Genomic DNA, 57,493 nt, shown 5'->3' with positions numbered 1-57,493 from the left:
AGCCGATGACGAGCACGTTCTTGTCGGCGAGCGCGGGATGGAAGTCGCCCTGCCAGTGCTCCTGTTGCTGCGCCCGGACGAAGCCGGGGACGCCGCGCAGGGAGGCGAGGGTCAGGGTGAGGGCCAGCTCGGCGGTGCTGGCCTCGTGCACACCGCGTGCGTTGCAGAGCCGGACGCCGGGCGGCAGGTCCGACAGCCGTGGCATGACGTCGTCGACACCGGCCGTGAGCGTCTGGACGACCTGGAGGTTCGGCATCTGCGCCAGCGGCCGCACCTTGACCGGCTGCCGCTTCATGTACGGCACGACGTACAGGACGCAGTCCGCCGGGTCGCCGGGGAACTCCTGGGCGCCGTCCTCACCCCCGTCCCAGAACCGGTAGACGGGCCCTTCGGGGAGCCCGGCGATCTCGTCCGGCGGGATGGGGAGCCACACGTCAGCAGTCATGCCTGGAGGCTATGTCAGGCGGCCGGTGACCCAGAGGTTAGGTTGGGGGCTCGGGGAAAGAGAGGGTCACGGGCAGGTGGAGCGCAGGACGATCGGCGCGGCGGCGCTCGCGGTGGGAGCCGTCGGACTCGGGTGCATGCCGATGAGCTGGGCCTACAGCGGCTCGCGGCAGCGGGGCGACGAGTCGGTCAGGGCCGTGCACCGGGCGCTCGATCTGGGCTCGACCCTCCTGGACACGGCGGACATGTACGGCCCCTTCACCAACGAGCTGCTGCTCGGGCGGGTGTTGAAGGAGCGGCGCGAGGACGCGTTCGTGTCGACCAAGGTCGGGTTGCTGGTGGGCGAGCAGCACATCGTGGCCAACGGCCGCCCCGGCTATGTGAGACGGGCCTGCGACGCGTCCCTGCGGCGGCTCCAGACCGATGTGATCGACCTGTACCAGCTGCACCGCGAGGACCCCGAGGTGCCGGTCGAGGAGACCTGGGGCGCGATGGCGGACCTCGTACGGGCGGGAAAGGTACGGGCGTTGGGGCTGTGCGCGATGGGGGCGCGGGGCGGCCGCCGGTCCGGGACCCGGCTGCACGACGCGACGATCCGGCAGTTGCGGCGGGTCCAGCAGGTCTTCCCGGTGAGCGCGGTGGAGGCCGAGCTGTCGGTGTGGTCGCGGGAGGCGATGGAGACGCTGCTGCCGTGGTGCGCGGAGCGCGGCATCGGGTTCCTGGCGGCGATGCCGCTGGGCAACGGCTTCCTGACCGGCACCCTCACCCCGGGGCAGGGCTTCGAACCGGACGACGTCCGCGCCCGTCACCCCCGCTTCACCGCCGAGATGATGGCCGCGAACCAGCCGGTCGTCTCCGGCCTGCGCCGCGTCGCGGCCCGCCACGGGGAGTCGGTCACCCCGGCCCAGGTGGCGCTGGCGTGGGTCCTGGCCCAGGGCTCCCACGTGATTCCGGTCCCGGGCGCCAAGCGGGAGCGGTGGGTGACGGAGAACGCGGCGGCAACGCATCTGCGACTGACCGCCCGGGACCTGACGGAGCTGGCGGAACTGCCGCCCGCGCTGGGGTCGTGGGACTGAGCGCGGCGGGCAGCGGAGAGTGGCACGCGGCTGCACGCGGCAAGCAGCAGACGGCTGCGGGCAGCGGGCGTGGCCGGCGGTTGCACACGGCGGGCCGAGGGGCTCCGGCTCCCCGCGGGCGTCGTTCGGGCACCGGGTCGGGCATCAGGTCGTGGAGATCGGGAACCTGTGAGGCGCGAGCGGTGTATGACAGGGAGAACCGCCGCTTCGAAGGGACCATGATCGTGCATCGTCGAGCTGTGACGGCCGTGCTGGCCGCGACCACGCTCCTGCTGACGGCCGGCTGCTCCTCCGACGGCTCGGGAGACGACTCCCCGGGCGGCGGCACCGCCCCCGCGTCCAGCGGTACGGCCCCGGGCTCCTCCCCCACCCGGCAGGCCGCCGAGGCGACCCCGCCGGCGAAGGGCTCGGTGAAGGTGCTGCGCACGGTCACCGAGGGGCTCAAGACTCCCTGGGGCCTCGCTCCGCTCCCCGACGGCGACCTGCTCGTCTCCTCCCGCGACGACGGCACGATCACCCGCGTCGACGGCCGATCCGGCAAGAAGACGGAACTGGGGGAGGTGTCCGGGGTCTCCGCGGCCGGCGAGGGCGGCCTCCTCGGCATCGCCCTCTCCCCGGACTACGCCTCCGACCACATGGTGTACGCCTACTTCACCTCCGAGTCGGACAACCGCGTCGTCAGGATGGTCTACGACGAGCGGAAGGCGCCCGGCGAGCAGCTCGGTGCCCCCGACACCGTCTTCAAGGGCATCCCGAAGGGCTTCATCCACAACGGCGGCCGTATTGCCTTCGGCCCGGACAGGATGCTCTACGCGGGCACCGGCGAGAGCGGCGACACCGGCCTGGCCCAGGACCGGAAGTCCCTGGGCGGCAAGATCCTGCGCCTGACCCCGGAGGGCGACCCCGCCCCGGGCAACCCGTTCCCCGGCTCCCCGGTGTACTCCTACGGCCACCGCAATGTGCAGGGCCTCGCCTGGGACTCGAAGCAGCGGCTGTTCGCCTCGGAGTTCGGCCAGGACACCTGGGACGAACTGAACGCGATCAAGCCCGGCGGCAACTACGGCTGGCCGGACGCCGAGGGCCGTTCCGACGACAAGAAGTTCCAGAACCCGGTGGCCCAGTGGCACACCGACGACGCCTCCCCCAGCGGTGTCGCCTACGCCGAGGGGTCCGTCTGGATGGCCGGGCTCAAGGGCCGGCGCCTGTGGCGCATCCCGCTGAACGGCACGGAGGCCTCCGCCGACCCCCAGTCCTTCCTGACGGGCGAGTACGGCCGGCTGCGCACGGTGGTCTCCGCGGGCGGGAACAAGCTGTGGCTCGTCACCAGCAACACCGACGGCCGCGGCAGCCCGAAGGACGGCGACGACCGGATCCTGGAGATCCAGGTCAGCTAGCCGGCCGCTCCTCGTCGTCCTCGACCGGGTCCGGCCTGGGCAGGCGGACGACGACCTTCCCGGAGGTGAGGTCTATCGGTCCGCGCCCGGGGTCGCCGTCACCGACGTCCTCCCGGGTCAGCTCCAGCCGCTTCTGTTCGTCGTGGGTGTGCTTGCGGCCGGGTGCGAACAGTTCCTCGAACATGTTGAACATGCGGCCTCCCTGCCGGTCTCCTCCACCGTACGCCTCACTCTGTGACCGGCGCGTGGAGAGCCCTCTCGGGAAACAGTCCCAGCCGGTGCGCGACCGCCGCGGCCTCGCCCCTGCCGGAGACCGTGAGCTTGGCGAGGATGTTGGAGACATGGACGCTGGCCGTCTTCGGGGAGATGAAGAGTTCCTCGGCGATCTGCCGGTTGGTGCGGCCGAGGGCGACCAGGCGCAGGACGTCGCGTTCCCGGCCGGTGAGGCCGAGGGAGCGGGCCGGGTCTTCGTCCCCCGCAGGTGACTGTGCCGCCCTCAGGGTGAGGCGGGCGCGCTGGGCGAGCAGGGTGACCGCGTCGGCGAGGGGCCGGGCGCCGAGGTGGTCGGCGGCGGCGTGGGCGAGGCGCAGCAGTTCGGTGGCCCGGTCGCGGTCGGGCTGCTCGGCTCCGCCGGGTGCGAACAGCAGGGCCTGGGCGAGCCGGTGGCGGACGCGGGCGAGGTCGTAGGGGCGTTCCAGGGGTTCGAAGGCGGTGACGGCCTCGGACCAGTGGTCGGGGGTGTCGGCGCTCTCGGCGCGCAGGAGTTCGGCCCGCAGCCAGCGTTCGTGGGCCAGCCAGACGGGGGCGTTGGTGGCGAGGGGCCGGGCGGCCTCGCGGATGCGGTCGAGGATCTTCGAGCGGTCCTGTTCGGCGACAGGCAGGCCGAGGGAGTCGGCCTCCGTGGTGGCGGCGGTCAGGAGCAGGGGCCAGGCGTAGCGCTGCGTGCCGGGTGAGAAGCCGGTGTCCAGGACGCGTTCGAGTTCGGCGCGGGCGTCGAGGAGGCGGCCTTCGCCGGCGGCGACCCCGATGGCGAGGGCGGAGAGGGGGAGGTCGTGTTGCGGTGCCCGGTCGTGGGAGCCGAAGTAGCCGCGGGCGGCGGTGAGGTGACGTGCGGCCTCGGAGAGTTCGCCGCGGGCAAGGGCGAGCGTGGCCCGGTTGGCGGCGTGGAAGCCGCGGGGCCGGGCGCTGCGGCCGACGAGTTCAGCCCTGACGGCGGCGTCGGCGGCCTGGTCCCAGCGGCCCAGGGAGTAGAGGGACTCGGCGAGGTTGCCCCAGATCCAGGCCTCCTTGTCGGACAGGCGGAACCTGCGGGCGTAGTCGAGCCCCTCCTCCAGGATCGGGATGGCTTCCCGGGAACGGCCGATGGCTTCGAGGGAGTTGGGCAGGTTGACGTAGACGCGGCTGGCGACGGTGGTGAGCCCGTCGTCCAGGGTCTGGCGCAGGATCTCGAACATCTCGGCGAGGCCGGCCTCGACATCGCCGGACTCGACTGCCAGGCCCGCGTTGGTGAGGCAGGCGTTCATCTCGATCTCGCGGGCTCCGACCATGCGCGCGTACTCCACGGCGCGTTCGGCGGCCGTGACGGCCTCGGGTCCCGGGCAGTGGACCATGGACCAGTTCGCGAAGTTGGACAGCACCTCGGCGTGCACCTCGGACGGCGGCAGCCCGCGGACCAGTTCCTCGGCGGTGGCCAGTTCCGTCCAGCCGTCGCCCCGGGCCAGGCCCTGGACGAGATGCGAGCGCTGGACCCAGAACCAGGCGGCGCGCAGCGGGTCGCCGTCGTCCTCCAGGAGGTGCAGCGCCCGCTTGGTGATCTTCAGGGCGCGTTCCCGCTCGCCGCCCAGGCGTCCGGCGACGGCGGCCTCGGCCATCAGGTCGAGGTAGCGCAGCGGGGTGGTGGCGGGGTCGCAGCCGCAGGGAGGGTAGACCTCGGTGAAGTCGACGGGGCGCAGGGCGGCCCGGATGTCCTCGGGGGCGGTGTCCCAGAGCTCCATCGCGCGTTCCAGGAGCCGCAGTTGTTCGGCGTAGGCGTGCCGGCGGCGGGCGGTGACGGAGGCGTCCAGGACGGCGGGCAGGGCCTTGGCGGGGTCCTGGGCGTGGTACCAGTAGCTGGCCAGGCGCATGACGCGTTCGTCGGCGGGGACCAGCGTGGGGTCGGCGTCCAGGGCCTCGGCGTAGCGCCGGTTGAGGCGGGAGCGTTCGCCGGGCAGCAGGTCGTCGGCTACGGCCTCGCGGACCAGGGAGTGCCGGAAGCGGTAGCCGTCGCCGTCGGGTGCCGGGCTGAGGATGTTCGCGTTCACGGCGGCCCGCAGCGCCTCGATGAGATCGTCCTCGGCGAGCCCGCTGACCGCGGCGAGCAGCCGGTACTCCACGGTGGAGCCGCCCTCGGCGACGACCCGGGCGACCCGCTGGGTGCTCTCGGGCAGGCCCTCCACACGGACCAGGAGCAGGTCGCGCAGCGAGTCGGTGAGGCCGGTGCCGCAGCCCTCGGTGGCGCAGACGGCGAGTTCCTCGACGAAGAAGGCGTTGCCGTCGGAGCGTTCGAAGATGTCGTCGACCTGGCCGGGGTGCGGTTCGGTGGCGAGGATCCCGGCTATCTGGCGGCTCACCTCGTCCCGGGTGAAGCGGCCGAGTTCGATGCGGCGGACGGTGCGCAGCCGGTCGAGTTCGGCGAGCAGGGGGCGCAGCGGATGGCGGCGGTGGATGTCGTCGGCGCGGTAGGTGGCGAGGACGACCAGGCGGCCGGTGCGCAGGGTGCGGAAGAGGTAGGCGAGGAGGTGACGGGTGGAGGCGTCGGCCCAGTGGAGGTCCTCCAGGGCGACGACCACGGTGCGTTCGGCGGCGACGCGCTCCAGGAGGCGGGCCGTGAGCTCGAAGAGGCGGGCCAGGCTCTCCTCGTCGTGCCGGCCGGTGCGCCGGGCGGGGAGTCCCTCGCCCATCTCGGGCAGCAGCCGGGCCAGTTCCTCCTCCTGGCCCGCGGCCGCCTCTGCGAACTCGGCGGGCAGGGCGCGGTGCAGGGCGCGCAGCGCGGTGGAGAAGGGGGCGAAGGGCAGTCCGTCGGCGCCGATCTCGACGCAGCCGCCGAGGGCGACGACCGCGCCCTGCCGGCAGGCGGCGGTGGCGAACTCCTCGACGAGCCGGGTCTTTCCGACACCGGCCTCACCGCCGAGCAGCAACGCCTGCGGCTCTCCCGCGGCGGCGCGGGAGAGCGCTTCGTTCAGGCTGTTCAGTTCTTCGGTGCGGCCGACGAACACGGGACTGACGGACCTGGTCTGCACGGGCCCGAGCATGACACGCGGGTCCGACAGCGGGGCACCGGTTTTCGCCGGGAGGACGGCCGCGGGGGTGACCGCGGGGACGGGCAGAGCCGTACGGCCGTCCTCTCCTCCCCCGGCGCTCACGCCGTGCGGAGGAACCGGTGCCGCCGGGGGCGGCCGGTATGCGCATCGGTCTCCGCGGTGCGCTCGGCGGCTTCGCGGCGGGCGGCACGGCGGCTGCGCAGGGTCTCGCGGACGAGCCGCTCGTGCTCGGCCTGGCGGATCAGTTCGGCGGATCGGTACTGGGAGAGCTGGTACTCGGCATACATGGCGTGGTCCTCGTGGGAGTCGGTTTCCGGCTTCGCTTTCTGCGATGCCTCCACCTTCGTCTCCGAGGGGGGTCCGCCACATCGGGAGAGTTCCGCATCTTCGCCGCCCGTGGGGGCCTTAGACGCGCGCGAGGGGCCTCAGAGGCTCCGTAAGGTACCTACGGGTGTTCTGAGGCCCCTCGTGACCTGCGCTGATTCAGCTCGTGGACGGCAGGCTCAGCAGGACGTCGGTGTACTTGAGGACGGCCAGGAGCAGTCCGACGACGCCGAGCGCGACACCGCCCCAGGCGACGGACTTGATCCAGCCGGCCTGCGGCCTGCCTGGGGCGCCGAAGGCCGGGCGGGCCAGCACCGCGACGCCGACGATCAGCGCGATCAGCGCGAAGACGCCGCCCCACAGCGCGGTGGCCTTCCAGGCGTCGCCGTAGCCCTCGTCGAGGAGCTTCGCCACGTCGGAGGAGGTCGCGGTCTGCGCGTGCAGCTGGCCGACGAGCGACTGCCGGGCGGACGCCACGGTGCCGACCCAGCTACCGGTCAAGGAGACCAGGCCGAGCGCGGCGGAGACGACGGCTCCCGCGCCCTGGCCGACGCCGGTGGGCCCCTCCTGCTGGGCGGCCTCGGGCAGCTCCTCGCCCTCCTCGTCGTCGATCTCGTCGGTGGCGGTGTCCTCGGCCGGGCCGGCCTCGGTCTCCGTCACCTCGTCGGTCTTGGCGACGTTCACCTTCTCCTCGTCGGTAGTGGCCTCGGCGCCCGTCGCGGCGCCGGTCTCGTCAGCTGTCTTCGTTCCCATGTCGGGCACCGTACGGATCCTGTCTGAGAGGTGTCTTAATGATCGCTGTGAGCGGCACGCCCGCGCGCTTCACGCCATTCGGGGGCCAGAATCGACCACACCTCCAGGTCGTGCCGCACGCCACGATAGGGGTAGGCCTCCCGGCGGACGCCATCGCGGGTCATGCCCAGGCGCCGGGCGACGTTCAGGCTGGGGGTGTTGCCGGCGGAGGCGACCCACTCGATCCGGTGGATGCCGCGCTGGTCCACGGCGTGGTCGATCAGCGTCCGCACGGCCCGCGTGACCAGGCCGCGCCCCGTGCCGGCGGGCTCCAGCCAGCAGCCGACCTCGGCGTTGCCGTTCTCGGCGTCGAAGTTGAGGAAGAGCACACCGCCCACGAGCGTGCCCGCGAGCCACAGGCCGTGCAGGGAGCCGGTGTCGGCGGCGCGCATGTCGGCGTAGCGCTGGAGCACCTCGCGCGCCCCCTGTGCGTCCGTGGCCTTGGCTGCGAAGGGGATGTACTGGTTGATGAACTCCCGCCCGCGTTCCAGGTGGGCCAGGAACTCCTCCGCGTGCCAGGGCTCCAGCGGCCGCAGCTCGGCGTCCTCACCCAGGGATATCGCGTACATCCTCGTCCCGCTCCCTCTCCATCTGCTCCACGACGTCCTGCTCGACGACATCGGTGAGCCTCTCATGCGCGGCGCGGCACTCGGGCGGCTCGATGCTGATGCGGGGCATGCGGCGGTCCAGCCAGCCGGGCAGCCACCAGTTGGCGCCGCCGAGCAGGTGCATGAGGGCGGGGACGAGGAGCGTGCGCAGGACGAAGGCGTCGAGGGCGACGGCGGCGGCGAGCGCGATGCCGAACATGGCGATCACCCGGTCCCCGCTGAGCACGAAGGCGAGGAAGACCGAGATCATGATGACCGCGGCGGAGTTGATCACCCGGCTGGTCTCGGCGAGGCCCACGCGCACGGCCCGCCGGTTGTCCCCGGTCTCCAGCCACTCCTCGTACATCCGGCTGACCAGGAAGACCTGGTAGTCCATGGAGAGCCCGAACAGCACCGAGACCATGATCACGGGCAGGAAGGGTTCGATGGGCCCTGCGCGGCCCAGCCCGAGCAGTTCGCTCCCCCAGCCCCACTGGAAGATCGCCACGACCACTCCGAAGGCGGCGGCGACCGCGGCGACGTTCATCGCGGCGGCCTTGAGCGGGATGCCGACGGAGCGGAAGGCGAGCAGGAGCAGCAGACAGCCCAGGCCGATGACGACGCCGACGAAGAGGGGCAGCTTGCCGACGATGACGTCCGCGAAGTCGTCGTAGGACGCCGTCATCCCGCCGACGTGGATGTCGAGCGTGGTGCCGGTCTCGGCGCGGGGCAGCACCTCGGTGCGCAGCCGTTCGACGAGGTCGCTGGTCTGCCGGGACTGCGGGGCGGAGTCGGGGACGATCGTGAAGTAGGCGAGGTCGCCGCCGGTGTCGTAGGTCACCGGGGTGGTGGAGGCGATGCCCTCGGTGGTGCGCAGGGTGGCGTCGAGGTTGTCGAGGAGGAGCTTGTCCTCGGCGCCGTCGACACGAGTCACCAGGGTGAGGGGGCCGTTGACGCCGGGACCGAAGCCGTCGGCCAGGAGGTCGTAGGCCTGCCGGGTGGTCGAGGACGCGGGGTCGTTGCCCTGGTCGGAGGTGCCGAGGCGCAGGCCCAGGGTGGGCAGGGCGAGGACGGTGATGACCAGCAGGGCGATCGCGCCGAGCAGCTTGGGGTGCCGTTCCACGAAGGCGGACCAGCGGTGGGCGAACCCGGTGGGCAGTTCGGGCTCGGGGCCGTGCTCGGCGAGCCGGCGTCGCTCGCGGCGGCTCAGGGCGCGGGTGCCGATGAGGGAGAGCAGGGCGGGCAGCAGGGTGACGGAGGCTGCGACCGTGAGGACGACGGTCAGGGAGGCGGCTATCGCGACGCCGTTGAGGAAGCCGAGCCGCAGGATCAGCATGCCCAGCAGGGCGATGCACACCGTCGCACCCGCGAAGACGACCGCGCGCCCGGTGGTGGTGACGGCGTTCTCGACGGCCTCGGTGACGCTCAGGCCGCGTTTCAGGCCGCGCCGGTGTCTGGTGACGATGAACAGCGCGTAGTCGATGCCGACGCCGAGCCCGATCAGCATGCCGAGCATGGGCGCGAAGTCGGCGACGGTCATGGCGTGCCCGAGGAGCACGATCCCGGCGTAGGCGGTGCCCACGCCGACCAGGGCCGTGGCGATGGGCAGCAGCGAGGCGGCGAGCGAGCCGAAGGCCAGGAACAGCACCAGGGCGGCCACGAGGACGCCTACGACCTCGGCGACGTGCCCGCCCTTGGACTCGGTGAGGGCGACGGCGCTGCCGCCCAGTTCGACCTGGAGCCCGTCGGCCTCGGCGTCCTTGGCGGTGTCCACCACGGCCCGCGCCTGGGACTTGTCGATGTCCTCGGCGGAGTGGGAGAAGGTGACGTCGGCGTAGGCGGTGTGTCCGTCGGCGCTGATCAGACCGCTGCCCGCGGAGTCGTAGGGGCTGACCACGGAGGCCACCCCGGGCAGGTCCGCGATCTTCTCCAGGGTCGTGGTCATGGTCTGCTCGACGTCGGCGTCCCGGACGGAGCCCGAGTCGACGTGCCAGACGACGGTGTCGCTGTCGCCGCCGAGATGCGGGAAGCCTTCCCGGAGCAGCTGGGTGGCGCGGCCCGACTCGGTGCCCGGGACCTCGTAGTCGTTGGAGTACGCGGAGCCGGTGACAGCGGCGGCCGCGCTCACTCCGCCGAGGGCGAGGAGCCACAGGAGGACGACGACCAGACGGCGTCGGACACACCAGCGTGCGAGGGCTGCCACGAACGTGCTCCCAGGGGTGGAGATTTGTGGATCTTTGGCCGGGAACAGTCGTCCATGTGAGGAACGGCCCGCAAAGAACGCATGAGCAATATGTGGACCACTCTTGCAGGCGAAAGTGATCGTTTATCGCGATCGTGCGTTTATTCACAAGAGTGGGAGGCAGATCACAGGACAGTAACGGCCACTCTGTCACGCCTGTCCGACCTCAGTCGAACTGGTCGCCCAGCGCCATCACCATCACACCCGCGATCAGCAGCCACAGCGCTCTGCGGGTGCGCCCGCGGGAGCCCAGGACGGCCGCCAGCGCGCACACCGCGGCGCCGAGGGCGTAGGCGGCCGGGACCAGCGCGGGGGCGGAGCCGCTCAGCCGGAGCGCCGCCGCGGCCAGGCCGGCGAGGGCCAGCAGGGCGCCGGCACCGGAGGCCGACCAGCGGGCCCGCCGGGCGTCCAGCACCTCGTCGTCGTAGTCCTCCTGCATGCCGGACGGTATGCCGGACGGCTCGGAATTCGCAGGACCGTTCATGGCGGGCGAGCGTAGCGTGTCCCTCCGAGAATCCCAGGGCTTGTCCGCCCCCGGCCGAAGCAGGTGCATTGTTTGAGCGTCCGACCGAGCTCCTCCGTATCCCTTTCCGCCTTTCCGGACTCAAGGAGCCCGTTCACCGATGCCAGACGACATCACCCAGAGGACCTCGCAGACCTCGAATGAGGACCTCACCCAGCGGCTGACCCTGGCCCGCTACCCCCGCAGCAACAGCTACGACGCCCGCTGGGTCGTCGAGAACCAGATGGGCCCGAACGCGCTGTGGCTGCTGGAGTGGCTCGCGCCCGCCCTGGGCCTGGACACCCTGCGCCCCGGCGCCCGCGTGCTCGACCTGGGCTGCGGCCGGGCGATGACCTCGGTCTTCCTGGCCAGGGAGTACGACGTCCAGGTCACCGCGGCCGACCTGTGGATCAAGCCCGACGAGAACGCGCGACGCATCGCCGAGGCCGGTTTCGCCGACCGGGTGCTGCCCGTGCACGCCGAGGCGCACGACCTGCCGTTCGCCGAGGCGAGCTTCGACACGATCGTGAGCATCGACGCGTACCAGTACTTCGGCACGAACGACCTCTATCTGCCCACCCTGACCCGGCTGTTGAAGCCGGGCGGGAGGATCGGGGTCGTCGTGCCCGCGCTGCGGGAGGAGCCGGACGGCATCGAGCCGCCCGAGCATCTCAAGCAGTGGTGGGAGCCCGGCTACTGGTGCTTCCACACCGCCGACTGGTGGCGGCGCCACTGGACCCGCAGCGGGGCCGTCGACGTGGAGACGGCCGACTGGCAGCCGGAGGGCTGGCGGGACTGGCTGCTGTGGTGCGATGTGATCGCCGAGGAGAGCCCCGAGGAGTTCCATCGCACGATGGCCCGCGAGGTGGGCGAGATGGTCCGGGCCGACGAGGGCCGGACACTCGGTTTCGTACGGCTCGTAGGACGCCGTAAGTAGCCGTACGGCCCCGGAGGACATGTCCTCCGGGGCCGTACTCGGCGCTTGGGCTCAGCCTTCGCCGACGCCCAGCTTCTCCAGGATCAGTTCCTTGACGCGGGCCGCGTCGGCCTGACCGCGGGTGGCCTTCATGACCGCGCCGACCAGGGCGCCGGCCGCGGCGACCTTCCCGGAGCGGATCTTGTCGGCGATGCCCGGGTTGCCGGCGATGGCCTCGTCGACGGCGGTGCCGAGGGCACCCTCGTCGGAGACGACCTTCAGACCGCGCTTGTCGACGACCTCGTCCGGGGTGCCTTCGCCCGCGAGAACGCCTTCGATGACCTGGCGGGCGAGCTTGTCGTTCAGGTCGCCCTTCGAGACCAGCTCGGTCACCCGGGCGACCTGCGCCGGGGTGATGGCCAGCTCGTCGAGCGCCTTGCCGGACTCGTTGGCGCTGCGGGCGAGTTCGCCCATCCACCACTTGCGGGCGGAGGCCGCGTCGGCACCCGCGTCGATGGTGGCGACGATCAGGTCCAGGGCACCGGCGTTGAGGATCGCCTGCATGTCCAGGGCCGTGATGCCCCACTCGGCGACCAGCCGGTTGCGGCGCACCAGCGGCAGCTCGGGCAGAGCGGCCCGGATTTCCTCGACCCACGCGCGGGAGGGGGCCACCGGCACGAGGTCCGGCTCGGGGAAGTACCGGTAGTCCTCGGCCTCCTCCTTCACGCGGCCCGAGGTCGTGGACCCCGTGTCCTCGTGGAAGTGCCGGGTCTCCTGGATGATCGTCCCGCCCGAGGACAGGACGGCCGCGTGCCGCTGGATCTCGAAGCGGGCCGCGCGCTCGACGGACCGCAGCGAGTTGACGTTCTTGGTCTCGCTTCGGGTGCCGAACTTCTCGGTGCCGTGCGGGCGCAGCGACAGGTTCACGTCGCAGCGCATCTGGCCCATCTCCATGCGGGCCTCGGAGACGCCGAGCGCCCTGATGACCTCGCGCAGCTCACGGACGTAGGCCCGCGCGACCTCGGGAGCACGCTCGCCCGCGCCCTCGATCGGCTTGGTGACGATCTCGATGAGCGGGATGCCGGCGCGGTTGTAGTCGAGGAGCGAGTGCGAGGCGCCGTGGATGCGGCCCGTCGCGCCGCCCACGTGGGTCGACTTGCCGGTGTCCTCCTCCATGTGGGCGCGCTCGATCTCCACACGGAAGGTCTCGCCGTCCTCCAGCTGCACGTCGAGGTAGCCGTTGAAGGCGATCGGCTCGTCGTACTGGGAGGTCTGGAAGTTCTTCGGCATGTCCGGATAGAAGTAGTTCTTCCGGGCGAAGCGGCACCACTCGGCGATCTCGCAGTTCAGCGCGAGACCGATCCTGATCGCCGACTCGACGCCGATCGCGTTGACGACCGGGAGCGCGCCGGGCAGGCCGAGGCAGGTGGGACAGGTCTGCGTGTTGGCGTCCTGGCCGAGCTCGGTCGAACAGCCGCAGAACATCTTGGTCTTGGTGCCGAGTTCGACATGAACCTCGAGGCCCATGACGGGGTCGTACGACGCGAGAGCGTCCTCGTACGACACCAGGTCGGTCGTGGTGGTCACGGTGTAACTTCCCTCTCAGCCCAGCAGGACGTCGTCGTCGCCCAGCCGCTTCAGCTCGCGGTACAGGACGGCGAGGCCGGTGACGACGGCGACGGCGGCCACGGTCGCGTCGACCAGGACCAGCGTGTCGTTCTCGGCGCGCGCCTTCCTGAGCCGCTTGGCGACACCGATGGCGCCGAACGCCGTGGTGGCGATGGACAGGTACGTGCCGGACTTGGACTTCTTGAAGTCCTTCGCCTTGGTCAGCTTGCTCACAGCGACGGTGCCTCCTCCAGGAGCGGGTGGCCCCACCTTTCCACGAAGGCGGCCTCGACGGCGGCGCCGACCTTGTAGAGGCGGTCGTCCTTCAGGGCCGGGGCGATGATCTGGAGTCCGACCGGGAGGTTGTCCTCCGGGGCGAGACCACAGGGCAGCGACATGGCCGAGTTGCCCGCGAGGTTGGTCGGGATGGTGCACAGGTCGGCCAGGTACATCGCCATCGGGTCGTCGGCGCGCTCGCCGATCGGGAAGGCGGTGGTCGGGGTCGTCGGGGAGACGATCACGTCGACCTGCTCGAAGGCCTTCTCGAAGTCGCGCGTGATGAGCGTGCGGACCTTCTGCGCGGAGCCGTAGTAGGCGTCGTAGTAGCCGCTCGACAGGGCGTACGTGCCGAGCATGATCCGGCGCTTGACCTCGGGGCCGAAGCCCTCCGCGCGGGTCAGCGAGGTGACCTCCTCGGCGGAGTGCGTGCCGTCGTCGCCGACCCGCAGGCCGTAGCGCAGGCCGTCGAAGCGGGCGAGGTTGGAGGAGCACTCCGAGGGCGCGATCAGGTAGTACGCGGAGAGCGCCAGGTCGAAGGACGGACAGTCCAGCTCGACGATCTCGGCGCCCAGCTCCTTGAGGAGGGCGACGGACTCGTCGAACCGCTGGATGACACCGGCCTGGTAGCCCTCGCCGCGGAACTGCTTGACGACACCGACGCGCATGCCCTCGACGCTGCCGTTGCGGGCGGCCTCGACGACCGGCGGGACCGGCGCGTCGATCGACGTCGAGTCCAGCGGGTCGTGCCCGGCGATGACCTCGTGGAGCAGGGCCGCGTCCAGGACCGTACGGGCGCAGGGGCCGCCCTGGTCGAGGGAGGAGGAGAAGGCGACCATGCCGTAGCGGGAGACCGCGCCGTACGTCGGCTTGACGCCGACGGTGCCGGTGACGGCGGCCGGCTGGCGGATGGAGCCGCCGGTGTCGGTGCCGATGGCGAGGGGCGCCATGTGCGCGGCCAGCGCGGCGGAGGAGCCGCCGCCGGAGCCGCCGGGGATCCGGGTGAGGTCCCAGGGGTTGCCGGTCGGGCCGTAGGCGCTGTTCTCGGTGGAGGACCCCATGGCGAACTCGTCCATGTTGGTCTTGCCGAGGATGACGACGTCGGCGGCCTTCAGCTTCTTGGTGAGGGTCGCGTCGTACGGCGGGATCCAGCCCTCGAGGATCTTGGAGCCGACGGTCGTCGGGATGCCCTCGGTGGTGAAGATGTCCTTCAGCGCGAGGGGCACGCCGGCCAGCGGGCCGAGCTTCTCGCCCCGCTCGCGCTTCTCGTCGACGGCACGGGCCTGCGCGAGGGCGCCCTCGCGGTCGACGTGCAGGAAGGCGTGCACCTTCTCGTCGACGGCCTCGATCCGGGCCAGGTGGGCCTCGGCGACCTGCACGGCCGTGAGCTCACCGGAGGCGATCCTCGCGGCGGTCTCGGCGGCGGTCAGCTTGATGATGGTGACGTGGTCCGTCATCGTGATCAGTCCTCCCCCAGGATCTGCGGCACCTTGAAACGCTGCTGCTCCTGGGCCGGGGCGCCGGAGAGCGCCTGCTCGGGGGTGAGCGAGGGACGGACCTCGTCCGCCCGCATGACGTTCGTCAGCGGAAGCGGGTGCGAGGTCGGCGGTACGTCTTGGTCGGCGACCTCACTGACGCGTGCGACCGCGCCGATGATGTCGTCCAGCTGTCCCGCGAAGTGCTCGAGCTCTTCGGGCTTCAGCTCCAGACGCGCCAGCCGTGCGAGGTGAGCGACCTCCTCGCGCGTGATGCCAGGCATGCAGCGATCCTCTGGGGTGGGTGAGTGTGTGTGGTTTGGGGCCAATCCTATGGGTCACGGCCGGATGGCCGTTAAACGGTTTCCCGTACCCGGCGGCAACGGGCGGTCCCCATACCGCACCAAAGGATGCCCGGACGGGTCACTCCGCCGCGGGCAGCGCCGCCTTCGGCCGCTGCCAGCCCCGCGAACCCCGTGCCAGCAGCCACGCCGTCGTCTCCTCCGGGGGCATCGCCGCGGCCACCAGCCAGCCCTGTACGGCGTCGCAGCCCATGTCCCGCAGCCGCTCCCAGGTCTCGTCGTCCTCGACGCCCTCGGCCACCACCAGGAGGCCCAGGGAGTGGGCCAGGTCCACCGTGCAGCGGACGATCTCCGCGTCCTCGGTGTCGACGGCCAGCTTGGCCACGAAGGAGCGGTCGATCTTCAGTTCGCTGACGGGCAGGCGGCGCAGGTGGACCAGGGAGGAGTAGCCGGTGCCGAAGTCGTCGAGGGACATCTTGACGCCGTGGCCGGTCAGCGCGGCGAGGGTGTCCCCGGCCCGCGAGGGGTCCTCCAGGAGGACGTGCTCGGTGATCTCCAGCTGGAGCGCTCCCGCGGGGACGCCGTGCCGGGCGAGACGCGCGGCGACCGAGCCGGCGAAGCCGGGGGTGTGGACGTCCCGCGGGGAGACGTTGACGGCGACGGGGACGAACAGGCCCTGCGCCCGCCACACGGCGACCTGCGCGAGAGCGGTGTCGAGCACGTACTCGGTGAGGTGCGGCATCAGCCCGGAGGACTCGGCGATCGCGATGAACTCGTCCGGCGGCACCTTCCCGCGCTCCGGGTGCACCCAGCGCACCAGGGCCTCCAGTCCGGCCACCTGTCCGTCGAAGCGGACCTTGGGCTGGTAGTGCAGCTGCACCTCGTGCGCGTCCAGGGCGCGGCGCAGATCGCCCAGGAGACCCAGGCGGTCGGGGGTGTTGGAGTCCCGCTTGGACTCGTACACCTCCACGCCGGTGCGGTCCCGCTTGGCCTGGTACATCGCCACGTCCGCCCGCCGGAGCATGCCCTCGGCGTCCAGGGCGTGGTCGGGGAAGACGGCGACGCCGGCGCTGGCCTCCAGGACGAGGGTGAGTCCGTCGAGGTCGAGCGGGGAGCTGAGGGCGGCGACCAGGGTGCGGGCGACGCGGGTCGCGGAGGTGGTGGAGTCGGCGACCGGCAGTAAGACGGCGAACTCGTCGCCGCCGAGCCGGGCCGCCTCCGCCCCGCGCGGCAGGGCGATCCTCAGCCGTTCGGCGATCTGGAGGAGCAGCCGGTCACCGGCGAGGTGGCCGAGGGTGTCGTTGACCGAGCGGAAGCGGTCGAGGTCGATGACCATCAGGGCGGACCGGGCGCCGATGCGTTCGGCGTCGTCCAGGGCGCTCCAGATGCGCTCCAGGAGCCACTGCCGGTTGGGCAGTCCGGTCAGCGGGTCGCGCAGCTGCTCCTCGGCGCGGGCCCGGGCTATCCAGAGCGTGGAGTCGAGGGCGATCAGCGGGATCGCGAACAGCGGCAGCAGCAGGGGCTTCGCGGCGGCGACCACGCAGACCAGTGGGGCGATGCCGAGCAGCGCGACGGCGACCAGGCCCTGTCTGACCAGGGCGGTGCGGGCCATGGTGGGCAGTCCCGCGTGGCGTGCGGAGTGCAGGTACCAGCCGAGCGCCCGGGTGACCGCGAGGTAGGCGGCCGCGACGAGCATCACCTCGGGGCCGGTGTAGAACGTCCAGCTGTCCGGGTTCCACGGGGTCTCGACGGACGGGGACTGGCCGAACACGGCGAGGACGAGGGCGCCGGTGGCTATGCCGAGGATGTCCACGGCGCCGTGCAGGATGCCCTGCCGCCAGCGGTGGCGCCTGGCTATGCCGACCAGCAGGACGACGGTGAGGCTGACCATTCCGGCGGCCACCCAGCCGTACAGCAGCAGGACGGCGAGGGTGAGGGCGGCGCCCGAGCCGGTGCCACCCCACCAGCGGGCCCGGCCGAGGGCGACCAGATGGCCGACGATGACGCCGGTGAGGACGGCCAGGGCCCAGCCGACGGTGCCGGACGGGAAGAGGGCGTGGCTGCCGGTGAAGGCCCGGTAGAAGCCCGCGCCCAGGACGAATCCGGCGGCCGCGACGACGGCTGTGGGCAGTGCGGGCCAGGACAGCTGCCGGTCGGGGTCGGAGTCCGGCATGCCGGGGGCGCGCTCGGCGGTGAGCTGTGCGGCACCGGGGCCGTCAGCCGCGGTGTACGGTCCGGCGGCGCGCCCCTCCGCGCCCGGACGCTCCGAAGGCCGCCCGGACCACCGGCTCGCCCGCCATGCGCCGCTGAGCCGGCGCAGCCGTGAGTCCGGGGCGGCGCTCTCGGTCGGTTCCATTCCCGTCCCTCTCACTGCCGGCGGTGCCCACGCCACGCGGCTCGTTCGCCCGACACAACTCTCGACGGCGCCGCGTTGGAAAACCCTTTCCCCTGCTCATGAGGAGCAGGGGAATGCCCCGACCGCAGCTGGGCACGGCAGGCGCACATCTCAACAGTAGGCCGCAGAAGGCTTCCACGGGCAGCGGTCGTCGACGGTTGCCCGAATGCACCCCGGCCACCCGTATGCATCTGGTATGCGCCGATCGGGTGGCCTTCAACCGCCGCCGCTCGCTACTCCTCCACGGGAAGGGCCACTTCAGCGGCCGCTTCGGGGCCCTGCTCCAGGAGGACGTCGAAGCCGTCCTCGTTCAGAACCGGCACCTTGAGTTGCATCGCCTTGTCATATTTCGACCCGGGATTGTCACCGACTACGACGAAAGATGTCTTCTTCGAAACCGAACCGGTCACTTTCGCCCCTCGGGTCTGCAGGGCCTCCTTGGCCCCGTCCCGGGTGAAGCGCTCCAGGGTGCCGGTGACGACGACGGTGAGCCCTTCGAGGGGACGCGGCCCCTCGTCCTCCCCGGAGCCCTCTTCCTCCATGCGCACGCCCGCGGCCTTCCACTTGCGCAGGATCTCCTGGTGCCAGTCCTCCGCGAACCACTCCTTCAGGGACTTCGCGATGATCGAGCCGACGCCGTCGGTGGCCGCCAGCTCCTCCTCGCTCGCCTGCTCGATGCGGTCGATGGAACGGAAGCTGCGGGCCAGGGCCTCGGCGGCGACCGGGCCGACATGGCGGATCGACAGACCGGTGAGGACCCGGGCGAGCGGGCGCTCCTTGGCGGCCGCGATGTTCTCCAGCATGGCCACCGCGTTCTTCTTCGGCTCGCCCTGCTGGTTGGCGAAGACGGTGGCGACCTTCTCCTCGCCCGTCTTCGGGTCGCGCTTGGGCAGCCCGCTGTCCTGGTCGAGGACGTACGCCTTGATGGGCAGCAGCTGTTCGATGGTGAGGTCGAACAGGTCGCCCTCGTCGGCCAGCGGCGGGTCCGAGGGCTCCAGCGGCTTGGTGAGCGCGGCGGCGGCGACGTACCCGAAGTGCTCGATGTCCAGCGACTTGCGGCCCGCGAGATAGAACAGGCGCTCCCGCAGCTGGGCGGGGCAGGTGCGGGCGTTGGGGCAGCGCAGGTCGACGTCGCCCTCCTTCATGGGCCGCAGCGCGGTCCCGCACTCCGGGCACTCGCTCGGCATCACGAACTCGCGCTCGCTGCCGTCGCGCAGGTCCACGACCGGGCCGAGGATCTCCGGGATGACGTCACCGGCCTTGCGCAGCACCACGGTGTCGCCGATCAGGACGCCCTTGAGCTTGACGACGTCCTGGTTGTGCAACGTGGCGAACTCGACCTCGGAGCCGGCCACCGTCACCGGCTCCACCTGCGCGTACGGCGTGACCCGGCCCGTACGGCCCACGCCCACGCGGATGTTGATCAGCTTGGTGTTGACCTCCTCCGGCGCGTACTTGTACGCGATCGCCCAGCGCGGGGCGCGGGAGGTGGAGCCGAGCCTGCCCTGGAGCGGGATCTCGTCGAGCTTGACGACGGCCCCGTCGATCTCGTGCTCCACGGAATGGCGGTTCTCGCCGAAGTACGCGATGAACTCCCGCACGCCGTCGAGGCCGTCGACCACCTTGTTGTGCTTGGCGGTGGGCAGGCCCCAGGACTTGAGGAGGTCGTAGCCCTGGGAGAGCCGGGTCATGCCGTCGAAGCCCTCCAGGGCGCCGATGCCGTGGACGACCATGTGGAGGGGGCGGCCGGCGGTGACCCGCGGGTCCTTCTGGCGCAGCGAACCGGCCGCCGCGTTGCGCGGGTTGGCGAAGGGCTTGTCGCCGGCCTCGACCAGACGGGCGTTGAGCTCCTCGAACTTCTCCATCGGGAAGTAGACCTCGCCGCGGACCTCCACGAGGTCGGGCACCTTGTCACCGGTCAGACGGTCCGGGATCTCGGCGATCGTGCGGACGTTGGGGGTGATGTCCTCGCCGGTGCGGCCGTCGCCGCGGGTGGCCGCGCGGACGAGCCGGCCGTGCTCGTAGGTGAGGTTCACGGCGAGACCGTCGACCTTGAGCTCGCACAGCAGGTGGTAGTCGGTGGTGCCGACGTCCTTCGCCACCCGCTCGGCCCAGGCCGCCAGCTCCTCGTCGCTGAACGCGTTGTCCAGGGAGAGCATGCGGGAGCGGTGCTGGACCGCCGTGAACTCCGTCGCGTACGCCCCCGCGACCTTCTGGGTCGGGGAGTCCGGGGTGCGCAGCTCGGGGTACTCCTCCTCCAGTGCTTCGAGGGAACGCAGCAGCTTGTCGAAGTCGGCGTCGCTGATGACCGGCGCGTCGTTCACGTAGTACCGGAAGCGGTGCTCCTCGATCTGCTCAGCGAGCTGCGCGTGCTTCTCCCGTGCCTCGGCGGGCACCGTCGTCTCCGCTTGCTTGTCGCCGGCCACCGTGTTGTCCTCCCGTTACTCAGGGTTGTCCGCGAGGGATCTCGCCGCCTGGACGCAGTGGGCGAGAGCCTTGCGCGCGTACCCCGGGGAGGCCCCCGCGAGTCCGCACGACGGAGTGACCGTGACCGCCTCCGCGAGCAGTCCCGGATGCAGCCCCAGCCTGCGCCACAGCGTCCTGACACCCATGACGCTACCGGCAGGGTCTGACAATGCCGTGTCCGTGCCGGGCACGACACCGGCGAAGAGCCTGGTCCCCCCTTCCACCGCCTCGCCGATCACGTCGTCGTCACGCTCGGTGAGGAGCGAGAAGTCGAAGGAGACCGCCGCCGCGCCCGCCCTGCGCAGCAGGGCGAAGGGGACGTCGGGTGCGCACGAGTGGACCACGACCGGCCCGCCCGCGTGAACCCCGACGACGTCGCGCAGGCCGGACTCGACGACCTGACGGTCCACGGCCCGGTGGGTCCGGTATCCGCTGGCGGACCTCACGTGCCCCCGCAGCACGGCGATGAGGGAGGGCTCGTCGAGCTGGAGCACGATCTGCGCGCCGGGGACGCGCTTGCGGACCTCCTCCAGGTGCAGCCTCAGCCCCTCGGCGAGCGAGGCGGCCAGGTCCCGGCACGCGCCCGGGTCGGACAGGGCCACCTCGCCGTTGCGCAGCTCCAGTGCGGCGGCGAGCGTCCACGGCCCGACGGCCTGCACCTTCAGCTGCCCCTCGTACCCCTGGGTGGACTCCTCCAGCGCGTCCAGGTCCTCCCCCAGCCAGGACCGCGCCCGCTTGGTGTCCCGGCCCGGCCGGTCCCCGATCCGCCAACCGCTGGGCTCCACGCGCGCGTACAGCTCGACGAGCATCCCGGCGGTCCGGCCGATCATGTCGGCGCCGGGGCCGCGGGCGGGGAGTTCGGGCAGGAAGGGGAAGTCCTCGAAGGAGCCGGTGGCGGTCCTGGCGGCCTCCCGGGCGTCGCCGCCGGGGAGGGAGCCAACGCCGGTGGCGGGGGCGAAGCTGAAGTCTGCGGTCACATGCGAAGCCTACGTAGGTGGCCACGGGAGGTTCGCGCCCCCGCCCGGCGGCAAGGACGCGTCAGCGGCCCGGACGCACCGTCAGGTCGTTGATCTCGGCGTCCCTCGGCAGGTCGAGCGCCGTCAGGATCGTCGTCGCGACCGACTCGGGGTCGATCCAGCGGGCGGCGTCGTACTCCTTGCCCTCCTGCTGGTGCACCTTGGCCTGCATGGGGCTCGCGGTGCGGCCCGGGTAGACCGAGGTGACCCGGACCCCGTTGCCGTGCTCCTCGTGGCGCAGGGAGTCCGCGAGGGCCTTCAGACCGTGCTTGGAGGCCGCGTAGGCGGACCAGTCGGCGTGCGCGTTCAGGCCCGCGCCGGAGTTCACGAACAGCACATGGCCCCGGGCCGTCCGGAGCTGGGGCAGGAAGTGGCGGGTGAGCTCGGCCGGGGAGATCAGGTTGACGTTCAGCTGGTGGCGCCAGGTCTTCGGGGTCAGGTCGCCCACCGGGCCCAGGTCGACCACGCCCGCGATGTGCAGCAGGGAGTCCACCCGGTCCGGCAGCGACTGGTGCGAGAAGGCCCAGCTCAGCTTGTCCGGGTCGGCCAGGTCACCGACCAGCGTCCGCGCCCCGGGGAACTGGGCCGCCAGCTCCTTCGCACGGCCCGCGTCGCGCGCGTGCAGCACGAGGTCGTCCCCGCGCGCGTGCAGACGGCGGGCCACCGCCGCGCCGATGCCGGAGCCCGCTCCGGTGATCACATGTGTAGCCATGCCGCCATGCTCGCATCACGCGGTCACGGGGTGCCGAGCGACTCCTCCAGGTACGCCAGCGCCCCCACCGGCTCCTCCGCGAAGAACACCAGCTCGGTCAGCGGGCGGGGCAGGAAGCCCTCGTCCTCCATCCGCCGGAACTGCTCCTTCAGGCCGTCGTAGAAGCCCGCGGTGTTGAGCAGCACGACCGGCTTCTCGGTGTGCCCGTGCTTCTTCAGCTCCAGGATCTCGGTCGCCTCGTCGAGCGTGCCGGTGCCACCCACCATGATCACCACGGCGTCGGCCTTCTCCAGGAGCAGCTTCTTCCGTTCGGCGAGGTCCTCCGCGATCACCATCTCGTCGACGCCGGGACGGACCTTGGACGCCAGGAACGTCACCGAGACCCCGACGAGCCGTCCGCCCGCCTCCTGCACGCCGTCCGCGACCACCTTCATCAGCCCGACGTCGGAGCCGCCCCAGACCAGCGTGTGCCCGCCCTTGCCCAGCAGCTTCGCGAACTCCCGCGCGGGGCGCGTGTAACGGTCGTCGAGGTCGGCGGCGGAGAGGAAGACGCAGATTCGCATGCGGCCACGGTACGCGGGAAGAACCGGCGGCCCGCGAGCGCTGTTCCGGTATGGCCGAAGGACACACGATCACCATCGAGCAAGCCGACCAGCACGTGCGCGTGGTGCACGGCGACCAGGTCCTCGCGGAGAGCGCACGCCCGCTGATCCTCAGGGAGACGGGCTGTCCCGCGCGGTACTACCTCCCCGCGGAGGACGTACGCCTCGATCTGCTGACCCCCTCCGACACGCACACCTACTGCCCCTTCAAGGGCACCGCGTCCTACTGGTCGCTGCCGGACGCGCCCGACCTGGTGTGGTCCTATCCCGAACCGAAGCCCGCCGTGGCCGAGATCAAGGACCATCTCTGCTTCTACGAAGTCGACGTGTCCTGACCGATGATTTCCGTGCCGTGCGGCAGTCTCCACAGGCATGGACAAGAAGACCCTCTCGCGCGACGGCACCCCGATCGCGTACGAACGCACCGGACACGGCCCGGCGGTCATCCTCGTCAGCGGCGCGATGTCGACGGGCGGCACGGTCGCGCCCCTGGCCGTGCCGCTGTCGGAGCGGTACGAGGTGCTGGTGTACGACCGCCGGGGACGGGGGGCGAGCGGCGACACAGCCCCGTACGAGGTGGCCCGTGAGGTGGAGGACCTCGCCGCGCTGATCGAGGAGGAAGGCGGCGAGGCGAGCCTGTGCGGCATCTCGTCCGGCGGTGCGCTGGTGCTGGAGGCCGCGGCGAGCGGACTGCCGGTGCGCCGGGTCGCCGTGTACGAGACGCCGTTCGCCGACTTCCTCGAGGGCGGCGCCGAGCAGAACGCCCAGTACACCGAGAAGTTGACGGCCGCCCTCGCCGAGGGCCGGCGCGGGGACGCGGTGGAGCTGTTCCTGCGGCTGACCGGCATGGGCGAGGAGATGATCCAGGGCGCCCGCAACTCCCCCATGTGGCCCGGCATGGAGTCCGTCGCCCCGACCCTCGCCTACGACAACGCGGTCATGGCCGGCGGTCTGGTCCCCCGGGACCGGCTGGCCTCGGTCACGGTCCCGGTGCTGGCCGTGGCGGGCGGGGCGAGCCCCGAGTGGATGCGCGAGGGCACCCGGGCGGTCGCGGAAGCGGCCCCGGACGGCTCGTACCGCGTCCTGGAGGGCCAGACCCACATGGTCGACCCGGGCACCCTGGCACCGGTCCTGGCGGAGTTCTTCACGGCCTGACGAACCGCCACCGAGCGACCGACGCAGGCACCGGGCTCCCGCCGTCGCCCGCGGGGGCCCGGCCGAAGGTCGCCGTCGCCCGCGGGGGCCCGCCGACCGTCACCGTCGTTCGCGAGGGGGGCTCAGCCGGCTCCCGCCTTCACGTGCGGGGGCTCGCCGGCTCCCGCCGTCACGTGCGGGGGCTCAGCCGCCTCCCGCCGTCACGTGCGGAAGGTCAGGCGACTCCCGCCACCGCGCGCGTGGTCGACGCGATCGTCGCCGAGCCCACCACGCGCGTGTCGTCGTACAGGACGATCGCCTGGCCGGGGGCCACCCCGCGGACCGGCTCGGCGAAGGACACCCGCAACTCCCCGTCCACCAGTTCAGCGGTGACCTCGGTCTCGCCGCCGTGGGCGCGGAGCTGGGCCGTGTAGGTGCCGGGGCCGGCCGGGGCGGTGCCGCACCAGCGGGGCCTGATCGCGGTCAGGGCGGTGACGTCCAGGGCCGCGGCCGGGCCGACCGTGACCGTGTTGTTCACCGGCGAGATGTCGAGGACGTAGCGCGGCTTGCCGTCGGCGGCCGGGGTGCCGATCCGCAGCCCCTTGCGCTGGCCGATGGTGAAGCCGTACGCGCCCTCGTGGGTACCGATCTTCGCGCCGGACTCGTCGACGATGTCGCCCTCGGCCTTGCCCAGCCGATTCGCGAGGAACCCCTGGGTGTCGCCGTCGGCGATGAAGCAGATGTCGTGCGAGTCGGGCTTCTTGGCGACCGCGAGGCCCCGGCGCTCGGCCTCGGCGCGGATCTCGTCCTTGGTGGTGACGGTGTCGCCGAGCGGGAACAGGGCGTGCGCCAGCTGCTTCTCGTCCAGCACGCCGAGGACGTAGGACTGGTCCTTGGCCATGTCGGAGGCGCGGTGCAGCTCGCGCGAGCCGTCCTCGCCCACCAGCACCTTCGCGTAGTGGCCGGTGCACACCGCGTCGAAGCCCAGCGCCAGCGCCTTGTCGAGCAGCGCGGCGAACTTGATCTTCTCGTTGCAGCGCAGGCAGGGGTTGGGGGTGCGGCCGGCCTCGTACTCGGCGACGAAGTCCTCGACGACGTCCTCGCGGAACCGGTCGGCGAGGTCCCAGACGTAGAACGGGATGCCGATGACGTCGGCCGCGCGGCGGGCGTCGCGGGAGTCCTCGATGGTGCAACAGCCACGCGCGCCCGTGCGGAACGATTGCGGGTTCGCGGAGAGAGCGAGGTGGACGCCGGTCACGTCATGGCCGGCTTCGGCGGCACGGGCGGCGGCGACGGCGGAGTCCACTCCTCCGGACATGGCGGCGAGAACGCGAAGGGGGCGCTGCGTGGTGTCAGTCATAACCCTTCAAGAGTACGGGGCGCGGGAACCGGGGCCGCCGGGTATCCGTTGACGATCACATGGGGGCGACAGAGGGTTCCAGGGACACCGACCGGCGGATCGGGCGCCGGGCGCTGCTCGTCGGCGGGACGGCGGCCGCGGTGGGCTCGGCCGTGCTGGCCCGTGACGAGCTGGCGCGGCTGTGGTGGCGGGCGCCGGGGGTGGAGAAGCCGCGGGTCGAAGGCGCGGTGGACTTCCGGGGCGCACGCTGGGTGGCGGCCTCCGACGCGAACTGGCGGCGCGCGGACCGGCCCGACGACTACGGCATAGACATGGTGGTCGTCCATGTCACCCAGGGCAGCTTCGCGAGCGCGGTGAAGGTGTTCCAGGACCCGGGCCACGGCGCGGCAGCGCACTACATCGTCGGCAAGGACGGCCGGATCACCCAGATGATCCGCGAGCTGGACGTGGCGTACCACGCGGGCAACCGCTCCTACAACGAACGCAGCGTGGGCATCGAGCACGAGGGCTTCGTGGACCGGCCCGAGGACTTCACGGACGAGATGTACGCGGCCTCGGCGCGGCTCACCGCCGGGATATGCGCGCGGTACGGCATACCCGTCGACCGGGAGCACATCATCGGGCACGTGGAGGTGCCGGGGACGGACCACACCGATCCGGGCAGGCACTGGGACTGGGACCGGTACATGAAGCTGGTCCGGCAGGCCGGGCAGGCCCTCACGCGGGCGTGAACCCCCGGTTCCCGCACCCGGCACCCCGGCGCGGGAGCGTCAGGTGAGGCCTGCCGCGCGGGCCCGTTCCACGGCGGGGCCGATGGCCTTGGCGACCGCCTCGACGTCCGTCTCGGTGGAGGTGTGGCCGAGGGAGAAGCGCAGGGTGCCGCGGGCCAGGTCGGGGTCGGTACCGGTGGCCAGCAGGACATGGCTGGGCTGGGCGACACCGGCGGTGCAGGCGGAGCCGGTGGAGCACTCGATGCCCTGGGCGTCCAGGAGGAGGAGCAGGGAGTCGCCCTCGCAGCCGGGGAAGGTGAAGTGGGCGTTGGCCGGAAGCCGGCCCCCCGGTTCCGGGTCGCCGCCGAGGATGGCGTCCGGGACCGCCGTACGGACCGCTTCGACCAGGGCGTCGCGCAGGGCGCCGATCTCCGCGGCGAACCACTCGCGCTGTTGGGCGGCGAGGCGGCCGGCCACCGCGAAGGAGGCGATGGCGGGGACGTCGAGGGTGCCGGAGCGGACGTGGCGCTCCTGGCCGCCGCCGTGCAGGACGGGGACGGGGGTCCACTCGCGGCCGAGGACCAGGGCTCCGATGCCGTACGGGCCGCCGATCTTGTGGCCGGAGACGGTCATCGCGGCGAGGCCGGAGGCGGCGAAGTCGACGGGCACCTGGCCGAAGGCCTGGACCGCGTCGGCGTGCAGCGGGACGCCGGACTCCGCGGCGACCTCGGCGAGTTCGCGGACCGGCAGCACGGTGCCGATCTCGTTGTTGGCCCACATGACCGTGGCCAGGGCGACATCGCCGGGGTTTTGGTCGATGGCCGCGCGCAGGGCGTCGGGGTGGACCCGGCCGTGCTTGTCGACGGGGAGGTACTCGACGGTGGCGCCCTCGTGCTCGGCCAGCCAGTGGACGGCGTCGAGGACGGCGTGGTGTTCGACGGGGCTGGCGAGGACCCGCGTCCTTGCGGGGTCCGCGTCCCGCCGGGACCAGTACAGGCCCTTCACGGCGAGGTTGTCGGCCTCCGTCCCGCCGGAGGTGAAGACGATTTCGCTGGGGCGGGCACCGAGCGCCTCCGCGAGGGTCTCGCGGGATTCCTCGACCGTGCGCCGGGCCTTGCGGCCGGATGCGTGGAGGGAAGAGGCGTTGCCGGTGACGCCGAGGTGGGCGCTGAGCGCCTCGACCGCCTCGGGAAGCATCGGCGTGGTCGCGGCGTGGTCGAGGTATGCCATGGTGACGCCGATTCTACGGGTCGCGGCTGAGCACCCTCAGGCCAGGACCGGACGGTGGCGGCGGGCTCAGAAGCTCCAGGACGGCGTGCTGTCCAGCTGCATGAAGGCCACCAGGACCAGCAGGTCGGCGACACCGAGACCGAGGCCCAGGTACGCGCGGCCGCGGCGGGCGGTGCCGCGCCACAGGGCCACCGAGGCCAGGACGATGGCGATCGGGCCGAGGAAGACGTTGAGGACGAGAAGGCCGAGGAGGCCGAGGACGAAGGACGCCACGGCCATGCCGTCGGCATCACGGGCACCGGTGCGGGGACTGGCCTGCGCGGTGAGCTGCATGGGAATCAGTGCTCCTGGGGACGGCGGGGCGGCGGTCAGTGGGACGGGGTGCGGCGGCGGGCGTGGCGCTCGCGGAGCGCGAAGATGCCCAGCCAGACCGCGATCACGGCGGCGGCGACGGCGGTGAAGGTGAACGGCGCGTGGGCGACGGTGCCCAGGACGACGCCGAGCAGCATGAGTGCGGCGACGAGGAACAGCATGGGACGGATCCCCCTCCGGTACGGCGGTCGTGGCATGGGGTGTTACGCGGGGCGTTACATTTGGGTGAACAGTTGTAGTTACAGTTGTTCACTGACTCCAGAGTCTAGCGCGCTGGGCGGCTTTCCAATTACGGAGAACAGTTGTTAACTGGATGACATGAGTCACACCCTCGGCATCCGGCAGGCACAGAAACAGAAGACCCGGCAGTCGCTCCTGGACGCGGCGCTCGGCCTGCTGGAGGAACAGAGCCTGAGCAGCCTGGGTCTGCGCGAGGTCACGCGTGCCGTGGGCGTCGCCCCGACCGCCTTCTACCGCCACTTCCGCTCCATCGCGGATCTCGGCGTGGCCCTGGTCGAGGAGGCGCTGGGCAGCCTGCACCCCATGATTCGGACGACGGTGTCCACGGTCGACGACCACGGTCAACGCATCGAGCGCGCCATCAAGTTGATCGCCGGCCATGTACACGCGTACCCCGCTCACGTCCGTTTCATCGCCCGCGAACGACATGGCGGAGTTCAGCCGGTACGGGAGGCCATACGCGACCAACTGGCCCGTTTCGGCCAGGAGGTGAAGGAGGAGCTGGCCAAGGACCCCGTGTCGGAGGGCTGGAGCGACGACGACCTGCTCATGCTGGCCAACCTCTACGTCGACCAGATGCTGATCACGGCCTCCCTGTTCCTGGAGGCGCAGGAGGCCTCGGACGAGGAGCGCGCCCGGGTGGCCCAGGTGGCCCAGCGGCAGATGCGGTTGATCAGCACCGGCCGCCACCACTGGCTGGACTGACCCGCACGCGGCCCCCGGGGACGGTTCGGCCGCCCCGAGGTGCCGCTGTCCTGGTGGACGCACCCGCTTCACAAGCACCAGCCCGGTCCCTCGCCTCCTCACCGGTACAGGTCCGTGACGGCGGCGGCCGCCGCTGCCACCTCCGCGCGCACCTCGGGCGGCTCGAGCACCTCCACCCGGTCGGAGAACATCAGGAGGTGGCGGGCCTCGGCGACGGCGCCGAACACCAGCCGCACCGTCACCCACCCGCGCTTTCCGTCCCCCTCGCCGTCACCGCCTCCGTCCCCGTCCCCGTCACCGTCCGGGAGTTCCGTCAGATACGGCGTCATCAGTCGCCGGAACAGGTCGAGTCGGTCGCGGCGGACCCGCACGGTGACGTCGACACCGGCGGGACGCTCCTCGACCCGGCGGCGCAACACCTCCCAGACGTCGGCGAGTTCGACACCGGTCCGCCGCCGCACGGGGTCGTCCAGCACGGTCGCCGAACGCACCCGGTCGGCGCGGAACAGCCTCGGGAGGCCGCGCCGGTCGGCCACCAGGTACCAGACGCCCGCCTTGGCGACGAGACCGTAGGGATCGACGGTGTACGTCCGGGTCGCGCGCTCGCCGCTGTGGCGGTACCGCAGCCGCAGCCGGCGGTCGGTGAAGACGGCGTCCTGCAACACGTCGAGGTCGACGGCGGGACGGGGTCCGCCCTTCCAGCGGGTGGCGTCGACCAGGACGCGGCGGGCGGTGACCTCGGCGGCCGGACGGTGCGGGGCGGGCAGCGCGGCCATCACCTTGCGCAGGGCCGAGCCGAGGGCGGAGTCCAGGCCGAGGGCCGCGTGGGCGCCCTGGGCGGCGAGGACGAACAGCGCGCGGGACTCGTCGGCGGTCAGGCCCGTGACGTCGGTGCGGAAACCGGCCAGCAGTTCGATGCCGCCGTACCGGCCGCGCTCGGCGTAGACCGGGACACCGGAGGCGGACAGGGCCTCCACGTCCCGGTAGATCGTGCGGACGGACACCTCGAGGCGGGCGGCGAGTTCGTGTGCGGGCACCCGGCCGCGGGCCTGGAGGAGCAGCAGGATCGACAGAAGACGGTCGGACTTCACCCGGCCAGGATCCCGCGCCGTGCGCGCAGTACGACGTCCGCACCCCGCTCGGTCGTGCCGTCGGCGCGTCCGCCCGCGTCGCGGTCCGCGCCGGGCCCGGCCCTCTCAGCCCAGCCGCACCCGGGCCAGCTGCCGCGACTGCGCCACCAGCCGGTCCGCGCTGTCCCAGACCTCGGCGTCCTCCTCCAGGAAGCCGCCCGCGAGGTTGCGGGTGGTGAGGGAGACGCGCACGGGGCCCGGGGCGGGGCGGCAGCGTACGTGCACGGTGAGTTCGACCGTGGGCACCCAGCCGCTGAGGCCGATCTCGAACGCGGTCGGCGGCAGCGCGTCCACCGCGAGGAGCAGCGAGAGAGGATCGGCGTCCCGGCCGTCGGCGAGCCCGAACCAGGCGCGCATCTCGCCCCTGCCGGACGGCGCGCCGAGGGCCCAGCCCAGGGTCGAGGGGTCCAGCTTGAGCATCAGCCGGTCGGTGATGGCCGAGCTGCCCTCGACGGGGGCAGGGCCGTCCTCGGGGCCGAAGCACTGGTCCATCGGCGGGAACGCCGGCGGCTTCGCCGTCGTACGGACGTCGTCGGGGAGGGCGTCGAGGTCGCCGTAGGAGGCGAGGACGCGGATGCGCTCGACCTCGGCGCCCTGCTCGTCGTACTGGAAGAGCGAGGCCTGGCCGGTGGAGAGGGTGCGGCCGGTGCGGACCACGTCCGTGCGGATCACCGCGGGGCCGGGCTGGGAGGCGGTCAGGTAGTGCGCGGAGATGGTGAACGGGTCGGGGTGCGGCAGGGTGTCCGCGAGGGCGCGACCCAGGACCGCCAGGAGGTAGCCGCCGTTGACGGCGCTGATGATCGTCCAGCCCGCGGAGAGGTCGATGTCGTAGACGCCGGGGGCGCGGCGGGTGACCGCGGTGTCCCGGTCGAACTCGCTGTCGCCGATCGCGGCACGGGTGTCGGAGGCTGCTTCTGGCATGGCTGAACGGTACAACAACTAACTACTAAGCGGTAGCTTTCTATGTTTCCGGCGCTTGAACACAGCCGATCCTCAGGTGAGACCAGGGCAATTTCCAGGTAAGCGTCCGTACACACCCGTAAACCGATCCCCCGACCCGCCCCTCTACAGGGACATGAGCCTCACCGGGACCGCGTTCCTCTACACGCTGATCGTGCTGTCCGTCGTCGCCGTCGCGCTTCCGCTCGCCCTGTGGTCGCGGATCAAGGGGCCACGAGCCCTGCGGGCCGCGGGCAGGCTGCTGATGGTGCTCTTCGCCCAGGGCACGGCGGTCGCCCTCGTCTTCGTGCTGGTCAACAACCAGAACAACCTGTACGACAACTGGGCCGACCTGATCGGCACCGGCAACCACGTCCAGCAGGCCGCGAACCTCGGCGCCGACGGCACCGGCGGCATCTCGCTGAAACGGCTGCCCAGGGTCAGGCAGCACTTCACGAACGCCTCCGGGCCCGGCATGAAGGGCGTGCGGGTGACCCAGCTCAAGGGCCGGGTGTCGGGGGTGAACGCCGAGGTCTACGCCTGGCTGCCGCCGCAGTACACCGAGCCCGCCTACCGGCACCACAAGTTCCCCGTGGTGGAGCTGCTGTCGGGTTACCCGGGCTCCGCGAAGGCCTGGTTCGGGTCGCTGCACGCGGTCAACCAGCTGGCGCCGCTCATGCGCACGGGCCGGGTGGCGCCGTTCATCCTGATCGCCCCGCGGATGAACCTGCTGGCCGGGGTGGACACCGGGTGCGCCAACATCACCGGGACGGTCAACGCGGACACCTGGCTCAGCGTCGACGTGCCGAAGATGGTCACCGACAACTTCCGGGCCCAGACCGGTCCCACGGGCTGGGCGGTGGCCGGGTACTCGGCGGGCGGGCACTGCGCCACCAAGCTCGCCGTCGCGCACCCCGACCGCTACATGGCCGCGATCAGCATGTCGGGGTACAACGACCCGATCGGCGAGCGCAACTCGCTGGCCTCCGAGACACCCGCCCTGCGCCGCGCCAACAACCCCTACGTGCTGCTGCGCGACACCCGCACCCCGCCCGCCATAGCGCTCTACGAGTCCGGCCAGCCGGGCGACGGCTACGAGGCGGCGATGGGCCTGGAACAGGTCGCGAAGGCGCCGACGACCGTGCACGTCGTCTACATCCCGAAGAGCGCGGGCGGCCACAACATGGCGCTGTGGCGGCCTCAGGTGGTGCCGTCCTTCCTCTGGCTGACCGAGGAGATGGGCCTGCTGCACGGCCGGCCCGGGGCTACTCGTCACGTACGGTCGAACGCCGGTTCCACGCCCGCGGCGCTCGCCAGTGGAACCTCATCGCGAGCAGGCGCAGTACGAAAGCCGTGAGTGCCGCGAGGCCGCTGGTGAACGGGGTGAGGGTGTCGTAGCGGATGCACAGCACGACCATGGTGGCGCCGACGATCGCCGGGACCGCGTACAGGTCGCGGTCCCAGCGCAGCAGCGAGGGCACCTCGTTGGCGAGCACATCCCGCAGCACACCGCCGCCGACGGCGGTCGCGAGGCCGAGGGTCGCCGACTGGGTGAGGCCGAGCCCGTACTCGTACGCCTTGGTCGTCCCGGCGACGCAGAACAGGCCGAGGCCGGCCGCGTCGAAGACGTTCACGCCGACCTGGATGCGCTCCACGTGCGGGTGCAGGAAGAAGACCAGGAGGGCGGCGAGCAGCGGGGTGAGGAAGTAGCCGAGATCCGTGAAGGCGGCAGGCGGCACCGCGCCGATGATCAGGTCCCGGAACAGCCCTCCGCCCAGCGCGGTGACCTCGGCGAGGACGGCGATGCCGAAGACGTCGAAGTTCTTGCGGACGGCCAGCAGCGCGCCGGAGATCGCGAACACGAAGATGCCGACGAGGTCGAGCGTGTGCTGGACGGAGGGACTGAACAGTTGCTGGAGCACACCGCATTGTTGCGCAGTGGCTCTCAGAGGGCGGGCTTGCCCTTCGTGAAGAGCCAGGTGCTGAACAGGTCGTCGAGCTGCTGCCCACTGATCTTCTCGGCGAGCCGGACGAAGTCGGCGGTGTCGGCGTTGCCGTAGCGGTGCAGTGTCGTCCAGGCCGGCAGGAGCTTGAAGAACGCCGTGTCGCCGATGCGTTCGCGCAGCACCTGGAGGGTCATCGCACCGCGCTGGTAGACCGCGGACGCGAACATGGTGTCGCGCTGCGGGTCGCCGACGGTGATCTGCCAGAAGGCGCTGTCGGCGGGGCGGGAGTCGTAGCCGGCGAGGAAGGAGTCATGGGCGCTGCGGGTGCCCCGGTGCTCGGCCCACAGCCACTGGGCGTAGGTGGCGAAGCCCTCGTTGAGCCAGATGTCCTTCCACTGCTCGACGGAGACGCTGTCGCCGAACCACTGGTGGGCCAGTTCGTGCACGATCGTCGTCTCGTTGCGCACGGCCGAGTAGGCCGGCTTGGACTGCACCTCCAGCGAGAACCCGGCCTGCGGCATGTCGTCGACGATCGCGCCGGTCTCCTCGAAGGGGTACGGCCCGAAGACCTGCGACCAGTAGTCGGTGGCCTCGGCGGTGACGCCGTACACATCGACGCTGTTGCTGTTCTCCAGCACCGGGTCGATGGCGGTGTAGATGGGGATGCCGCCGGGGGTCTTCCCGGTACGGACGTCGAACTTCCCGATGGTGGCGGTCGCGAGATAGGTCGCCATGGGCTTCTTCTCGCGCCAGTGGGTGTACGTCGAACCGCCCTTGTCGTACGTCGACACGAGCCGGCCGTTGGAGACCGCCGTCAGGCCCTTGGGGGTCTTGATGCGGATGTCGTAGGTGGCCTTGTCGGAGGGGTGGTCGCTGGAGGGGAACCAGGTGGAGGCGGCGTTGGGTTCACAGGCGACGAAGACGCCGTCGGGGGTCTTCATCCAGCCGTAGTCGGAGCCGAAGACGATGGGGCCGTTGAGGGGTTCGGGGACCCCTCCGTAGGTGACGGCCACCGTGAAGTCGCTTCCCTTGCGCAGGGATTGACGTGGGGTGATCCGGATCTCGTCGCCGTCGCGGGTGAACTGGGCCTGTCTTCCGTTCACTTCGACTCTGGTGACCTCCAGTTTCTGCAGGTCCAGGTCGAAGGAGGAGAGGTTCTGGCCGGCCCGGGCGGTGAGGGTCGTACGGCCGTCCAGGCGGTCGGTGTCCGGGTTGTACGCCACGTCGAGGGTGTAGTGGCGGGCGTCGTAGCCGCCGTTGCCGAGGTTCGGGAAATAGGGGTCGCCGATGCCGGGGGCGCCGGGTTTCGGGCCCGGGGCGGCCGCGATGACAAAGAAGGAAGCCGCCGCGGTCGCGACGGCTCCTAAGCGTGCCGAACGGGAGAGTCTCATGGTGTCGTCCCTTTCGAGCCTGTACCGATAAGTCGGACAGGAACGACTCTTCACTCTCCCGTTCGGGCATGTGCATGACTTTGCCAACTCGTCATGCCTTACTTGTCGGTTGACTCCTGACGGGGGTCTTCCGGTTCGTCGGTCGGCTGCGGCTCGGTGGGGGCTGGTCGCGCAGTTCCCCGCGCCCCTGAGTTGGCCGACTGGTCCTCGGTCTTGGCGCCAGGGCCCGTCTTCGTGACCTCTGCCTCGGGCCTCTCCGGAACCTCCTCGGACGCCTCCGTGTCGGCCACCTCGGCCGTCGGCGGCGAAGCCACCTCCGCCGCCGACGTCTCCGCCGACTCGGCCAGGACCTCGTCGGCGACCAGCGAGGCCGCCTCCTTGGCCACCGACAGCAGGACCGTGTCCTGCGGGGCCTGGTCCGCGAAGTTCTCCGGGTGGTGGCAGGCCACCCGCTGGCCCGGGCGCAGCTCGATCAGCTGCGGCTCCGTCGTCTTGCAGATCTCCGTGGCCTTCCAGCAGCGCGTGTGGAAACGGCAGCCGGAGGGCGGGGAGATCGGGGACGGGACGTCACCGCGCAGCAGGATGCGCTCGGACTTGGCGCCCCGGCGCTTCGGGTCGGGCACCGGGACCGCCGACATCAGGGCCTTGGTGTACGGGTGCATCGGCGCCTCGTACAGCGAGGTCCGGTCGGCGAGTTCGACGATCTTGCCGAGGTACATCACCGCGATGCGGTCCGAGACATGCCGGACCACCGAGAGGTCGTGCGCGATGATCACGTACGTCAGGCCGAGCTCGTCCTGGAGGTCGTCCATCAGGTTCACGACCTGCGCCTGGATCGACACGTCGAGGGCCGACACCGGCTCGTCGGCCACCACCAGCTTCGGCTTCAGGGCGAGCGCGCGGGCGATGCCGATGCGCTGGCGCTGACCGCCGGAGAACTCGTGCGGGTAGCGGTTGTAGTGCTCGGGGCTCAGGCCGACCAGCTCCAGAAGGCGCTGGACCTCCTTCTTCACCCCGCCCTCGGGCTCCACGCCCTGGAGGCGGAAGGGTGCCGAGACGATTCCGCCGATGGTGTGGCGGGGGTTCAGGGAGCCGTACGGGTCCTGGAAGATCATCTGGATGTCCCGCCGCAGCGGACGCATCCCGGCCGGCTTCAGCCGCGTGATGTCCTGGCCCTCGAAGTGGATCGAGCCGCCGGTCGGTTCCTGGAGACGGGTGATGACCCGGCCCATGGTCGACTTGCCGCAGCCCGACTCGCCGACCACGCCGAGCGTCTCGCCCTTGCGGACCTCGAAGTCGATGCCGTCGACCGCCTTGACCGCGCCGACCTGGCGCTGGAGCACGCCCTTACGGATCGGGAAATGCTTCTGCAGCCCCTCGACCTTGAGCAGCACCTCGCGCTCGTCGGGGGCGGTGCTCACATCCGCATCCGTCTTCTTCGTCTCACTCACAGCTTCGGCGCAATCTCTTCGGTCCAGATCCGCGTGCGGTCCTCCGGCGAGAGGTGGCACGCGGAGAAGTGCCCGCCGCCGACCTGCTGGAGCTCCGGGCGCACGGTACGGGTGACATCGCCCTTGGGGATGTCCGCGTACGGGCAGCGGGGGTGGAAGGCGCAGCCCGAGGGGACGTTGATGAGGCTCGGCGGCTGACCCTTGACGGGGATGAGCCGCTCGGAGGTCTCCCGGTCGATGCGCGGCATCGAGCCCAGCAGACCCCAGGTGTACGGGTGCTGCGGGCGCTCGAAGACGTCGTCGACGCTGCCGCGCTCCACGCACCGGCCGCCGTACATCACGAGGACGTCGTCGGCGATCTCGGCGACCACACCCAGGTCGTGGGTGATGAGGACGACCGCGGAGCCGAACTCCTTCTGGAGGTCGCGGATCAGGTCGAGGATCTGCGCCTGGACGGTGACGTCGAGGGCGGTCGTCGGCTCGTCCGCGATGAGCAGCTCGGGGTTGTTGACCAGCGCCATGGCGATCATCGCGCGCTGGCGCATACCGCCGGAGAACTCGTGCGGGTAGCCGTCCACGCGCTTGTTCGGCTCGGGGATGCCGACCCGGTCGAGCATCTCGATCGCACGCTTGCGCGCGGTCTTCTTGTTGACGTCGTGGTGGACCCGGTACGCCTCCACGATCTGGCTGCCGATCGTGTAGTACGGGTGCATCGCGGACAGCGGGTCCTGGAAGATCATCGCCATCTCGCGGCCGCGCAGTCGACGCACCTCGTCCGGGTCGGCGGAGACCAGTTCCTTGCCGCCCAGCCAGATCTCGCCGGACATCTGCACGTTCTTGCCGCGTGCCCCGAGCCGGTGCAGGCCCATGATCGCCAGCGAGGTGACGGACTTGCCGGAGCCGGACTCGCCGACGATGCAGAGGGTCTTGCCCTTCTCCACCTCGAAGCTGAGCCCGTCGACGGACTTGACCAGGCCGTCGTCGGTCGGGAAGTGCACCTTGAGGTCGCGGACCGCGAGGAAGGCGTCGGGAGCGTTGCCGGGCGCGGGCTCGCCCAGGGCGGCGCCGGTCTTGGAGAGTTCGGTCACGAGAGCCTCACCCGCGGGTCGGCGGCGGCGTACAACAGGTCCACCAGGAGATTTGCGACTACGACGAAGATGGCGGCCAGCAGGGTGACGCCGAGGATCGGGGGCAGGTCGTTGTCGGTGATGCCCTGGACCGCGTACTGGCCGATGCCGGGCAGCGAGAACACGGTCTCGGTGATGACGGCACCGCCGAGCAGCAGACCCAGGTCCATGCCGAACACGGTGATGATCGGCGTCAGCGCGGCCCGCAGGCCGTGCCGGCCGACCACGTTGCGCTCGCGCAGGCCCTTGGCGCGGGCCGTGCGGATGAAGTCCTCGTTCATCGTCTCCAGCATGCCCGAACGGGTCAGCCGCGCGTAGATGGCGGAGTACAGCAGGGCGAGCGAGCACCAGGCCGGGAAGAGCGTGTTGGCCCACTGGGCCGGGTTCTCCGTGAACGGCACATAGGTGCGGCCGAAGATCGGCCACTGGTAGGTGAAGAGCAGCAGCGCCAGGTTGCCCGTGAAGAACATGGGCAGCGAGACACCGGCGAGCGCGACACCCATGAAGCTGCGGTCGAAGAAGCTGCCGGGCTTGAGCGCGGAGATCACACCGATCACGACACCGGAGACCAGCCACAGCACGGCGGCACCGAGGGCCAGCGACGCGGTCACGGGGATGCGCGAGGTGAGCTGCGGCCAGACCGCCTCGTGGGTCTTGAAGGAGTAGCCGAAGCACGGTGCGTCGCAGTGCGCGGTGGTGGGACCCAGGTTGTAGGTGGCCCCGGACACGACACCCTTGATGAAGTGCCAGTACTGGAGGTACAGGGGGTCGTCCAGACCCAGGTTCTGCTTGACCGCGAGGATGTCCGCCTTCGACGGGCTCTTCCCCAGGTACTGCTGCGCGAGCTGGTCGGCGGTCTGGCCGGCCATCCGCGGCAGCAGGAAGAAGATCGCGAAGGTGACCGCGGTGACGACCAGCAGCAGGATCACTGCCGCGAACGTCCGACGGAGGATGTACGAGATCACGGGGATCGGCGCTGGTGCCCGTGGGCCGCGAAGCCCACGGGCACCAATGCCTTCACCTGCCTTCCGGGGCTACTTCTTGGTCGTGCCGATGTTGAGGTAGTCGTACTGACCGCTGAAGGCCGCCGTGGACACCAGGTTGGTGAAGCCGGCCGGACGGTACAGCAGGACCTTGAAGTAGGTCAGCGGGACCAGCGCCGCCAGGTCCATCGCACGCTTGTCGATCTGGGCGTACAGGCCGTTGCGCGTGGTGTCGTCCTCGGTGGCGATGGCCTTCTCCAGCATCTCGTTGATCTGCTTGTCGTTCAGATACGAGAGGTTGGTGTTGCCGGAGGTGCCGATGGCGCCGCCGTTGAGGATCTGCTGGAGGAAGCCGTAACCGGAGTTCCAGTCGGCACCCCACTGCATCATGTGCAGGCCGATGTTCTGCTTCTTGTCGAAGGTCGGCACACCGGCGTAGTCGGTGAAGTACTTGCCCGACGGGTACTGCTTCAGGCTGGCGTTGATGCCGACCTTCTTCAGCGAGGCGATGATCGCGGTGGCCGCGTCGATCTCCTGCGGACGGTCGCTGCGCGCCGAGAGGTTGGTGCTGATGGTCGACTTGCCGCAGGCCTTCAGCTGCTCCTTGGCCTTGGCCACGTCGCCCTTGTTGCCGTCGGTCGCGTAGACGTCGGCCTTCTGGTAGCCGATGACGTCCGGCGGCAGGACGGTGGTGGCGATGTCACCGCGGATCGGGCCGCCCTCGGCGGTCTGCACGGAGACCTTGTCGATGGCGTACTCGACGGCCTTGCGGCACTCGACCTTGTCGAACGGCGCGACCTGGGTGTTGATCGCCATGTAGACCAGACGGCCACCGTAGGTGTTGTCCGTGTTGGCCTTCAGCTTGGAGTCGTTGACGACCTTCGCCTGGGTCGCGGCCTGGACACCGGTACCACCGAGGTCGATGGCGTCGCCGGCCTGGACGTCCTGGTCGATCGTCTCGGCGTTGACCTTCAGCTTGACGACGATCTTTTCCGGGTACTGCTTGCGCAGCGGGTCGGTCTTCGGGTCCCAGTTCTCGTTGCGGACGAGGACGGCCTCCTGGCCCTCCTTGTAGCTCTGGAACTTGTACGAGCCCGAGGACACGATGTTCTTGACGTAGTCGACGCCGGTGTCCTTGGCCTGCGGCACCGGGGCCGTCTGCGGGGTCGCGACCAGGTAGTCGAACTCCTGGAAGGGACGGTCGAGCTTGAAGACGATCGTGGTGTCGTCCGGCGTCTCGATGGACTTCAGGCCCTCGGCGCTCTTGTCCTTGTAGGGGCCCTTGTACGCCTTGCCGCCGACCAGGAACTGCTGGAAGTAGTTCGGACCGAGGGAGAGCACGTCACGCGCGAAGTTGGAGCGCTCGACGGCGTACTTGACGTCCTTCGAGGTGATCGGGGTGCCGTCCTGGAACTTCAGACCCGAACGGATCTTGTACGTCCAGGTCTTGCCGCCGTCGCTGGGCTGACCGGCGCTCGCGGCGAGGTCCGGGACCAGCTTGTTGCCCTCCTCGCCCGGACCGGGCTGGAAGGTCATCAGCGGGCGGGCGTAGAGCCGGCTGAGGTTGTACATGTAGGCGTAGTACGTGTTGCCGGGGTCGAAGGAGTCCGGGACGTCGGAGTACTCGTACGTGACCGTCCCACCCTTCTGGGTGGAGGCGTTGACGACACCCTTGGTCGCTGCGTTGGCCCCTGCCGACTTGCTTCCGTCTCCACCGTCGTTGTCATCGGCCTTGCTGCAAGCCGAGAGCAACAGGCTCGCACTGCCGATGGCCGCCACTGCGGCCAGCGCTGACCTTCGCATGATGGTCTGCTTCCCCTTCAATTGTCGGAAATCTTGTGGACTCTCACCGCCGCCGTTGGTCAGCGGCTGCGCGGGTCGAGAGCGTCGCGGAGACCGTCGCCGAGCAGGTTGAACGCGAGGACGGTCACGAAGATGGCCAGACCAGGCACGATCATGAACTGGGGGTCGACCTGGTAGTAGTCGACCGCCTGGTTGATCATGCCGCCCCAGGACGCCTGCGGAGGCTGGATGCCGACGCCGAGGAAACTGAGGGACGCCTCGAAGAGGATGTTGGTCGGGATGAGCAGCGTCGAGTAGACGATGATCGGGCCGACGAGGTTCGGCAGCAGTTCCCGGAAGAGGATGTAGGGCCCCTTGGCCCCCATCCCCCGGGACGCGTCGACGAACTCCCGCTCGCGCAGGGCCAGGGTCTGGCCGCGCACGATACGGCCCAGGTAGGGCCAGTTGAAGAAGCCGATGATGAAGATCAGCACGCTGATGTGCAGCGGCAGACCCTCAAGCCCGAAGGCACCGCCCTGCAGGGTGGCCGAGATGGCGATGGCGAACAGCAGCAGCGGGAACGCCAGGAAGGTGTCCATCAGCCGGCTGATGATCGTGTCGACCCGGCCGCCGTAGTACCCGGCGACCACGCCGAGGACCGCGCCGATGGTGTTCGACAGGATGGTGGCGCCGAAGGCCACGACCAGCGAGACCCAGGAGCCCTCGAGGATGCGGGTGGCGATGTCGCGGCCGAACTTCGGCTCCACGCCGAGCGGGTGGTCCCAGCTCATGCCGCCCCAGGCGCCCTTGGGCAGCGAGGTGTTGGGGTCGATGAGGTCCTGGTGCAGGGCGTTCGGGTCCAGGTCGAAGAGGGCCTGGATCGGACGGGCCAGCACCGCGATCAGGATCAGCAGGATGACGATCACGCCACCGGCGACCGCCACCTTGTCCCTCTTGAAACGGGACCAGGCGATCTGCCCCAGGGAACGGCCCTCGATCTGCCCCTTGCCGGCGCCGGCGAGGACAGCCTCAGGCTGCGCCTCGGCCTGCGCCCCGGTGGTCTCGATCGGTGCGGTCACAGTGACCCGACCCCTCTCGCCGGTGGTGACCGGCCTACACCCGCCGTGGATTACGGCTTTGTCGACTTGCTCAGCTCACAGGAACGTCTGTTCCTGCGTCTGCCTGGGGAGTCTTCAGCTTCGCTGCGATCACCCGCCAGGTCTGGCGAAGAAAGTATGCGTAACCGTGATGCAGTACGAGGGATTCCGTTATCCGAACAGCGGGTAACGCCTCCCGGACGCATGCCAGTTGGGACAGAACGGCACAATAGGTGACATCGGCGACGATTCGCCGCCATCTACGCGCGAAGAAATGTGGCTGTTACGTAAACGAGCCGAACGGGTTGCCGTAGCTCTCAGTAAGCACCGCGGGCCGGGGGATAGCCGTACCCGGCCGCCGGGGCCTGCGCGGGCGCACCGTGGGCCTCACGGTCGTAGAAGGGCCGGGCCCCCGCGCGCATCCACAGCGCCACCGGGTCGTACTCGTCGGACATCGCCACGGTCGACACCGGCAGCCCCTCCGGGACCACGCCGATGGACTGCTGCATCATCGCGCGCACCGAGTCCACGGCCGACGGGCTGGTGTCGTACACATCCAGGCCGATGGCGAGATACGGCGCCCCGAGCGCGGGCTGCACCCAGGCGCGGCGCAGCGAGCGGACCGCCGGGGTGCGGTGGGCGTTCTGCACGAGCAGGGCGTAGAACTGCGGGACCTCGATGCCGGGTTCCGAGAGCCGGAGCGGACCGGCGGGCTGGCGCTCCAGGCCGGTGGCGATGCGGCGCAGGTCGAGCCAGGGGATGCCGACGCCACCGCCCGGGGCGTGCGGGTTGAGCCAGAGGCCGTAGTGGTCGGGGTAGAGGGTGCGGGCCACGTCGACGCCGTCGACGACCTCGTAGGAACGGTTCCAGCCGCTCGCGGAGAGTTCCTGGGCCGAGGTCACGCAGGGGGCGTAGCCGTGGCCGTCGACCTCCATGTTTCCGTACTGGGCGTCCGGGGAGCCGGACTGGCCGTGCCACAGCAGCATCCAGACCTGACCGACGGTGGGGGTCGCGAGGGCGCGCAGCAGTGCCTCGTAGGCGTCGTAGCGCCCGGGGGTCACCTGGCGCAGCATGTGCTCGACCGTGCCGGTCGCGGTGCCCGTGCCGCTGGCGCTCACCTGGACCGCCCCTTCCCTGATTGTTGCCCCGGATATGGACACAGCTTAAGCGCCCAGGAGCTCGGTTCCTGGCGTCGGATCGCGACTGCGGGTCGTGGGGGTCGATCGCGCCCACGCGGCGGAGCCGCATATCGATACAGCCCCGCGCCCCTGCATTACGTCCCCTGGGTGTAAAAGGGCCGGACCTGGGCTCGCATCCAGTGGCCGACCGGGTCGTCCGCGACGTCCAACAGGACCAGGTTGACCGGCCACTTCACCGGGGTCGTGCCGAGAGCGCGGCCCAGGGCGTCCATCGGGAGGGTGCGCAAGTCGCCCTCCCACTGGGAGAGTTCGACGCCGACGAACATCACCGGGTCGGCCGTCTCGATGGCGGCCAGGCAGCGGCGGGCGGTGAGGACCACGCCGGTCGCCGCGAACTCGGCCGAGGCGGCGGCCAGGAAGTCGACCGGGTCGTCCTGCCAGTCGGGCTCGTAGAGCTTGACGCGGCCGCCGGTGTTGGGGCCGTCCAGCGGGGTGCGGCCCACGCGGCAGAGGTCGGCGACCGCGGCGGGCGGCAGCGGGACACCGACCACGCCGTCGGGGTTCACGGCGATGCCCACGTGCGGGGGCAGGCCGCGGGCGAACTCCACCGCCGGGGCGATCGTGTACGACAGGTGCGAACCGACGACCTGGCGGAACTGCTCCTCGGAGCTGAAGACCGGGACGTACGCCTGGCCGTCGATCTCCAGGGTGGGCAGGTCGAGGGGACCGCTGTGCGGGCCGCCGCCGTTGGGCAGCGGGACCCAGACGAAGCTGCGGCCGAGGACCTCGATGATCCGTCCGCCGGCCGAGGGAATGCCGAGGGAGGCCGAGAGCACCTCCTCCAGCTCGTTGCCGGGCCACCCGCCGTGCGGGTGGGGGTGTGCCGACTGTGCCGGGAAGTCCGCGGGAAGATCCGCCGGGAAGTCCATCTGTTCTGACCGCCTGCTGTGAACCGCTGATGTGGCTGAAAGGCTAGCGGGTGCACCGGCTGTGTGGCTCGGCCGTGCAGCCGATCCACCGCGGAGTGCGCCGGCTCAGCCCGTGAAACCGATCCGGCGCAGTACGTCCGCCGCGTCGCGGTCGAGGAGGATCGCCGAGCCGCAGCCCGGGGGCAGGTCGCCGCGTTCCACGGAGCGGATCAGACGGGCCGCCGCGCCCCGGTGCCGCAGGAAGGCGTACCGGGAGACACCCCGGCCGCGCTCGCGCTGGCCCTCGAGCGCGGTGTCCGTCGTGACGTCGAGGAGCAGCAGGTGCAGGGTGCCGCCGCGACGGCGGGCCTCGCGGGCCAGCCAGCCGCGCACCCAGGTCTGGGTCCCGCAGTCGTGCACCACCACTCCGGCGCCGGAGCGCAGTGCGCGGCGCAGTCCGGCGTAGTGCGCGAGCCGGACCAGGGGGCGGTAGACGGCGTACGGCAGGAAGCGGGACAGCCGGCGGTCCCAGCGGTCGCGGGTGTCCTGGGAGTCGACGCGGGTGCCGGGGACCGCCCGCTTCATGAGGGTGGACTTGCCGCTGCCGGGCAGCCCGGTGACGACGACGAGGTCCCGGGGACCGAAGAGCAGGGCGTGCGGGCTGTGACCCGCGCGCTCGCGCAGGTCACGGACGACGGGGTGGGCGCCGCGGGCCTCGACGGCCGGCGCCGCGGGCTGCTTGGGCAGCGCGATGCCCGAGGTCGTCGCGTACGCGGTGGTCCTGTTCACCGTCATCGTCCTCCTCCGGGTTCAGGGGGTTCTACCCCTCCCCACCGAGCGTAAAGAGAAGGTAATGGACGATCTCTCGCGTTTCTGTACGCGTACCGCCACAGACCGGTTACAGAAGGAGGCGTCGGATCCGGCCCTGACGTCGGCCTCGAAGCGTGCAATGATGGCGGCGCCAACTGCATACCGGCCGTTTGAATCCGCGCGGGAGAGTTCCGGGTACGTGTACCCGGGCGCCGAAGGAGCAAGTCCCTCCCTTGAATCTCTCAGGCCCCGTTACCGCGCGGGCGAGGCACATCTGAAAAGCGGGCCGCCGACGCCGGTGGCCCCACCCACGGTGCAAGCCATGTCCTTCATGGCGAACCTCTCAGGTTCCGATGACAGATGGGGAGGAAAGACCTCGCCTGTCATGCCTTGGATTCTGGAGACGACCGTCCGATGACCAGTTCTGCACCCCGGCACACCGCGCTCGACGCCCTGCACCGCTCCCTCGGTGCCACGATGACCGACTTCGCCGGCTGGGACATGCCCCTGCGCTACGGCTCCGAGCGCGACGAGCACAACGCGGTGCGCACCAGGGCCGGACTGTTCGACCTCTCCCACATGGGCGAGATCACCGTGACCGGACCGCAGGCCGCCGAGCTGCTGAACTTCGCCCTCGTCGGCAACATCGCCTCGGTCGGCGTCGGCCGGGCCCGCTACACCATGATCTGCCGGGAGGACGGCGGCATCCTCGACGACCTGATCGTCTACCGCCTCGGCGAGAGCGAGTACATGGTCGTCGCCAACGCCTCCAACGCGCAGGTCGTCCTCGACGCCCTGACCGAGCGGGCGGCCGGCTTCGACGCCGAGGTGCGGGACGACCGGGACGCGTACGCCCTGATCGCCGTCCAGGGACCGGAGTCCCCCGGGATCCTCGCCTCGCTGACCGACGCCGACCTCGACGGCCTGAAGTACTACGCCGGACTGCCGGGCACGGTCGCCGGGGTGCCCGCGCTGATCGCGCGCACCGGGTACACCGGGGAGGACGGCTTCGAGCTGTTCGTGAAGCCGGAGCACGCGGTGGAGCTGTGGCAGGCGCTCACCAAGGCGGGCGAGGGCGTAGGCCTGGTCCCGTGCGGACTGTCCTGCCGGGACACGCTGCGTCTGGAGGCGGGCATGCCGCTGTACGGCCACGAGCTGTCGACCTCCCTCACCCCCTTCGACGCCGGCCTCGGACGGGTCGTGAAGTTCGAGAAGGACGGCGACTTCGTGGGCCGCGCGGCCCTGCGCGAGGCCGCGGAGAACGCCGCCCACAAGCCGCCGCGCGTCCTCGTCGGGCTCGTCGCCGAGGGGCGTCGCGTCCCGCGTGCCGGGTACGCGGTCGTCGCGGACGGCCAGGTGATCGGCGAGGTCACCTCCGGCGCCCCCTCCCCCACGCTGGGCAGGCCGATCGCCATGGCTTACGTCGACGCCGCCCACGCGGCGCCGGGCACGGCGGGTGTCGGCGTGGACATCCGGGGCAGCCACGAGCCGTACGAGGTCGTGGCGCTGCCGTTCTACAAGCGCCAGAAGTAACCGCCGTAGGTGATGCTGAGCACGGAGTCACGGTTCACGCACGCCTTCCGCAGTCCCCCCTTCGTCAGCACTCCCCCGCGTACAGGAGAATTCAGGCCATGAGCAACCCCCAGCAGCTGCGTTACAGCAAGGAGCACGAGTGGCTGTCGGGCGCCGAGGACGGCGTCTCGACGGTCGGCATCACGGAGCACGCGGCCAACGCGCTCGGCGATGTCGTCTTCGTCCAGCTCCCCGAGGTCGGTGACACGGTGACCGCGGGCGAGACCTGCGGCGAGCTGGAGTCGACCAAGTCGGTCTCCGACCTGTACTCCCCCGTCTCCGGTGAGGTCACCGAGGTCAACGAGGACGTCGTCAGCGACCCGGCGCTGGTGAACTCCGCCCCCTTCGAGGGCGGCTGGCTGTTCAAGGTACGCGTCGCGGAGGAGCCGGCCGACCTGCTCTCCGCCGACGAGTACACCGCCTTTTCCGCCGGCTGAGGAGTCCGCACCTGATGTCCGCACTGAACACGCCCCTGCACGAGCTCGACCCGGAGATCGCCGCCGCGGTCGACGCCGAGCTGGTCAGGCAGCAGTCCACGCTCGAGATGATCGCCTCGGAGAACTTCGCCCCGCTCGCGGTCATGGAGGCGCAGGGCTCGGTCCTCACCAACAAGTACGCCGAGGGCTACCCGGGCCGCCGCTACTACGGCGGCTGCGAGCACGTCGACGTGGCCGAGCAGATCGCGATCGACCGGCTCAAGGAGCTGTTCGGCGCCGAGTACGCCAACGTGCAGCCCCACTCCGGTGCCTCCGCCAACCAGGCCGCCCTGTTCGCGCTGGCCCAGCCCGGCGACACCATCCTCGGTCTCGACCTCGCGCACGGCGGTCACCTGACCCACGGGATGCGGCTGAACTTCTCCGGCAAGCAGTTCGACGTGGTCGCGTACCACGTGGACCCCGCCACCGGCCTGGTCGACATGGCCGAGCTGGAGAAGCTCGCGCGCGAACACCGGCCCAAGGTGATCATCGCCGGATGGTCGGCCTACCCGCGGCAGCTGGACTTCGCGGAGTTCCGGCGGATCGCCGACGAGGTCGGGGCGTACCTGTGGGTCGACATGGCCCACTTCGCCGGTCTGGTCGCGGCCGGGCTGCACCCGAACCCCGTCGAGCACGCGGACGTGGTCACCTCCACCACCCACAAGACGCTGGGCGGCCCGCGCGGCGGGATCATCCTCGCCAAGAAGGAGTTCGCGAAGAAGCTGAACTCCTCCGTCTTCCCGGGCTTCCAGGGCGGCCCCCTGGAGCACGTGATCGCGGCGAAGGCGGTGTCCTTCAAGGTGGCGGCGGGCGAGGAGTTCAAGGAGCGCCAGCGGCGTACGGTGGACGGTGCGCGCATCCTCGCCGAGCGTCTGACGGCCGACGACGCCCGGGAGGCCGGGGTCAACGTGCTCTCCGGCGGCACCGACGTGCACCTCATCCTCGTCGACCTGCGCGAGTCCGAGCTGGACGGCAAGCAGGCCGAGGACCGTCTCCACGAGGTCGGCATCACGGTCAACCGCAACGCCGTCCCGAACGACCCGCGTCCGCCGATGGTCACGTCGGGCCTCAGGATCGGCACGCCCGCCCTGGCCACCCGCGGCTTCACGACCGAGGACTTCGCCGAGGTCGCGGACGTGATCGCCTCCGCGCTGAAGCCGTCGTACGACGTGGAGTCGCTGAAGGCCCGCGTCAAGGCGCTGGCGGACAAGCACCCGCTGTACCCCGGCCTCAACGGCCTGAGCAAGTAGTTCCACGGTGGGGGCACCCGACGACGTGTGCCCCCACCCTTTTTGAAGGAGTTCCCGTGGCCATCTCGGTCTTCGACCTGTTCTCGATCGGCATAGGCCCGTCGAGCTCCCACACGGTCGGCCCGATGCGCGCGGCCCGCATGTTCGCCCGCCGTCTGCGCAACGAGGACCTGCTGCCGGCCGTCGCCTCGGTCCGCTGCGAGCTCTACGGCTCCCTGGGCGCGACCGGCCACGGCCACGGCACCCCGAAGGCGGTGCTGCTCGGCCTGGAGGGGGCGTCTCCCCGGACGGTGGACGTGGCGGGCGCGGACGACAGGGTCGCGGAGATCCGGTCCGCGGGGCGGCTGAAGCTGCTCGGCGAGCACGAGATCCCCTTCTCCTTCGACGACGACCTGGTGCTGCACCGCCGCAAGGCGCTCCCGTACCACGCCAACGGCATGACGGTGTGGGCGTACGACACCTCGGGCGCCGAGCTCCTGTCGAAGACGTACTACTCGGTCGGCGGCGGTTTCGTCGTGGACGAGGACGCAGTCGGCGAGGACCGGATCAAGCTCGACGACACGGTGCTGAAGTACCCGTTCCGCACGGGTGACGAGCTGCTGCGCCTGACCAAGGAGACCGGCCTGTCGATCTCCGCCCTGATGCTGGAGAACGAGCGGGCCTGGCGCACGGAGGACGAGATCCGGGCCGGACTCCTGGAGATCTGGCGCGTGATGCAGGCCTGTGTGTCCCGGGGCATGTCCCAGGAGGGCATCCTGCCGGGCGGGCTGCGGGTGCGCCGGCGCGCGGCCGTGACGGCCCGTCAACTCCGGGCGGAGGGTGACGCGTTGGCCCACTCCATGGAGTGGATCACGCTGTACGCGATGGCGGTCAACGAGGAGAACGCGGCCGGCGGCCGGGTGGTGACCGCCCCGACCAACGGCGCGGCCGGCATCATCCCCGCGGTCCTGCACTACTACATGAACTTCGTGCCCGGCGCGGACGAGGACGGCGTGGTCCGCTTCCTCCTCGCCGCGGGTGCGATCGGCATGCTCTTCAAGGAGAACGCGTCCATCTCCGGCGCGGAGGTCGGCTGTCAGGGCGAGGTCGGCTCGGCCTGCTCGATGGCGGCGGGCGCGCTGGCCGAGGTCCTGGGCGGTTCCCCGGAACAGGTCGAGAACGCGGCCGAGATCGGCATGGAGCACAACCTGGGCCTGACCTGCGACCCGGTCGGCGGCCTGGTCCAGATCCCCTGCATCGAACGCAACGGCATGGCCGCGGTGAAGGCGGTCACCGCGGCGAAGATGGCCCTGCGCGGCGACGGCTCCCACAAGGTGTCCCTCGACAAGGTCATCAAGACGATGAAGGACACCGGGGCGGACATGAGCGTGAAGTACAAGGAGACGGCGCGCGGGGGGCTCGCGGTGAACATCATCGAGTGCTGAGGGGATGGGCCCTGACCAGCGCGTTCGCTTCTTTCAGCGCTGTCAGGGCCTTCCCTGCTTACGCGGCGGAAAGTCCCCGAGAAGTCCCTGGGACAGGCTTGAAAGTCCCCGAAAAGTCCCCAGGAAATCTCACGGGATGGAGGCCTGACCTGGGGGTTCGTGACTTCCTCGATCGCCGTTCGGATCCGCCCTGAGCGCCGACCGCCGTCAGAATGTATAAATCGATCCCCTCAAGCCTCCAGAGCCAAGGGAGACATAGACGAACTGTCCCGGGGGTCTACCGACGGGCAGACGCACCGGAGACCGCGCACGCAGATCTGCTGGCTGTGTGCGCACGGGCTCCTCGCGCTGTCGTGTGTGACGAGTCCGCCCTGGCCCTGCGCCGGGTCCTCCGGTGCGACGGGCGTGATGGGCTACTCCCTCGGGGCCTCCTTCGCAACTGCCATGGCCGCCGTCTCCGGTACGGCCGAGACGGGCCCGCCGATGCAGACCGTCGTGCTGGTCGAACCGGTCGCGGTCCAGAGGTGGAGCGCCGCCGGCCTCCTGTCAGCCGTGCGTCGCGAGAACCGCCTGGTCGGGGCCTACCTGGAAGAGACGGCTACGGTGGCCGGCGCCGTACCGCCCCTGGAAGCCTGCCCGGATGCGGCGCCGAACACCCGGCGCCGCGTCGACCTGCTGCTTCTCGCGAACGCGCTACGCGCCAGCTGTCTTTCCGACGACCTCCGGGCCGCCACGCGACGCCCGGCCCCAAGGGCGAGCCGCCTGGTCGTGGTCCGTGCAGAGCAGAGCTCTCTGTCACCGCGACTGGCGGTGCGCGACCTGGTGAAGTCCGCCGAGGGACAAGGGATCGAGGCGCGTCTCCCGCACGTCCCCGGCCCGCACGCCTTCTGGCAGTCACTCCCGGCCGTCGGCTCCACCATGACGGCCCTGGCACACACATCGGGGACGTTGCCCTCGTGACCTCTTCACCGACCAGACCGAGCCGGACCCTCGCACGGCTCCGAGGAAGCGGCGCTACCGTGCTCACGCTTGGCGTGATCTGCCAGTTCATCCAGCGAACGGATCCGACCCCCTCACTGCTGTACTTCACGGTCGACTCGGCGATGCTGGCCGCGACCCTGCTGACCTGGCAACTTGTGCGCGGGACCTCCAACAGCGCCTGGGGCGACCGGGTCCGTGGTGCCGCCGTGGTCGGGGTGGTGCTCTCCTCGCTGATCTACATGACGGTGATCGCACCGAGCAGTCCGTCAGGCACCTGGTTCGGCGCTCATGACGACGCGTGGGCACGCTCGGCGACGCTCCTCCTTCACGGAGGAGCACCGATCCTGGTGGTCGCGGAGTTCCTCCTCGCCCCCTACGCTCTCCCTGCCACCTGGCGCGAGGCCACTCTGCTCGCCTGGTGGCCCGCTGCCTACCTGACCGTCGTGGGCACTCTTGCCTGGTCCGGCGCCGCGGCGATGCCCTTCCTCTTCCTGCGCCCCCCGCAGTTCAGCGCAGCCGCCGTCGCGGCGGCTGTAGCTGTGCTGTATGCCATCGTCGTCGCGCTCGGCGTCGCCCTGACAGCGATTCATCACGCAGTCCGTCGGCATCACCACACCAGGGGGATCCGGTAAACGGTGCCACCACCGCACGCCTGCCCTCCGCCTTCGGTGGGTCCCGAGCATGGCCAAGGCGTGCCGGACCTGCCGGAGTGGCCCCGGCGAGGGACTTTGTCGTGCACCGTCCGCCAGGGCCGGGGCTTCGAGGGGCGCACATGGGAGGCAGTGAACGACGAAACTCTCACTCGCATTAGGCTCGACACTCCGGCCACTTCAGATCTCAGTCGCGGAGGATGCCAGGTGGAAGGTCCGATGGTGGTCGTGGTCGGCGCGGGGCCGACCGGGCTGGCCCTGGCATGCGGCCTGGCCCTGGCCGGGGTATCGGTCAGGATTGTCGACAAGGCGGAGCGGCCCTCGACAGCGTCACGTGCTCTAGGGATCCAGCCGCGGGGCTCCGAAGTCCTCGACCGGCTCGGAGCTCTGGAGGGACTGCCTGAGCGATCGGTGCGAGTCGCGGAGTTCGTCACACACGTCAACGGAAAGTGTCTGATGCGTCTGAAGGTCGGCGCGCATGCGGCGCTCGTGGATCGCCCTGTGCTCGTCAATTCGCAGGCAGAGGTAGAAGCGCAGTTGCTGCGGCGGCTCCGCGATGTTGGTGTCGAGGTGGAGTGGGGCCGGGAGTTCATCGACGCCGATCAGGATGCGGAGAGCGTGACGGTTCAGCTCGACGACGGAGCGGTGCGCGCGAGGTGGCTGGTGGGCTGCGACGGGGCACACAGCCGCGTGCGCGGATCGGCGGGCATCGACTTTCCCGGAGCGCCCGTGGTGGACGGTTTTTTCCTCGCGGATGTGCGTGCGTCGCTGCCGTTTCCCAGGGACGTGGTGTCGGCGTGGCTGCACCGGAAGGGAATGCTCGGGGTATTTCCTCTGCCCGGGGACTGCGTCTGGCGACTGGTGGCGTCGGCTCCCGCAGATGGCGAGGACATAGGTTCCGATCGTGTGTCGCATGCGCTGAGACTGGCCGTTCAGGAGCACGCCGGGATCCGGCCGCCCGAGCGATGGACGGACTTGTGGACGTCGACCTTTCGTATTCAGCGCCGCCTGGCCACCCGGTACCGGTCCCGCCGGGTTCTGCTGGCGGGAGACGCCGCTCACGTACACAGCCCGTTCGGTGGACAGGGCATGAACACCGGGCTCGGTGATGCCGAGAACCTGGCCTGGAAGCTCGCTCTGGTCGCCTCCGGCAGAGCCCACAGCCGCCTGCTGGACACCTACGAAAGCGAACGGCGTCCGGTGGCCCGCGAGGTGGTGGCTTCGACGAGCGGCGTTACGCGTCTGGCCGTCGCGGACAACATGGTGGTGCGCGCCGTCCGTGACCATGCCCTGGTTCCGTTGCTCCGTCTCCCGACCGCGCAACGGCTGCTCTGGGAGAAGTCCTCGCAGCTCAGGATCAGCTACCGCAATGGGCCTCTGGGAGACCGGTGGTCGCGCCTTGGGATCGGTGTCGGACTGCGTGCGGGAGATCGCGTACCCGACCTGACCTGCCTCCGGGAGGACGGCAGCCGCACCCGCCTGCACGGGGAACTCGGTCACCGGTGGGCGATTGTCGCCCCCGCCGCGGTTGCGCCGACCTTTGCGGCCATCGCTCGCAGACACCTGGGCGCGGATACCGCAGTGGTCGCAGTCTCGGAGACCGGCGGCAGACGGACCGTCATGCTCGTTCGCCCTGACGCCCACCTCGGGTGGGCGGGCACAACGCCAGCCGCGCTGGACCACTGGCTGACACACGCTCTGGGTAGCGGTGGCGGCCTCCGCTGAGGGAAGACCGCCACCACCGTGCTTACCGCCTCCTGCTTACGCCATGGCGAGCAGAACGGCGAACAGGAACGACACCAGGCCTCCGAAGAAGAGGGCCGCTGCCGCGATCTGCACCATCCTGTGGACCTCCATTCGGGCGGTCAGCCCATATGTGAGGACCAGCGCCGAGGCGACGAGCGGCAGTGCCGCAAACGCCAGCATCGTGATGCCCAGTCCGACGGACCCGGTTCCGGTGCCGCCGGATTCCTCCACCCGCTGCATGCCGTTGAAGGTGAGCGGGAGCACGGCGACGACCCAGGGAACCGCCGCAAGCGTCACGATCACCAGAGAGGTGAGGACGGGCCTCGCCCGTTCATGAACCTGTGCGTTCATCGTGTGATCACCAGACCCCGTAGAGCGTCGTGTAGTAGGCGATCATGGAGGCGAACACCGCGAATCCGGTCCGCGCCGCGATCTTGTTCGCTGTCGAGCAGTACGTGTTGTTGTCGCATTTGGTTTTGTTGGGGCCCCATGCCTTGACCTTCATGGAGATCACTCCCCAGCTCTTGCTGAAGGTGAACCTCAGCCGCTTGCCGGGGCCTTCGAAGTGCCCCTTCAGGGAGAGGAACTGGAAGTAGGTCGAGGTCAGCTTCTCCACCTTGACGGGACCGAGCACGGGCTTGAGGTTGCATCGCTCGCCCCGGTTGAGGGTGGCACCGCACCCGCTGAGGGGGAACACCCAGAAATGATTGCGGATCCACTTGAACACCGTCTTGGCGGAGCTGAAGTACGCACCGATGTAGTAGGTGAACGAGTAGGAGTAGGCGCCGCTGAGGTCCGTGCAGGAGACGGGGTTTCCGCGGCAGTACTCGTAGCTGTTGTCGTTTCCTCCGTACACCGGGTCGCTCTGGAGGAAGCGGCCGCTTCTGGCGTCGTAGAGCCGGACGCCCATGAGCGTGATGCCGCTGAGCGTGCCGCTGTCCCGCTGGTAGGAGCCCAGCCACCCGTATGCGGTCGATGCCGTTGCGTCGAGTGCGTTGCCGTACTCGTCGTACTGCTGGACGGTCGGCGCCACCGAGGTGTCCAGGGGGAGCTGGACCGTGATGTCCCCGTGGGTGTTGGACAGTTGGAGCACCGTGTTACCCGAGGCCGTGGTGACCGCCGCGAGAGTGCCGGTCAGATCGGCCACGTTACGGCTGACGGCGCCTGACGAGGACTTGCTCCAGCTGGGGCTGTCGCAGTCGCAGCCGTAGTGGTTGGTGATGGTGCCCGTGGTGGTCCAGGACCCATCCGTCGCCTGGGTCTGGTCGGCGGACACGGCCAGTCGCGCGGCAGCGTCCAGGGTCCAGGTGTGGCGGCTGGTGCCGACGGTCTCGCTGTTCACGAGGTCGTTGGCGTAGTAGGTCAGCGTGCTGGTGCCGTTGGTGGTCGTTCGGCCGAACGCGTCGTAGGCCACGCCGGATGCGATGAGCCGGTCCGCGCTGTCGTAGTCGTACGACGTCGAGGCCGTGACGGCATCGGCAGTGCTGCTGTCGCAGTCGTCCGTGGTGGTTTTCAGCGCGGTGCGGTTGCTGCTCGCGTCAAGGGTGTAGGCGCGGGTGGTGCAGCCGGTGGCGGTGGTGTCGGTGGCCTGGGTGAGGCGTGCGGCACTGTCGTAGGTGTAGGTGGTGTCCGTGGTGGAGCCGTCGGTCTGGGTGTGTCCGACCTGTTCACCGCGTGCGTTGTGGCGGACGGTGTCCGAGACGATCGCCGTGCCGTTGGCATCGGCGTAGACCCGGCCCGTCTCGGTGCCGGTGGTGTCCGTGCCGATGGTCAGCGTGGTGCCGCCGGGCAGGGACTCGGAGACGAGGGTGCCGTCGGCGTCGTACGACGCGGTGAAGGTTCCCGCGACCGAGTCCGTGAGCGACTTGCGATTGCCGGCCGTGTCGTACGCGTAGGTCACGGTGGACGGAACCGAGTCCGTGACCTTCACGGGCCGGTCGAGGATGTCGTAGGAGGTGGTGGTGGCGTTGCCGGCACCGTCGCCGTACGACGTCGGGCGGCCGAGGGCGTCGTAGGTGTAGGCGATGGTCTGCCCGTTCGCGGTCCGCTGGGACAGTTGGCCGTTGGTCTCGTTGTAGGTGACCGTCGTGGCCGGGACGTCCTTTCCGGTGCCGCCGCTGATGGTCGTCTTGAACGGCCGTCCCGCGTTGTCCTTGGTGATGGTCGTGGTGCGGGTCACGCCATTGGCGGTCTCGGTCTTCGTGGCGAGTTGGAGCCACCGGTCGTAGGTGTAGACGGTGGTGACCGTCTTGGCGGGGTTGGTTCCGCCGTCGGTGATGTCGGCCGCCGGTGAGGTGCGGCAGGCCAGGCCCGCCCACTCGGGTCGGCTCCCGCAAGTGCCGGTGCCGTCGGCGGTGTAGTACTCGTACTTGATGGTCGCGGCGTCCGTTCCGCTGGATCCCGCGGTACGGGTGGTGGCTACCTTCCCGGCGGAGTCGTAAGTGGCGACCGTGCCGGTGGTGTCGTCGCCGCCGCTGGCCGTTGTCTGGCCCGTGGACCAGTCGTAGGCGGTGGTCACGGTGCGGACATCCGCGTCCGTACCGTACCCGTCGACAAAGGCGCCGGTCTTGGTGGTGGTCACCAGGTCCGACAACTCGGCGTCGGAGGGACGGTTCTCGTCGTAGGCGTATGAGGTGTGCGTGCGCGCGGTGACGACCGATCCCGCCGCGAGGGTGGACTCGGTGGTGGAACCCGCCAGTTGCGCGGTGAGGGTGACCTCGTGCAGTGGACCGTACTCGTCCAGCAGGCGCTCGCCGTCGGAGGAGTACTCCGAGAGCACGGCCAGCAGCGGGGCGCGGTCCGCGGTGGACAGGTCGGCCAGACCGAGCGCGGCCAGCGTATCGGCGGCGCCAGTAGCGGTACCCAATGCCAGTTCACGGTTGGCGGCGCTCAGTTCGGCAACCGTGTTGCCGAACTCGTCGTACTCGGTCGTAGTGATCGAGCCACCGGGCGTGGCCGTGTTGGTTTCCTGACCGTTGGCGTCGATGTAGGTGATGGTAGCGGTGGTGTATGCGTCGGCGGCGAGGGCGCTCCCGGTGTGGGAGGAAGGCGACGGGCCGGGCGGGAAGACCGCCGTGGCGTCGGTCGGTGCCTCGTCCTGGGCCCAGTCGGCGACGGTGTCCTGGTCCAGCTGGTACGGAGCCGTGGAGCCGGACAGCGGGACGTCGTAGACGACGCTGGTCACTGCCGTACCGGAGACGTCACTGTTCGACCCCTGGGCGAGCGCGGAGCGCGAGGCCTTCAGCAGCATGCCTGCACCGGAGGTCAGCGCGGAGCCGGCCGTGCCGTAGCTGAAGGTCCAGGGAAGCTGCCCCGGCTCGGTCAGGGTCGCGAGACGGCCGTCCGAGTCGTAGGTGTAGGTCGTCTTCAGCGCCGGGCTGATCTGCGGGTCCCACACACTGCGCAGGTTTCCGGAAGCGTCGTAGGCGTAGGACGTGACTGTTTCGGCCGTGGCAGCGGAGGCACCGGGGCTGGTTGCCCACAGCTTCACAGCCTTGACCTGATTCTTGTAGTCGCCCAGGGCACTGCTCGTGGCGGTGGTGCTGTCGGCGTAGACGAACTCCAGTACCCGGCAGCCCTTCGTTGAGGGGTCCGCCTGGCAACCGGCCGTGGTGACCGCCGGCGTCGGAGAGATGACGTACTTCGGACGTGCCAGCGTGTCGTCGCCGACCCCCACCGCCTCGGACGCGATGGTGACGGACGAGTCGCCCACCGCGGACGCCGTCGACGACAGGGTCCAGGTCGAGACCGCGGACGCGGCCTTGGCGAACACGGTGTTGTTGGCATCGGTGTCGGTGAGGGTGAACTTCGTCCCCGACAGCGTGCCCGTAAGGGTCAGGGACTCATAGCCCTGCTGGGCCTTCCAGCCGCCGCCGGTGGTGCTCGTGAACGCGATGGTGCTGCCGTCCGCGCTCAGCACCTCGACCGAGGTGCTGGAAGTAGCACGCACCTGCGTGTAAGCCGCTCCCTGGGAAGCAACGGACGAGACCCACCCCGGGCCGAAGATCTGTGCCTGGCCCTCGTCGTCCGTGTCGTTCGCCCGGGATGAGAAGACTCGGCTCACCGTCGTGTCGAACGCCGAGGCGTCGGTGGCTGCCAGGGTGTAGTCACCGGTCAGCTGGTTCACTGACCCTGGCCCCACGGGGGCGCTCGGCGCGGTGCCGGCGTCCCGGTCGAGGGTGACCTCGACAGTCTGGGAGTGGCCGGTGGTGGTGCCGTCGGTGAAGGCGGCACGGAGTTCGATTACACCGTCCTCGGACAGGGTTTTCACCGTGTTCCACACCAGCTTGGTCGCGGTGCCGGAGGTGACCGCGACCGGCCAGGCGGAGACGGCATTGCCGGAAGCGGTGACGTCGCCGACCGGCACGGTATGCCAGGAGTCCTCCTCCCCGCGGCGGTACTGCCAGGTGACCCCGGTGTAGGAGGTCAGGCCCTTGGCGGACAGGGTGAGGCGGCGGGCGGTGTAGTCGCCGTCCTGCGGGGACAGGATCGCCGCGCCGTCCGCGCCGACGCCGAAGCTGTAGGCGGTCGTGGCTGAAGAAAGGTTTCCTCCGGAGTCGACCGTACGTGCGTACAGCGTGTGCCAGCCGTTCGCGGGGTCGATGGAGACGGTGAGCGCATCACCGCCGTTGCCGTTGGTCGTGTCCAGCTTCTTGTTCGGCAGGCTGCTGTTGTCCAGGCCCCAGTGGTAGCCCGCGCCGTCGGAGGACGTGGTGTCCAGGGTGCAGGACACGGCAGCGTCGGCCTTGGCGGTCCAGTCGTTCTGCGTGTACGTGTCGCAGGTGATGGTCGGGGCAACGGGCTTGGCGACGTTCGGCACGAAGTAGAGGTACGACGACCAGGATCCGTAGTCCGTGCCGTCATAGCCCCGCACCCGCATCCGCAGATGCGCCGCGGCCAGCTGGTTCGCCGACGGGATGGTCAGCTTCGCCGTCCCGCCGGAGACCACCGAGGCCGAAGTGCCGGTGTAGGAGTAGGACGTTTCACCGGAGTACGCCGGGTCGTTGGTGATCTCGAACTGTGCCTTGACCGACGAACCGTCCACGTCCGTGACCTTCGCCGACACCGTCGGCGTGTACGTCGTCACATACCGCCTGTCGCTGTAGGCGTTGACCTGCGAGGGCGAGATGGCCGTCGCCGTCGGCACCGACGGGTAGGAGTTGTACGTCACCGTCAGGTGCGGCTCGGTCGAGCCGTCCCCGGAGACGTAGTTCGCCGAGCGGAAACGCCGCCAGGTCAGACTGTCGGTCTCGCTCGCGCCCGCGATCCGCAGCCCGTAGTTGGGCGAGCCGTCTGCCCAGGCCTGCACGATGGCGTCGATGTCGAAGTTCATCGTGCCGGCCGGGCAGTCGGTGCTGCTAAAGCCCAGCGCGGCCTTGTTGGTGACCGCGCCCGTCGTGGTGGTGGATGGCTGCGCCGACCAGGTGATGTCCGAAGACGACCAGGTCGATGTGATCCGGCGTATCTGTGTGCCGGCGCCCGAGGTGGAGCAGGTCGAGGAGTAGTACGAGTACAGGGCCAGGTTGGTGTCGGTGATGTGCTTGCCCTTGAACGCCGACACGTCGAACTTCAGGTACGAACGGGCCTTCGTGGTTCCAGCGTCGTAAGTCCCCGACTTCAGCTCGGTCGAGGAGACCTGCGAGTCGGTGTAGTTCGTCGCCACCCAGGTGTCCGTGGTCACGGCCAGAGTGGAAGTGGGGTCAACGGTGACCGGGTAGGTGAGGTCCTTCGCGAAGTAGTCCGCGTCTGGGGCAAGAACCAAGGTCTGGGAGCCGTCGTCCGCAGTCTCGACCTTGGTGGCGACGGGCGCCTGGTGTTTAGACTCGCCGGATGCGTCGTTCTTGGAGGAGTCCCACATCATCGGCGCGGGCGCTTCAGCGACCAGCTTGCCGCCGGAGTCCTTCAGCAGCAGATGACCAGAGTCGGCCACCGACAGCTCAAGTCCCTTGAGATTCAGAGGGATCCGGTACTCCGGCGCCTGGTCCGGCGCCTTGTCGAGTACGACGTTCTGACTGAAGCCCTGGGAGAGCGCGGTGACCGTGAGGCTCTGGCCGTCGCCCAGGTCGTAGGAGGCTGTGTCGTCCTTCACCTTCGGTGTCGGCAGCTTCGACTCCCAGCCCAGCCCGAAGGACTTGGACCCCTTGTCGACCGAGACCAGCGCGGTGTCCCCGCCGTCGGAGACGGCGATGTCGGCCGCCGCCACGCCGGGCTCCAGCGCCTCGCCGGTGTCCGACAGATCGGTGTCGATGTCGTGCCACTTGCCGTCCACCTGCTGCCGGATCGGCCCCGCATACGTAGACGTTTGCAACTCCCCGGATGGCAGGGCGTAGGTCGTCGAGGTCTCCGTCCGTTCGGAGGTCACCTCGATCTTCCGGTCCTGCATCCGGGCCATCAGCAACGCCGCAGCCACTGAATCCGCCGACGAGGCGGCCGACTTCGTCTCCGCGGAGGCCGCGGTGGCCTCCGCTCCACCCGAGTCCGCCGCGAACGCACCACCTGTCGCGACGGACACC

Annotated in this window: 50 protein-coding genes and 1 riboswitch (2 of these 51 cut by a window edge); of the genes, 15 read left to right on the top strand and 35 right to left on the bottom strand. The window is 70.4% G+C overall.

The window, feature by feature from the left end; translation table 11 throughout:
- On the bottom strand, positions 1–445 hold the start of the coding sequence (locus tag H295_RS0134630; RefSeq protein ID WP_199788653.1) for a 2-hydroxyacid dehydrogenase. 518 nt of this gene lie to the left of the window's left edge; the window shows 445 of its 963 coding nt (coding positions 1–445); it begins with the start codon at positions 443–445; its stop codon lies beyond the left edge, outside the window.
- A gap of 76 nt (positions 446–521) precedes the next feature.
- Between H295_RS0134630 and H295_RS0134625 the strand changes: the two genes are divergently transcribed.
- Both H295_RS0134625 and H295_RS0134620 read left to right on the top strand, forming a co-directional pair.
- Positions 522–1,520, top strand: a complete 999-nt coding sequence (locus H295_RS0134625) for an aldo/keto reductase (RefSeq protein WP_020139946.1) — start codon at positions 522–524, stop codon at positions 1,518–1,520.
- Positions 1,521–1,738: 218 nt separating this feature from the next.
- Positions 1,739–2,914, top strand: a complete 1,176-nt coding sequence (locus H295_RS0134620; protein WP_043218441.1) for a PQQ-dependent sugar dehydrogenase — start codon at positions 1,739–1,741, stop codon at positions 2,912–2,914.
- On the opposite strand, the gene H295_RS0134615 is transcribed toward H295_RS0134620, so the two are convergent.
- The 7 genes from H295_RS0134615 to H295_RS0134585 form a co-directional block, all read right to left on the bottom strand.
- Positions 2,907–3,107: a DUF6191 domain-containing protein gene (locus tag H295_RS0134615; protein ID WP_020139944.1), complete on the bottom strand. Its 201-nt coding sequence runs from the start codon at positions 3,105–3,107 to the stop codon at positions 2,907–2,909. The two genes, H295_RS0134620 and H295_RS0134615, sit on opposite strands and share 8 nt — an antisense overlap.
- Before the next feature lie 34 nt (positions 3,108–3,141).
- Positions 3,142–6,204, bottom strand: coding sequence for a helix-turn-helix transcriptional regulator (locus H295_RS0134610; protein WP_020139943.1), 3,063 nt, complete (start codon positions 6,202–6,204; stop codon positions 3,142–3,144).
- 107 nt (positions 6,205–6,311) lie between these two features.
- A complete protein-coding gene (locus tag H295_RS0134605) occupies positions 6,312–6,500 on the bottom strand; it encodes a hypothetical protein (RefSeq protein WP_028810015.1) in 189 nt (62 codons plus the stop codon).
- Positions 6,501–6,696: 196 nt separating this feature from the next.
- The gene (locus H295_RS0134600; protein ID WP_028810014.1) at positions 6,697–7,290 is read right to left on the bottom strand and encodes a hypothetical protein; all 594 of its coding nucleotides are present in this window, start codon (positions 7,288–7,290) and stop codon (positions 6,697–6,699) included.
- A gap of 35 nt (positions 7,291–7,325) precedes the next feature.
- Complete coding sequence (locus tag H295_RS0134595; RefSeq protein ID WP_020139940.1) at positions 7,326–7,898, bottom strand: GNAT family N-acetyltransferase; 573 nt, start codon at positions 7,896–7,898, stop codon at positions 7,326–7,328.
- Entirely contained in the window at positions 7,876–10,119 is a 2,244-nt protein-coding gene (locus H295_RS0134590; RefSeq protein ID WP_020139939.1) for an MMPL family transporter, read from the bottom strand. The genes H295_RS0134595 and H295_RS0134590 overlap by 23 nt, the downstream gene beginning before the upstream one ends.
- A 205-nt stretch (positions 10,120–10,324) precedes the next feature.
- The gene (locus H295_RS0134585; protein WP_020139938.1) at positions 10,325–10,642 is read right to left on the bottom strand and encodes a hypothetical protein; all 318 of its coding nucleotides are present in this window, start codon (positions 10,640–10,642) and stop codon (positions 10,325–10,327) included.
- A gap of 139 nt (positions 10,643–10,781) precedes the next feature.
- Here H295_RS0134585 and H295_RS0134580 point away from each other — a divergent pair, with 139 nt between their 5' ends.
- Entirely contained in the window at positions 10,782–11,597 is an 816-nt protein-coding gene (locus tag H295_RS0134580; protein WP_020139937.1) for an SAM-dependent methyltransferase, read from the top strand.
- 51 nt (positions 11,598–11,648) lie between these two features.
- Here H295_RS0134580 and gatB read toward each other — a convergent pair whose 3' ends face one another.
- From gatB to H295_RS0134535, 9 genes are all read right to left on the bottom strand, one after another.
- Entirely contained in the window at positions 11,649–13,163 is a 1,515-nt protein-coding gene (gene gatB, locus H295_RS0134575) for an Asp-tRNA(Asn)/Glu-tRNA(Gln) amidotransferase subunit GatB (protein WP_020139936.1), read from the bottom strand.
- Between the two features lie 15 nt (positions 13,164–13,178).
- On the bottom strand, positions 13,179–13,418 hold the full coding sequence (locus H295_RS0134570; protein WP_020139935.1) for a hypothetical protein: 240 nt from the start codon (positions 13,416–13,418) through the stop codon (positions 13,179–13,181).
- The gene (gene gatA, locus H295_RS0134565) at positions 13,415–14,917 is read right to left on the bottom strand and encodes an Asp-tRNA(Asn)/Glu-tRNA(Gln) amidotransferase subunit GatA (protein WP_020139934.1); all 1,503 of its coding nucleotides are present in this window, start codon (positions 14,915–14,917) and stop codon (positions 13,415–13,417) included. The genes H295_RS0134570 and gatA overlap by 4 nt, the downstream gene beginning before the upstream one ends.
- A gap of 5 nt (positions 14,918–14,922) precedes the next feature.
- Positions 14,923–15,219: an Asp-tRNA(Asn)/Glu-tRNA(Gln) amidotransferase subunit GatC gene (gene gatC, locus H295_RS0134560; RefSeq protein WP_007384860.1), complete on the bottom strand. Its 297-nt coding sequence runs from the start codon at positions 15,217–15,219 to the stop codon at positions 14,923–14,925.
- A gap of 139 nt (positions 15,220–15,358) precedes the next feature.
- A complete protein-coding gene (locus H295_RS0134555; protein ID WP_020139933.1) occupies positions 15,359–17,593 on the bottom strand; it encodes a putative bifunctional diguanylate cyclase/phosphodiesterase in 2,235 nt (744 codons plus the stop codon).
- A 272-nt stretch (positions 17,594–17,865) separates the two neighbouring features.
- On the bottom strand, positions 17,866–20,058 hold the full coding sequence (gene ligA / locus H295_RS0134550; RefSeq protein WP_020139932.1) for an NAD-dependent DNA ligase LigA: 2,193 nt from the start codon (positions 20,056–20,058) through the stop codon (positions 17,866–17,868).
- 15 nt (positions 20,059–20,073) lie between these two features.
- Positions 20,074–21,075, bottom strand: coding sequence for a methionine synthase (locus tag H295_RS0134545; protein WP_020139931.1), 1,002 nt, complete (start codon positions 21,073–21,075; stop codon positions 20,074–20,076).
- A 61-nt stretch (positions 21,076–21,136) separates the two neighbouring features.
- Entirely contained in the window at positions 21,137–21,826 is a 690-nt protein-coding gene (locus H295_RS0134540; protein WP_078616834.1) for an SDR family oxidoreductase, read from the bottom strand.
- Between the two features lie 23 nt (positions 21,827–21,849).
- Positions 21,850–22,389 (bottom strand): TIGR00730 family Rossman fold protein, encoded by a 540-nt coding sequence (locus H295_RS0134535; RefSeq protein WP_020139929.1) that lies wholly within the window; start codon positions 22,387–22,389, stop codon positions 21,850–21,852.
- 50 nt (positions 22,390–22,439) lie between these two features.
- Here H295_RS0134535 and H295_RS0134530 point away from each other — a divergent pair, with 50 nt between their 5' ends.
- Both H295_RS0134530 and H295_RS0134525 read left to right on the top strand, forming a co-directional pair.
- Positions 22,440–22,763 carry a DUF427 domain-containing protein gene (locus H295_RS0134530; protein ID WP_020139928.1) on the top strand — a complete coding sequence of 108 codons (324 nt, stop codon included), beginning with the start codon at positions 22,440–22,442 and terminating at the stop codon, positions 22,761–22,763.
- A 37-nt stretch (positions 22,764–22,800) separates the two neighbouring features.
- Complete coding sequence (locus H295_RS0134525) at positions 22,801–23,583, top strand: alpha/beta fold hydrolase (protein WP_020139927.1); 783 nt, start codon at positions 22,801–22,803, stop codon at positions 23,581–23,583.
- Between the two features lie 214 nt (positions 23,584–23,797).
- Here the strand turns inward: H295_RS0134525 and mnmA are convergent, their stop codons facing one another.
- The gene (gene mnmA, locus H295_RS0134520) at positions 23,798–24,922 is read right to left on the bottom strand and encodes a tRNA 2-thiouridine(34) synthase MnmA (protein WP_028810013.1); all 1,125 of its coding nucleotides are present in this window, start codon (positions 24,920–24,922) and stop codon (positions 23,798–23,800) included.
- Between the two features lie 59 nt (positions 24,923–24,981).
- Here mnmA and H295_RS0134515 point away from each other — a divergent pair, with 59 nt between their 5' ends.
- Complete coding sequence (locus H295_RS0134515) at positions 24,982–25,653, top strand: N-acetylmuramoyl-L-alanine amidase (RefSeq protein ID WP_020139925.1); 672 nt, start codon at positions 24,982–24,984, stop codon at positions 25,651–25,653.
- A 39-nt stretch (positions 25,654–25,692) separates the two neighbouring features.
- Here the strand turns inward: H295_RS0134515 and H295_RS0134510 are convergent, their stop codons facing one another.
- From H295_RS0134510 to H295_RS47655, 3 genes are all read right to left on the bottom strand, one after another.
- Complete coding sequence (locus tag H295_RS0134510; RefSeq protein WP_020139924.1) at positions 25,693–26,862, bottom strand: cysteine desulfurase family protein; 1,170 nt, start codon at positions 26,860–26,862, stop codon at positions 25,693–25,695.
- A 66-nt stretch (positions 26,863–26,928) separates the two neighbouring features.
- Positions 26,929–27,195, bottom strand: a complete 267-nt coding sequence (locus H295_RS0134505) for a hypothetical protein (RefSeq protein WP_020139923.1) — start codon at positions 27,193–27,195, stop codon at positions 26,929–26,931.
- A 35-nt stretch (positions 27,196–27,230) separates the two neighbouring features.
- Positions 27,231–27,395 carry a hypothetical protein gene (locus tag H295_RS47655; RefSeq protein ID WP_020139922.1) on the bottom strand — a complete coding sequence of 55 codons (165 nt, stop codon included), beginning with the start codon at positions 27,393–27,395 and terminating at the stop codon, positions 27,231–27,233.
- Positions 27,396–27,552: 157 nt separating this feature from the next.
- Between H295_RS47655 and H295_RS0134495 the strand changes: the two genes are divergently transcribed.
- Positions 27,553–28,179, top strand: a complete 627-nt coding sequence (locus tag H295_RS0134495) for a TetR family transcriptional regulator (protein ID WP_020139921.1) — start codon at positions 27,553–27,555, stop codon at positions 28,177–28,179.
- Positions 28,180–28,277: 98 nt separating this feature from the next.
- On the opposite strand, the gene H295_RS0134490 is transcribed toward H295_RS0134495, so the two are convergent.
- Entirely contained in the window at positions 28,278–29,270 is a 993-nt protein-coding gene (locus H295_RS0134490; RefSeq protein WP_020139920.1) for a helix-turn-helix transcriptional regulator, read from the bottom strand.
- Between the two features lie 105 nt (positions 29,271–29,375).
- Complete coding sequence (locus tag H295_RS0134485) at positions 29,376–30,230, bottom strand: thioesterase family protein (RefSeq protein ID WP_020139919.1); 855 nt, start codon at positions 30,228–30,230, stop codon at positions 29,376–29,378.
- A gap of 154 nt (positions 30,231–30,384) precedes the next feature.
- On the opposite strand from H295_RS0134485, the gene H295_RS0134480 reads away from it, so the two are divergent.
- The gene (locus H295_RS0134480) at positions 30,385–31,605 is read left to right on the top strand and encodes an alpha/beta hydrolase (protein WP_020139918.1); all 1,221 of its coding nucleotides are present in this window, start codon (positions 30,385–30,387) and stop codon (positions 31,603–31,605) included.
- Here H295_RS0134480 and H295_RS0134475 read toward each other — a convergent pair.
- From H295_RS0134475 to H295_RS0134430, 10 genes are all read right to left on the bottom strand, one after another.
- Positions 31,514–32,170 (bottom strand): trimeric intracellular cation channel family protein, encoded by a 657-nt coding sequence (locus H295_RS0134475; protein WP_020139917.1) that lies wholly within the window; start codon positions 32,168–32,170, stop codon positions 31,514–31,516. The genes H295_RS0134480 and H295_RS0134475 overlap by 92 nt on opposite strands.
- Before the next feature lie 23 nt (positions 32,171–32,193).
- On the bottom strand, positions 32,194–33,585 hold the full coding sequence (locus tag H295_RS0134470; protein WP_020139916.1) for a M1 family metallopeptidase: 1,392 nt from the start codon (positions 33,583–33,585) through the stop codon (positions 32,194–32,196).
- Between the two features lie 98 nt (positions 33,586–33,683).
- A complete protein-coding gene (locus tag H295_RS44065) occupies positions 33,684–35,036 on the bottom strand; it encodes an ABC transporter ATP-binding protein (protein WP_043218439.1) in 1,353 nt (450 codons plus the stop codon).
- The gene (locus H295_RS0134460) at positions 35,033–36,124 is read right to left on the bottom strand and encodes an ABC transporter ATP-binding protein (RefSeq protein ID WP_020139914.1); all 1,092 of its coding nucleotides are present in this window, start codon (positions 36,122–36,124) and stop codon (positions 35,033–35,035) included. Before H295_RS0134460 ends, H295_RS44065 begins: the two co-directional genes overlap by 4 nt.
- Positions 36,121–37,128, bottom strand: a complete 1,008-nt coding sequence (locus H295_RS0134455) for an ABC transporter permease (protein WP_020139913.1) — start codon at positions 37,126–37,128, stop codon at positions 36,121–36,123. The genes H295_RS0134460 and H295_RS0134455 overlap by 4 nt, the downstream gene beginning before the upstream one ends.
- A gap of 69 nt (positions 37,129–37,197) precedes the next feature.
- A complete protein-coding gene (locus tag H295_RS0134450; protein ID WP_043218480.1) occupies positions 37,198–38,949 on the bottom strand; it encodes an ABC transporter substrate-binding protein in 1,752 nt (583 codons plus the stop codon).
- Positions 38,950–39,008: 59 nt separating this feature from the next.
- A complete protein-coding gene (locus H295_RS0134445) occupies positions 39,009–40,007 on the bottom strand; it encodes an ABC transporter permease (RefSeq protein WP_020139911.1) in 999 nt (332 codons plus the stop codon).
- Between the two features lie 335 nt (positions 40,008–40,342).
- A complete protein-coding gene (locus H295_RS0134440) occupies positions 40,343–41,143 on the bottom strand; it encodes an enhanced serine sensitivity protein SseB C-terminal domain-containing protein (RefSeq protein WP_020139910.1) in 801 nt (266 codons plus the stop codon).
- Positions 41,144–41,298: 155 nt separating this feature from the next.
- A complete protein-coding gene (locus tag H295_RS0134435) occupies positions 41,299–42,093 on the bottom strand; it encodes an enhanced serine sensitivity protein SseB (RefSeq protein WP_020139909.1) in 795 nt (264 codons plus the stop codon).
- Positions 42,094–42,198: 105 nt separating this feature from the next.
- Positions 42,199–42,867, bottom strand: a complete 669-nt coding sequence (locus H295_RS0134430) for an AAA family ATPase (RefSeq protein WP_020139908.1) — start codon at positions 42,865–42,867, stop codon at positions 42,199–42,201.
- A gap of 186 nt (positions 42,868–43,053) precedes the next feature.
- Positions 43,054–43,150, top strand: a riboswitch (glycine riboswitch).
- A 146-nt stretch (positions 43,151–43,296) separates the two neighbouring features.
- On the opposite strand from H295_RS0134430, the gene gcvT reads away from it, so the two are divergent.
- The 7 genes from gcvT (at position 43,297) to H295_RS0134395 (ending at position 50,960) form a co-directional block, all read left to right on the top strand.
- Entirely contained in the window at positions 43,297–44,415 is a 1,119-nt protein-coding gene (gene gcvT, locus H295_RS0134425; RefSeq protein ID WP_020139907.1) for a glycine cleavage system aminomethyltransferase GcvT, read from the top strand.
- 98 nt (positions 44,416–44,513) lie between these two features.
- Complete coding sequence (gcvH, locus tag H295_RS0134420; protein WP_007384830.1) at positions 44,514–44,891, top strand: glycine cleavage system protein GcvH; 378 nt, start codon at positions 44,514–44,516, stop codon at positions 44,889–44,891.
- Positions 44,892–44,905: 14 nt separating this feature from the next.
- Entirely contained in the window at positions 44,906–46,180 is a 1,275-nt protein-coding gene (gene glyA / locus H295_RS0134415) for a serine hydroxymethyltransferase (RefSeq protein WP_020139906.1), read from the top strand.
- A gap of 56 nt (positions 46,181–46,236) precedes the next feature.
- Positions 46,237–47,604: an L-serine ammonia-lyase gene (locus H295_RS0134410; protein ID WP_020139905.1), complete on the top strand. Its 1,368-nt coding sequence runs from the start codon at positions 46,237–46,239 to the stop codon at positions 47,602–47,604.
- A gap of 357 nt (positions 47,605–47,961) precedes the next feature.
- Entirely contained in the window at positions 47,962–48,564 is a 603-nt protein-coding gene (locus tag H295_RS44060) for a hypothetical protein (protein ID WP_199788652.1), read from the top strand.
- Between the two features lie 59 nt (positions 48,565–48,623).
- The gene (locus tag H295_RS0134400) at positions 48,624–49,217 is read left to right on the top strand and encodes a Pr6Pr family membrane protein (RefSeq protein WP_020139903.1); all 594 of its coding nucleotides are present in this window, start codon (positions 48,624–48,626) and stop codon (positions 49,215–49,217) included.
- 237 nt (positions 49,218–49,454) lie between these two features.
- Positions 49,455–50,960 carry an FAD-dependent monooxygenase gene (locus tag H295_RS0134395; protein WP_020139902.1) on the top strand — a complete coding sequence of 502 codons (1,506 nt, stop codon included), beginning with the start codon at positions 49,455–49,457 and terminating at the stop codon, positions 50,958–50,960.
- Between the two features lie 36 nt (positions 50,961–50,996).
- On the opposite strand, the gene H295_RS0134390 is transcribed toward H295_RS0134395, so the two are convergent.
- Entirely contained in the window at positions 50,997–51,332 is a 336-nt protein-coding gene (locus H295_RS0134390) for a hypothetical protein (protein WP_158691099.1), read from the bottom strand.
- Between the two features lie 7 nt (positions 51,333–51,339).
- A protein-coding gene (locus H295_RS44055; RefSeq protein ID WP_106961014.1) for a DNRLRE domain-containing protein crosses the window boundary here: on the bottom strand, positions 51,340–57,493 show its 3' portion. It continues 110 nt past the right edge of the window; 6,154 of the gene's 6,264 nt are visible here — the last part of the coding sequence; its start codon lies off the right edge, out of view; it ends in the stop codon at positions 51,340–51,342.

Source organism: Streptomyces sp. 351MFTsu5.1 (genome assembly GCF_000383655.1).
Classification (GTDB): Bacteria; Actinomycetota; Actinomycetes; order Streptomycetales; family Streptomycetaceae; genus Streptomyces; species Streptomyces griseorubiginosus.
Note: the sequence above shows the minus strand (reverse complement) of the source record. Positions and strands in the feature narration are given on the sequence as shown.

Excerpts from the sequence above, each read along its gene's own strand:
- gatC (WP_007384860.1), bottom strand. The coding sequence starts at position 15,219 with ATGCCTGGCATCACGCGCGAGGAGGTCGCTCACCTCGCACGGCTGGCG.
- H295_RS0134540 (WP_078616834.1), bottom strand. The coding sequence starts at position 21,826 with ATGGCTACACATGTGATCACCGGAGCGGGCTCCGGCATCGGCGCGGCG.
- H295_RS0134615 (WP_020139944.1), bottom strand. The coding sequence starts at position 3,107 with ATGTTCAACATGTTCGAGGAACTGTTCGCACCCGGCCGCAAGCACACC.
- H295_RS0134620 (WP_043218441.1), top strand. The coding sequence starts at position 1,739 with ATGATCGTGCATCGTCGAGCTGTGACGGCCGTGCTGGCCGCGACCACG.
- H295_RS0134480 (WP_020139918.1), top strand. The coding sequence starts at position 30,385 with ATGAGCCTCACCGGGACCGCGTTCCTCTACACGCTGATCGTGCTGTCC.
- H295_RS0134585 (WP_020139938.1), bottom strand. The coding sequence starts at position 10,642 with ATGAACGGTCCTGCGAATTCCGAGCCGTCCGGCATACCGTCCGGCATG.
- glyA (WP_020139906.1), top strand. The coding sequence starts at position 44,906 with ATGTCCGCACTGAACACGCCCCTGCACGAGCTCGACCCGGAGATCGCC.
- H295_RS0134580 (WP_020139937.1), top strand. The coding sequence starts at position 10,782 with ATGCCAGACGACATCACCCAGAGGACCTCGCAGACCTCGAATGAGGAC.
- gcvT (WP_020139907.1), top strand. The coding sequence starts at position 43,297 with ATGACCAGTTCTGCACCCCGGCACACCGCGCTCGACGCCCTGCACCGC.
- H295_RS0134505 (WP_020139923.1), bottom strand. The coding sequence starts at position 27,195 with ATGCAGCTCACCGCGCAGGCCAGTCCCCGCACCGGTGCCCGTGATGCC.
- gatA (WP_020139934.1), bottom strand. The coding sequence starts at position 14,917 with ATGACGGACCACGTCACCATCATCAAGCTGACCGCCGCCGAGACCGCC.
- mnmA (WP_028810013.1), bottom strand. The coding sequence starts at position 24,922 with ATGACTGACACCACGCAGCGCCCCCTTCGCGTTCTCGCCGCCATGTCC.
- H295_RS0134510 (WP_020139924.1), bottom strand. The coding sequence starts at position 26,862 with ATGGCATACCTCGACCACGCCGCGACCACGCCGATGCTTCCCGAGGCG.
- H295_RS0134450 (WP_043218480.1), bottom strand. The coding sequence starts at position 38,949 with ATGCGAAGGTCAGCGCTGGCCGCAGTGGCGGCCATCGGCAGTGCGAGC.
- H295_RS0134605 (WP_028810015.1), bottom strand. The coding sequence starts at position 6,500 with ATGTATGCCGAGTACCAGCTCTCCCAGTACCGATCCGCCGAACTGATC.
- H295_RS0134600 (WP_028810014.1), bottom strand. The coding sequence starts at position 7,290 with ATGGGAACGAAGACAGCTGACGAGACCGGCGCCGCGACGGGCGCCGAG.
- H295_RS0134525 (WP_020139927.1), top strand. The coding sequence starts at position 22,801 with ATGGACAAGAAGACCCTCTCGCGCGACGGCACCCCGATCGCGTACGAA.
- H295_RS0134485 (WP_020139919.1), bottom strand. The coding sequence starts at position 30,230 with ATGCCAGAAGCAGCCTCCGACACCCGTGCCGCGATCGGCGACAGCGAG.
- H295_RS0134610 (WP_020139943.1), bottom strand. The coding sequence starts at position 6,204 with ATGCTCGGGCCCGTGCAGACCAGGTCCGTCAGTCCCGTGTTCGTCGGC.
- H295_RS0134595 (WP_020139940.1), bottom strand. The coding sequence starts at position 7,898 with ATGTACGCGATATCCCTGGGTGAGGACGCCGAGCTGCGGCCGCTGGAG.
- H295_RS0134430 (WP_020139908.1), bottom strand. The coding sequence starts at position 42,867 with ATGACGGTGAACAGGACCACCGCGTACGCGACGACCTCGGGCATCGCG.
- H295_RS0134555 (WP_020139933.1), bottom strand. The coding sequence starts at position 17,593 with ATGGAACCGACCGAGAGCGCCGCCCCGGACTCACGGCTGCGCCGGCTC.
- gcvH (WP_007384830.1), top strand. The coding sequence starts at position 44,514 with ATGAGCAACCCCCAGCAGCTGCGTTACAGCAAGGAGCACGAGTGGCTG.
- H295_RS0134470 (WP_020139916.1), bottom strand. The coding sequence starts at position 33,585 with ATGAGACTCTCCCGTTCGGCACGCTTAGGAGCCGTCGCGACCGCGGCG.
- H295_RS0134395 (WP_020139902.1), top strand. The coding sequence starts at position 49,455 with ATGGTGGTCGTGGTCGGCGCGGGGCCGACCGGGCTGGCCCTGGCATGC.
- H295_RS0134495 (WP_020139921.1), top strand. The coding sequence starts at position 27,553 with ATGAGTCACACCCTCGGCATCCGGCAGGCACAGAAACAGAAGACCCGG.
- H295_RS0134515 (WP_020139925.1), top strand. The coding sequence starts at position 24,982 with ATGGGGGCGACAGAGGGTTCCAGGGACACCGACCGGCGGATCGGGCGC.
- H295_RS0134390 (WP_158691099.1), bottom strand. The coding sequence starts at position 51,332 with ATGAACGCACAGGTTCATGAACGGGCGAGGCCCGTCCTCACCTCTCTG.
- H295_RS0134530 (WP_020139928.1), top strand. The coding sequence starts at position 22,440 with ATGGCCGAAGGACACACGATCACCATCGAGCAAGCCGACCAGCACGTG.
- H295_RS47655 (WP_020139922.1), bottom strand. The coding sequence starts at position 27,395 with ATGCTGTTCCTCGTCGCCGCACTCATGCTGCTCGGCGTCGTCCTGGGC.
- H295_RS0134435 (WP_020139909.1), bottom strand. The coding sequence starts at position 42,093 with ATGGACTTCCCGGCGGATCTTCCCGCGGACTTCCCGGCACAGTCGGCA.
- H295_RS0134535 (WP_020139929.1), bottom strand. The coding sequence starts at position 22,389 with ATGCGAATCTGCGTCTTCCTCTCCGCCGCCGACCTCGACGACCGTTAC.